Raw genomic sequence first — 57,671 nt, 5'->3', positions numbered from 1 at the left:
CTACCAATTACCTTTATGGTGATTTTTTTGCCTTTCATCTGAGAGATCAACACAATGTCGCGGAAATAGTGGAAGAAAACACATTACACAAGGGCATAATATGGCAACAACATGCAACAAAAATGACATTGGAGCTTCAAAAGCAACACGCAACGATTTCATTAGCAATTGACTCCCCATCTATCATTATCAATGAACCAGACCTATTAACGCTGGCACAGCATGTACTCGGCTTAAAACAGAATATTGATGAGTTCGAAAAACACTACCTTGAAACTCCAGTACTTGGTCAGCTCATTGGAAAGCAAAGAGGATTAAGGATTTATCAATCTGCCAGCGCATTTGAAGCGTTAGTTTGGGCTATTATAGGCCAACAAATTAGTGTTCATGCGGCTATCGCCATTCGTCGGCGCTTTATTCAAGCTGTGGGAATTCAGCACACTTCAGGTATTTGGTGTTTCCCCGACACTCCACAAATCAAGTTAGTTGATGACGAAACCCTGCGACAAACGGGCTTTTCAAACGGTAAAATTATCGCCCTCAGAGCCCTTTGTGAAGCCATCGAAAATCAACAAATTGATTTATCACAGCAGGTTACTCACTCCAATGCGAATCAAATAACTGAGCAATTATTACAAATCAAAGGTATTGGCCCTTGGACTGTAAGCTATGCTTTACTACGAGGATTCAATTACTTAGATGGCTCATTACATGGGGATGTAGCGGTAAGACGTAATCTACAAACATTGCTCGCGAAATCAGAACAGCCTACCGCCAAAGAAACGGAAAAATGGTTGGAGCAATTCTCCCCATGGCGCGCACTGGTTGCCGCCCATTTGTGGCGTAGTCAGTCAGCCGCAGGATATTGATAAATAAAAAAGCCCAATCCATCTGAATTGGGCTTTCCCGCTATTCACAATAATGACTTAACGTAGCCAGTTTGTTTTCACTAATTGAACGACTTCATCACCGCGACCACTCATAATCGCTTTTAACATATATAGGCTAAAGCCTTTTGCTTCTTGTGCTGCGATTTCTGGCGGCATAGACAGCTCTTGTTTGGCAGTCAAGACATCAACCACCACTGGCCCATCATGGGCAAAAGCTTCTTTTAATGCACCGTCTAGATCTTCACTTTTTTCAACACGAATGCCTTTGATACCCGCGGCATTCGCAATCGCTGCAAAGTTAGGGTTCTGTAAATCCGTTCCCGCTGTCAAGAAACCTGCCACTTTCATTTCCATGGCCACAAAACCAAGTACACCATTGTTATGAATGATGATTTTTACTGGTAATTGCATTTGGGAAAGAGAGATAAAATCTCCCATTAACATACTGAAACCACCATCGCCACACATTGCAACCACTTGGCGTTTTTTATCAACGGCTTGTGCACCAATAGCCTGTGGCATCGCATTCGCCATTGACCCATGGTTAAAGGAGCCGATTAAGCGGCGCTTACCGTTCATTTTCAAGTAACGGGCTGCCCATACTGTCGGGGTTCCCACGTCACAAGTGAAAATCGCGTCATCGGCGGCTAATTCACTAATTTTTGTTGCAAGATACTGTGGATGTATTAATCCCTCATGACCCGGTTTAGCGAGGTCATCTAACCCTTTTCTAGCCTCTGCATAATGTTTTAAAGCGCCATCAAGGTGTTTTGTATCCTGTTTAGCCTCTAAATGTGGCTGTAATGCATCTAATGTTGCTTTGATATCACCAATCAGGCCCATATCTATATGGCAATGAGAACCCAAACTACCTGCATTAATATCAACCTGAATAATTTTAGCTTCGCTTGGATAGAAAGGACGGTATGGAAATTGTGTTCCTAACAAAACAACTGTATCTGCGTTCATCATCGCGTGGTAACCCGATGAAAATCCTATCAAGCCTGTCATTCCAACACTGTATGGGTTATTCCATTCAATATGTTCTTTACCACGTAACGCATGTACTACCGGTGCTTTTAGTGTTTCTGCTAGCTTAACCACTTCATCGTGAGCGCCTGCGCAGCCATTTCCACAGAATAACGTGATATTCTTAGATTGATTCAGCAGTTCGGCGAGTTTTTCAATTTCACTCCGCTGAGGCATAATAAGTGGCGCTTGTGGCTGATACCATGTTTCTTTCGCTGATTCTGGTGCATCTTTTAGCGCAATATCCCCCGGTATTACGACCACTGATACCCCTTTATTCAAAATTGCTTTACGCATAGCGATGCCAAGGACCTGTGGAATTTGCTCTGGGTTAGAGACCATTTCACAGTAATGGCTGCATTCACGGAATAATTCAGTTGGGTGAGTTTCTTGGAAATAATTACTACCAATTTCGCTGGATGGGATATGAGCAGCAATCGCCAATACGGGTACGCGATTACGGTGGCAATCATACAACCCATTAATAAGATGCATATTTCCTGGCCCGCAAGAGCCTGCACATACGGCTAAATTACCGGTTAGCTGAGCTTCTGAACCCGCAGCAAAGGCAGCCACTTCCTCATGACGAGTTCCTAGCCACTCAATAGCGCCTTGACGACGTAAGCTGTCGGTTAAGCCATTTAACGAGTCTCCTGTAACGCCCCAAATACGTTTAACACCTGCATTATCAAGTACTTTTGCAATATAGGATGCAACACTCTGTTTTTTCATAATGGCACTCTTTTAAGTCGGATGTGATACCCTTGATATCTTGCAGTACAAAATATGAAGGGTATTTTTAGATGCATAACAACATTCAAAATAGAATTTTGTCATACTCGCTTATATCAAACCCAATATCGACAATAGATTGATTGTAACTAAGTAAATTCCTCATTCCTACTCATCAAATTAAATATAAAATAGAACAGCATAATCCACCGTTATTATCAAAAGAAGAGGATAGCAACAAGATAAATAAATAGACGAGTTATTAATAGCTTAAGCAAAACAAGAGCATCGTAAAAGGATGGGGTTATCTTCATATATTCTTCATCGCAACAATACCATTATTTCGACCATATTAAATTGCTAACCTTATATATTTATGACAGGCTAAAACTCACCTATCAAAATGTATTAAATTGATTTTAAACAATTTATTTTTACCCACTCCTTTACTGAGTATCTATTTTTTCAATTATTCAGTTCAATCGTTATATTACTAACACAAAATCCTATCAAAGCATATGTATTAGTATAAAACACCTATATTTTACATTTGTTCGATATTAATGTAGTATTAGTACTGTATTTTTTAACTCAAGGTGGCTTTTTTGCTGTATTTACAACACAAACACTCTCATTATTCTACCCACGACGTACCTATTTTAGCCTGGTATTTCAGCGCGACATAAAAACACTAAAAACTTATCTATTACGTAAACAACGTCTATTCTAAATAATAAGGTTTGATATTTTACCGATGTATGAAAACCCACATCTTAAATGCTGTTGTTTCGGTTATTGAAATTAAAATAAGAGGATGGTTTCATGAGATTCAAGAAGAAAAAAGAAAAACCGTTAAATATTAGTGATATTACTATTATTGATGACGGTAAACTCAAAAAAGCAATTACCGCGGCTTCGCTGGGTAATGCGATGGAATGGTTTGATTTTGGGGTATATGGTTTCTTAGCCTATGTTCTCGGTCAGGTTTTCTTTCCGGACGCATCACCGAGCGTACAGATGATTGCCGCATTAGCCACTTTCTCCGTGCCTTTCTTAGTTAGGCCATTAGGGGGGGTCGTTTTTGGTATCTTAGGTGACAAATACGGCCGTCAAAAAGTCCTTTCGATGACGATTATCATCATGGCAGTCAGTACCTTCTGTATTGGTTTGATTCCATCCTATGAGAGCATCGGTATCTGGGCCCCCATTCTGTTATTAATTGCTAAGTTAGCTCAAGGTTTCTCGGTAGGTGGTGAATATTCTGGTGCAGCAATCTTTGTTGCTGAATACTCACCAGACCGTAAACGTGGCTTTATGGGAAGTTGGTTAGACTTTGGCTCTATCGCCGGTTTTGTCTTAGGTGCGGGTGTCGTAGTACTAATTTCCAGTATCGTTGGGGAAGCTAACTTCCATGATTGGGGCTGGAGAATTCCGTTCTTCTTAGCGTTACCGTTAGGGATCATCGGGTTATATCTACGTCATTCACTGGAAGAAACTCCTGCGTTCCAACAACATGTTGAATCGTTAGAAAAACAAGATAAAGCCAATATTCAAAATCCACCAAAAATCTCAGTACGTGAAGTGGCGACTAAGTATTGGAAAAGCTTGATGATTTGTGTTGGCTTGGTTATCGCAACCAACGTGACTTACTATATGTTGCTGACCTACATGCCAAGTTACTTATCACACAACCTGAATTACTCTACTGACCATGGTGTGCTAATTATTATTGCAATTATGATTGGTATGTTATTTGTTCAACCGATTATCGGTTTAACCAGTGATAAAATTGGTCGTCGCCCATTTGTCATTACCGGTAGCGTAGGGCTGATTTTATTGGCATACCCTGCGTTTATGTTAATCAACAGTGGTTCTGTTGGCTTAATTTTCCTGGGTTTATTGATTTTAGCGGTGCTGTTGAACTGTTTTACAGGGGTTATGGCATCTATTTTACCCGCGATTTTCCCAACTCATATTCGTTACAGTGCGTTAGCTATTGCCTTTAATATTTCAGTATTAATTGCCGGTGCGACACCGACTGTTGCGGCATGGTTGGTCGAATCAACTACTGACTTATACATGCCAGCGTATTACTTAATCGTGATTGCTTTAATTGGTTTATATACGGGTATCAGAATGCCAGAAACGGCGAATAAACCATTACGCGGGGCAACACCTGCTGCATCAGATAAAGCCGAGGCAAAAGAAATTCTTAGCGAGCACTTTGACAATATTGAGCAGAAAGTTGAAGATATTGACCAACAAATTGCTGAGCTTGAGAAAAAACGCCAATCCTTAATCAATCAGCATCCTAAATTAGATTAAATATGAAAGGGCCGTTTACCTGCCCTTTCAGGTTGTTGACAAAGCGGGATAAAAGCGTGGTTTTTCCCGCTTTGTGTTATCAGCCGAAATTCAATAAATTGATTTTCCTAGTTTATTTTCAAAACCTATTGTTTTGATTCCAACAAAACATCAACCAAGGAGGGAGGTAATGGCAGCCAAACACGTTTGTCATCTTATCTGGTTTCGCAATGATCTGCGGGTCACCGATAACAAAGCGCTTTCCTCCGCCTGTGCAGACCCAGATGCGAAAGTCATTGCCCTTTTTACTGCAACCCCTAAGCAGTGGCAACAACATGATATGGCTGAGCGACAAATCTCATTCATTCACCAAAACCTTGCTGAACTGCAAAATTCACTCGCTGAGCTTGGTATTCCACTGGTTTGTCAAACTGTGGCTAATTTTGCCGACGCAGCACAATGGGTACTCGATTACGCAAAGACACAGCAAGCGGATGCCTTGTTTTTTAATCGGCAATATGAGTGGAACGAAAAACAACGAGACGAGTGGTTAATCAATCAACCTCATGGGTTGCATATCCATGCTTTCGATGACTATTTATTACTACCACCCGGCTCCGTGACGACTCAAAAAGGGGAGATGTATCAAGTTTATACTCCCTTTCGCCGAGCCTTCCTCACCCAACTTACCGTGACAGATTGCCGTTCACTACGAGCCCCAGAAAAACGAGCTGCCCCTATCAACATTGATAGGGCTTCACCGTTATTTCCGCATCAGCCAATTGAAGACTTCCAGCAATTTCCTGCCGGTGAAAAATCGGCTTTAACGCGACTCAGGCAGTTTTGTTCCCAGAAAGTCGGCGATTATCAAAATGATAGAGATATTCCCTCTATTGATGGTACCAGCCAATTATCACCTTACCTCGCGGTGGGGGTCCTATCCCCTCGCCAATGCTTCAACCGATTACAAGCAGAGAACCCCCAAGTGTTAGATCACCCTGATAGTGGGGCGTTCACGTGGTTAAATGAGTTAGTCTGGCGTGAATTTTATTCACATCTTTTAGTCGCATTTCCACGCCTAAGCCGCCACCAACCATTTATTGAATGGACACAACATATTCACTGGAATGATTCTTCGACCGATTTTGCAGCATGGAAAACAGGACAAACGGGTTATCCTATTGTGGACGCGGCTATGCGCCAACTGAATACAACGGGCTGGATGCATAACCGTCTACGAATGATTGTGGCCAGTTTTTTAGTCAAAGACTTACTGATTGATTGGCGCAAAGGTGAAAAATACTTTATGAGCCAACTGCTTGATGGCAGCTTAGCCGCGAACAACGGCGGTTGGCAGTGGTCAGCCTCAACAGGCGTTGATGCCTCTCCTTGGTTTCGTATCTTTAACCCAACCACTCAAGGGAAGAAGTTTGACGCACAAGGGGCTTTTATTCGCCACTGGCTGCCCGAATTGCAGCAAGTGCCCGACAAATATATTCATACACCACATGAATGGGCTGTAACCAGCAACACAGCGCTTAATTACCCAGAACCCATTGTTGACCATAAACAAGCTCGGTTAGCGACTCTAGCTGCATTTGAGGCAGGTAAACGTAATAGTTTGAAGCAATAAGTCGTTTGAAATACGATGAATAGCAAAGTTATTATTTACTTTAAGGGTTACTATAGCGCCTCAATCATAAGGAGCAGATATGAGCGTTATTTTACAAGTTGATTTTCCGTATCAGGGGCCATGGGGTGATGAAATGATATCCGCAATGAATGATTTGGCGGAATCAATTAACCAAGAGCCGGGCTTTATTTGGAAGATTTGGACTGAAAACCCACAAACGCAAATGGCAGGTGGTGTGTATCTGTTTGCTTCAGAAACTGATGCACAAACTTATCTCACCAAGCACAGTGCACGATTAAAATCCTTTGGTATTCCTGATGTTCGCGGTGCGATTTTTGCAGTAAATAACGCGCTTAGCCAATTGAACCAAGCGCAGTTTTTAGCACAATAATTTTTATCACAACAATTTTTAGCACAATAAATAATTATTGGCACTGAAATTCAAACAACATCACATCTGAGGTAAATGAGCCATCGGCTTGTACTGCAAAGTGGCTTTTTACCTCATCACTTAATGTTCCTTGGTAGTGGCGGATAGCCTCGACGAATGGCTGTGGTGTCCGCATCCGTTCAACCCAACTGGTAAATTCCAATGCTAAACAGAAACTTTGCACCCGACGAACAAATAGCCCCGCACTATTAAACATACCAGACCATTCTCCAGCAGAATAATCACGAATGTGTGAGGTATCCCGGAGCACTTCGACCGTTTGTAAGTAAATATCCAATAATGGATGTCCCGGTGATACCACATCAATAAAGATGCCTTTTCCACCCGGTTTGAGCACTCGGCGCACCTCACGTAGCGCTTGTTCCACATCGTGCCAATGGTGTGCTGAGTAACGGCTAATCACTCGGTCAAAACAATGATCACCAAACGGTAGAAACTCCGCGGTACCTTTGCAGGTAGTGATATTATTTAATTCACGTTCTTGTGCATTGTTAGCCACAACATTGAGCATTGAGTCGGACAAATCATAAGCCGTCACTGACTTCACTAACGGTGCTGCATGAAAGCTGACATGCCCTGCACCACAGCCAAGGTCAAGCACGTCTTCATCCTGACAACCTTGTAGCAATTGTTGCAAAACAAGTAGGTCTTCACCTTGTGCATGAACTTGGCTGGTTAAATACGAATTGGCTTGCTGGTCAAATTGTTGATAAACCGCTTGGTGGTGCGTTTTCATCTTTGTTTCCCTACATTCTGTTGCTGGTCACTCATCACAACAGAAAATGATTGAAAAAGCACCTATTAGCTCAATAATTAATTCACTCCGTATAATGATTAATGAAAATCACCAACACGACGCTCCACCAGCGTTAAAATACTGTACAACGCCACAACGGTGTCATCCTGATTAAACACTTGCACGTCCCATTCAACAACGCCATTTGGCTTATCTTCAGCGAGTTTTTGCGTTTTTTTGATCTTTTTCTTGCACGTTAGGCGAACTTGTATGGTGTCACCGATTTTCACAGGTTCAATAAAACGCAAACTTTCCATACCATAATTGGCGATCACGGGCCCAACCCCTGCATCAACAAATAGCCCCGCTGCGGCTGAAACGACAAAATAGCCGTGCGCAATTCGTTCACCAAATAACGACTGTGCCGCACCAATTTTATCAACGTGAACATAAAAATTATCACCGCTGAGACAGGCAAAATTAGCAATATCTGCTTCTGTAACGGTACGCCTTGCGGTCAGTAACGTGTCGCCAATTGCTAAGTCTTCAAAATGTTTGCGGAATGGATGAACCACATCAGCGATGGTATCTGCACCGCGGATCCATTGCTTAGTAATTGCCGTTAGCATAGAAGGGCTACCTTGAATAGCCGTACGCTGCATATAGTGTTTGACTGCTCTCAACCCGCCGAGCTCTTCGCCACCACCTGCTCGGCCTGGACCGCCGTGTACCAGTAACGGAAGCGGTGAACCATGGCCTGTGGACTCCGCGGCTGATGCTTCATTTAAAATCAACATTCGCCCATGTGCCCGCGCACTGGCACGAATGACCGCTTGTGCGACTTGTGCGTCAGCAGTGACTAACGTCCCCGCAAGGCTTCCTCCACCTAAAATCGCTAACTGCACCGCTTGTTCGATATCGTCATAGCTCATTAATGTGGCGACGGGACCAAAAGCTTCAATTTCGTGTACCGCTGTAGATTTAAAAGGCTCTGCACAATACAACAGCGTTGGCGGATAGAACGCCCCGTGTTGGCTATCTCCCCCAATAACATCCAGCTTTTCAAATTGCCCACCACATAGGACATCACAGCCATGATCACATAAATAATTCACTTTCTCTTGTACATCTTGGCGCTGCTCTAAGTTAATCAATGCCCCCATTCTGACCCCTTCAATTGCAGGGTCACCCACTGTTGTAGCGGATAAGCGTTTCAATAATGCCTGCTTTACATTTTCGAGCTGTTTCTTCGGCACGATAATACGACGGATCGCTGTACATTTTTGGCCCGCTTTCGCGGTCATTTCTCGAGTGACTTCTTTAATAAATAAAGCAAATTCAGGCTGATCTGGCTGGACGTCATCACCTAAAATGGCACAGTTTAATGAGTCCGCTTCCATCGTGAAAGGGACTGATTTAGCCGTGATACGTGGATGCGATTTCAGCTTTTGCCCTGTACTCGCCGACCCCGTAAAAGTCACAACATCTTCAAAATCAAGGTGTTCAAACATATCGCCAACACCACCGCAAACCAGTTGTATTGCGCCATCAGGCACTAAACCGCTATCAACCATTAGCTTCACCATCGCCTGTGTTAACTGTGCTGAGGCGGTTGCGGGTTTGATAATAGCAGGCATGCCAGCAAGCCATGTGGGTGCCAATTTTTCTAACATTCCCCAACAAGGGAAGTTAAATGCATTAATGTGCAGGGCAACGCCACGGCGAGATGTTAAAATATGATGGCCAATAAATTGCCCTTGCTTTGATAACGGGATCATTTCATCTTCTGGCCAAATAGTGTCATCCGGTAGCTCACGGTTAGCGAGCCCCGAATAAGAAAATAGTGTGGCAATTCCCCCTTCGATATCCACCCAGCTATCCGCTTTAGTTGCACCAGTTTGTGCCGAAATCGCATATAACTGGGCTTTATGTTCCAGTAGGTATTTTGCGAGTGCCTTGAGCATCTGCCCACGTTGCTGGAATGTCATCGCCGACAATATTTCGCCTCCTACTTGGCGACCATACTGCAAGCTTTCTGCTAGCGGCAACCCTTCTGTCGTCACTGTATATAAAGTTTCATTCGTTAGCGCATGGTGAATTTTTCGCCCTTCGCCCTCACCTTGTACCCATTTGCCCATAATGTAACTTGTTAAATGCTGCATATTCCTCTCCAGAAATAAAAACACCAATTCAAATTAGATAACAAATATGTATCATAAAAATAAGCATAGAAGCTAATTTAAATTTAACAAATTAAGAACAATTTTATATGAAATGCCTATTTCCATTAAAACCACACAAAAAACAATAATTTTAATTAATTGTTTTTATTGTAATTTACTTTATTGATTGTGAAGCCACTCGCAAAACAAGGTTAATAAACATTGATCTTTTTGTTAACACTTCCTAGCATTAATGTTAAATATATATGATTCATTATTTTCATATAAATAAACATTAGCGAATCATTTAATGGAAAAATCAATGAGCGAGCAAAATCAGGCTAACTTCGAAGCCAAAATCGAAGCCGATATTTCCATCGAGCCCAAGGATTGGATGCCCGATGCGTATCGGCAAAACCTTATCCGCCAAATTGGTCAACATGCCCATTCAGAAGTCGTCGGCATGCTACCAGAAGCGAATTGGCTTACACGAGCACCGACATTGCGTCGTAAAGCAATTTTACTGGCCAAAATTCAAGATGAAGCAGGCCATGGTTTATACCTGTATAGCGCAGCCGAAACTCTCGGTTGCTCTCGTCAAGATATCTACCAAAAGTTACTTGATGAAAAAATGAAATATTCCTCCATTTTTAACTACCCGACATTAAGTTGGGCTGATGTAGGCGTGGTTGGATGGCTTGTCGATGGTGCGGCAATTGTGAACCAAGTAGCACTGTGCCGTGCCTCATATGGTCCCTATGCCAGAGCGATGGTGAAAATCTGTAAAGAAGAAAGTTTTCACCAACGCCAGGGTTATGAAGCTGTGATGGCGCTTGCACAAGGCTCCGATGAGCAAAAAGCCATGCTGCAAGATGCGATAAACCGCTTTTGGTGGCCCGTTCTCACGATGTTCGGTCCAAATGATTCGGACTCCCCGCACAGCGCTCAAAGCATGGCTTGGAAAATTAAGCGCTTCAGTAATGATGAGCTGCGGCAAAAATTTGTTGATAACACCGTTCCGCAAGTGGAAGCGTTAGGTATGACGATCCCTGACCCTGATCTGGTTTGGGATGAAGACCTTGGCCATTACCGTTTTGGCGAAATCGACTGGGAAGAGTTTTATCAGGTGATTAAAGGCAATGGCATTTGTAATCACGAACGCCTTAGTGCAAAGCGCAAAGGGTGGGAAGACGGCGCATGGGTACGTGAAGGTGCAATGGCACATAGTCGCAAGCAAAAATCCGTTAAAACAGCGGCTTAATCACTGACCATTTTACAAAAAGGAAAACACCATGAGCAATCAAGATTGGCCTTTATATGAAGTTTTTGTCCGTAGTAAGCAAGGGCTTGCGCATCGCCATGTTGGCAGTTTACATGCTGCTGATGACCAAATGGCGCTGGAAAATGCCCGCGATGCGTATACAAGGCGCAGTGAAGGCTGCTCAATTTGGGTGGTGAAGGCCGCACATTTAATTGCCTCACAGCCTGAAGATAAAAGTACGTTCTTCGACCCTGCGGATACCAAGGTCTATCGTCACCCAACCTTCTATACCATCCCTGATGGTATCAAGAATATGTAAGGGGCTTGCCATGAACCAACAACAACAGCTCCACGATTACACATTACGACTTGGCGATACCCCCTTAATTTTAGCGCAGCGCCTGTGCGAATGGTGCGGCCATGCCCCTGAGCTCGAAATTGACCTTGCGTTATCCAATATCGGCTTAGATTTGCTAGGGCAAGCACGTAACTTTTTAAACTATGCCGCGCAATTAAAAGGGCCTGAATGCGATGAAGACACCCTTGCCTTCTTGCGCGATGAACGAGAGTTCAGCAATTTATTATTGGTTGAACAACCCAACAATGGCTTTGATGACACTTTAGTGCGCCAATTTTTTATGGATGCATATCATGTTCCATTATATGAAGCGCTAATTCATAGCCGTGATGAACAACTGTCTGCCATTGCTGAGAAGTCCCTCAAAGAAGCCGTTTATCAATTGCGTTTTAGCCGTGGCTGGATGGTCCGTTTAGGGGATGGCAGTGAAGAAAGCCATCAACGAATCCAACGTTCAGTCAATGAGTTATGGCGTTTTACTGGCGAACTTTTCCATGCTGATGACGTTGAAATCGCACTTAGCGAATTAGGCATCGCTGTTGACCCACGTTCTTTACAAGCCGCATGGTTAAACACCATTAACGAAACATTCACAGAAGCGACCCTCACTGTGCCAGAGAAAAAAGCGTATCGCTTAGGCGGCAAGCAAGGCAGCCATACTGAGCACTTGGGCTTGTTATTAACGCAATTGCAGTTTGTGCAACGTGCTTATCCGAACTGCCAGTGGTGATGTTATGGAACAGAGACTGCAACATCGCGAGCTTCAATCGCCCCAGGTTCACCAGATCTGGCAGCAGCTCCACCAAATACCCGATCCTGAACTACCCGCACTCTCTATTACTGATCTTGGCATGATCCGCAACGTGCTGCCGGCAGCTCAGGGCTGGAAAGTTATTTTTACACCTACCTATTCAGGTTGCCCAGCAACTGAATTTTTAATCAATGAAATCAAAACTGTTCTCGGTAATGCCGGTTTTCCAAATATCGACATCGAAATTCTGTTAACACCCGCTTGGACAACGGATTGGATGAACCAAGATGCGAAAAGACGCTTGCGTGAATTTGGTATCGCACCTCCGCAAGGTACGTCCTGCGAGCACCCAGAACACAAAGGCGCGGTTCGTTGCCCACGTTGTGACAGCGAACAGACCGAAAAAATTAGTGAATTTGGTTCCACTGCATGTAAGGCATTGTATCGATGCACTGAATGCTTAGAACCGTTTGATTACTTTAAATGTATTTAGGGGCACCCATATGACTGTATTTCATCGTTTAAGTATCGCTGCCATTGAACGTGACACCCCTGATGCTGTCGCCATTACTTTTAATGTACCCGATACATTACGAGAGCAATATCATTACCGCCCAGGGCAACACCTGACATTAAAAGCCTCTATCAATGGCGAAAACCTACGCCGCTGTTATTCCATTTGCAGCTCACCGGATGAAAACACGCTAAAAATTGGAGTAAAAGCGATTTACGAAGGGCGTTTCTCTAATTTCGTTAACCAAGAGTTACGAGTTGGCGATAGCCTTGATGTGATGGTTCCACAGGGGCAATTTGGTTACCAACCCGTAGCAGATACCCATGCACATTACCTTGCCGTCGCTGCTGGCTCTGGGATCACGCCATTGCTCTCCATCATTAAAGCCACATTACAAACTGAGCCAAAAAGCAGTTTTGTACTGATTTATGGTAATCGAAATAGCCGCTCAGTGATGTTTAAAGAGAGCATTTCAGACCTAAAAAATCGTTTTGCAACACGCTTCCAAGTTCTCTACCTGTTCAGCCAAGAACAGCAAGATAGCGAGCTACTCAGCGGTAGAATTAACCAACAACAACTCAGAGCCTTAAATAACACCTTATTGAATTTTAAGCAATTTGACCGAGCATTTATTTGTGGGCCCGACAGCATGATGAATGAGGTTCACGACACTTTAGTCGGTTATGGCATGCCTAAAGAATATGTTCACACCGAGCGCTTCAATACTTCAGGCACTAAATTCAAGCCCGTAACCGCCATGACTAGCGAAACACGCAAAGTCAGTATTCACCTCGATGGTAGAACCATGGACATCGCCATGGATAGCCAAGACGACAGTATTTTGGATGCCGCACTGCGCCAAGGCGCGGATTTACCCTATGCCTGTAAAGGCGGCGTTTGCGCAACCTGCAAATGTAAATTGCGCTCTGGTGAAGTGGAAATGGGGGTTAATTACAGCCTTGAGCCCGACCAAATCGCGGCTGGGTACATTCTTAGTTGCCAAGCGTGGCCAAAAGGCGATGGTGTTGTTTTAGACTTTGACGTGTAGGAACTGTAATGGAAAACCATTGGATTTTATCACAACAACATAACCGGGTTTTGACTCTGACGTTAAACCGCCCAGAAGTACGTAATGCCCTGAGCACCGCCTGTTTAGAATTGCTGGTTCAGCACCTCGAGCAAGCACAAATCAATGATGAGATTGGTGCGATCGTGATCACCGGAAATCCGCGTTTTTTCGCTGCAGGAGCCGATCTTAAAGAACTACAGCAACAAACTGTTGCTAATACGATCACCGATAAACGCCCCCAAGTTTGGCGCAGGTTATCCGCGATATCAAAACCCATTATTAGTGCTGCGAATGGTTATGCACTGGGTGCAGGTTTTGAATTATTACTCGCCAGCGACATCATTATTGCTGGTGAATCAGCTCGTTTCGGTTTACCCGAAATTACTCTGGGTTTAATGCCCGGAGCCGGGGGGACACAGCGTTTAATTCGTGCCGTGGGCAAATCCCTCGCCATGCAAATGGTACTAACAGGTGAACCAATCAGTGCTAAACATGCGTTGCAAGCAGGGTTAATCAGTGAAATTTGTGTGGATGAATTGGTGCTAGAACGCGCCCAAAAGCTGGCAGAGCACATCGTAATGCATGCGCCTTTAGCCGTACAAGCCGCAAAAGCATCACTGGTGCATTCTCAAGAAAACCATCTTACCGAGGGGTTACAGCTTGAGCGCCAATATTTTGTGACTTTAGCGGGTACCAACGATCGACGTGAAGGGATCGAGGCATTCTTCGAAAAACGAAAACCTCAATTTACAGGACAATAATCATGAATAATGAAGCAATGATCCTCACTACGTTAGAAAATGGGGTTCTCACCATCACTCTCAACCGCCCTGATAGGCTGAATAGCTTTAATGATGAGATGCATCGCCAACTCAGTGAGGCTATCAAAATAGCGGAACGCGATGAAACCGTACGCTGTTTAGTGATCACCGGTGCAGGCCGTGGATTTTGTGCCGGACAAGATCTAAATGATCGCAATGTGAGCGTGGGCAGTGACGCTCCTGATCTCGGATTCTCCGTTGAAACTTACTATAACCCCTTGATCCGCCGCCTAACCGCATTACCGAAACCGATTATTTGCGCGGTCAATGGTGTGGCCGCAGGTGCAGGCGCCGCCATTGCACTCGCAGGCGATATTGTCATTGCCGCAAAAAATGCCAGTTTTATTCAATCTTTTTGCCGCCTTGGCTTGGTTCCTGACTCAGGAGGAAGCTGGTTTTTACCTCAATTAGCAGGCCATGCACGGGCAATGGGGATGGCATTATTAGGCGATAAAATAAGTGCGGAGCAAGCATTACAGTGGGGAATGATTTGGCAGGTCACTGAAAATGAAGAACTCATTAATACCACTCAACAGCTCGCACAACACCTTGCAACCCAACCGACTTATGGTTTAGGGCTTATCAAAAAAGCCATTTATGCCGCGGCAACCAATACTCTCGATGAGCAACTCAACCTTGAGCGTGACTTGCAGCGCCTTGGCGGTCGAAGTGAAGATTATCGCGAAGGGGTCAATGCCTTTTTAAATAAACGTGAACCCCAGTTCAAAGGATGCTAACCATGACATTACCTTTGAATCATACTATCAACACCGTTGCGGTAATTGGCGCAGGAACCATGGGGATTGGCATTGCACAAGTGGCAGCAACCGCGGGGTTATCTGTCTTGCTGTTTGATGTGAACCAAGATGTGTTAAGCCGTAGTTTATCAACGATGACCCAACGTTTACGCAAACGTGTTGAGCAAGGGAAAGCAAAACTAGAGGTCACTGAGGCAATTATCGCAAAAATCGCAGTGGTAAAAAGCCTCTCGGCACTGTCAGATGCGCAATTAGTCATTGAGGCCGTTGCTGAAAAGCTGGAAATAAAACAGGCAATTTTTAGTGAGTTAGAAGCGATTTGCAGCAAAAATACGCTATTTGCCAGTAATACATCTTCATTATCGATTACCGCTATTGGGCGGCAGCTAACACACCCCGAGCGTCTTGCGGGTCTGCACTTCTTTAACCCTGCTCCCGTGATGAAATTAGTTGAAATCGTTCGAGGGCTAGAAACATCTAACACCGTCATTGAACAGTTAAAAGCCCTAACTTTATCATTTGGAAAAATCCCCGTAATTTGCCGTTCCACCCCCGGTTTTATTGTCAACCGAGTGGCTCGGCCTTTCTACGCCGAAACAATGCGTGCCCTTGAAGAACAAATTGCGTCTCCTGCCACATTAGACAGCGCAATACGTGACGCTGGGGGTTTTGCCATGGGCCCACTACAACTAACTGATTTAATTGGCCATGATGTAAACTATGCGGTAACTGAATCAGTATTTCAGGCCTTCGGTTATGACCCACGCTTTCAAACCTCATTAATGCAATTGGAATTAGTCCAAGCAGGCCATTTAGGCCGTAAATCGAAGCAAGGGTTTTATCATTATGATGATAATAAACCTCAACCTTTACCTTCAATTGCAGAAAAAATTCACCTTGAGCAGCCCCAAAATATAAAAGCGCATGGCAACTGGCAGATATTTCCTGAGTTCGCGCGGCTTTTAACTGAAAATGGGATCTCTCTCGAAGGATTAACACAACATTCTGATCAATCCCCGACACTTATTGTTAATGGCGTTATTATTATGTTAACAAATGGTGAATTGGCATCGTCACATGCGCAAACACAAAAACAAGCCGTCGTGCATTTTGACTTATCGGTAAATTACCTTACCGCAACAACCATCACGTTAAGCTGTGCATCGCAAAATAATGCGCAACAAAATCAGCAAGCTATCGCGTTTTTTCAATCATTAGGTAAACACGTAATTGTATTACCAGACTACCCAGCGCTGTTAACCATGAGGACAGTCGCGATGCTATGCAATGAAGCGTTAGATATCGTCAATAAAGGAATTGCAACGGCATTAGATACCGATAATGCCATGTGTTTTGGCGTGAATTACCCTAAAGGCCCACTCGCTTGGGGTAGGCAGCTAGGCTGGCAACGTGTGCTGTCAGTACTTGAAAATTTGACTCAGTTTTATGGAGACAGTCGTTATCGGCCAAACCCACTTTTAAGGCAATTAGCCGCAGGTTATCAATCTTTAACTTTCAAGGAGCTACCATGATTTCATTGCCAAACATTACGCTGGCTCAGCAATCAGCTCACATTATGTACCGTGATGATGCATGCGCAAAAGCGATGGGTATGTCCATTGAAAAAGTCGAGGAAGGTTTTGCGCAATTGAAAATGCCGATCACAGCACAGATGCTTAATGGCCATAAAACCTGCCACGGAGGGCAATTATTTAGCCTTGCCGACACCGCGTTTGCCTACGCCTGTAATAGCCAAGGGCATGCTGCCGTTGCTTCCATGTGCTCCATTGATTTTATTCGTCCCGGTTTTGAAGGTGACCTGCTTACCGCGACCGCCACGATGAAACACCAAGGTAAACGTAACGGTTTATATGAAGTCGAGATAACTAACCAAGATGGTAAAACGCTTGCGCTGTTCCACGGTCGTTCTCATCGGTTAGGCCATCGTTTAACAGGAGAACAATCATGATAGATGCGTTTATTTGTGATGGTGTCCGCACTCCCATTGGCCGCTACGGTGGTGCTTTATCATCATTACGCCCTGATGACCTTGCCACTGTTCCATTAAAAGCCTTAATGGAAAGGCACCCGCAACTTGATTGGTCATTAACTGACGACATCATTTTAGGTTGCGCAAATCAAGCAGGGGAAGACAACCGTAATGTAGCACGTATGGCGGGGCTGTTATCTGGGCTACCTGTTTCTGTTTCTGGTACCACCATTAACCGCCTATGTGGTTCTGGGCTAGACGCTATAGCATTAGCGGCAAGAAGTATCAAAGCTGGTGAGTCTGGGCTCATGATTGCCGGAGGCGTCGAATCCATGAGCCGAGCGCCGTTTGTGATGGGTAAACCAGAATCTGCATTCTCTCGTCAAGCGCAAGTATTTGATACCACTATTGGCTGGCGCTTTATCAACCCGTTGATGGAACAACAGTTTTCCACAGATTCGATGCCAGAAACTGCGGAAAATGTGGCAGAAACTTACCAAATTAGCCGTGAAGACCAAGATGCTTTTGCATTACGTAGCCAACAACGCACTGAAACTGCCAAAGTTAACGGTATTTTTGCGAAAGAAATCATCCCTGTAACGGTTAAACAACGTAAAAATGAATACGTCGTCAGTGAAGACGAGCATCCAAGAGCAGAAACGACATTTGAACAATTACAAAAACTAAAAACCCCATTTCGCGATAACGGGACTGTAACGGCTGGTAATGCTTCCGGTGTTAATGACGGAGCCGCCGCACTGATTATCGCATCCGACACTATCGCCAAACAACAAGGGTTAACACCGCGGGCTCGTATCATCGCTACAGCCACTTGCGGCGTTGAGCCAAGATTGATGGGGATCGGTCCACTCCCTGCCTCGCAAAAAGTATTAAAAATGGCAGGGCTCACCATCGAACAAATGGATGTTATTGAACTAAACGAAGCCTTTGCCGCGCAAGCACTCGCCGTTTTAAGGGGGCTTGGTTTACCTGATGATGCCTCACACGTTAACCCAAACGGAGGGGCAATTTCACTAGGCCATCCACTTGGAATGAGTGGAGCAAGGCTTGTTATTGCCGCTATCAATGAACTACACCGCAGACAAGGTCGCTATGCATTATGCACCATGTGTATCGGTGTTGGCCAAGGGATAGCAATGATTATTGAACGAGTCTGAACAACATCTTAATACAAATAAAAACAGCCTGAAAACCCGACACCTGCTCAGGCAAATACCAGAAACGTCATTCATTAGCGTGAACTGGTAACCATAATAATTATGAGGACAGGCAATTATGAGCAATATACAAGATAGCATCGACCCAATTGAATTTGCATCGCGAGATGAGATCGAGTCTTTACAGTACTCTCGAATGAAGTGGACACTCACTCACGCCTATGAAAATGTCCCCATGTATCGCAAGAAATTCGATGATGCAGGGGTTCACCCTGACGATTTCAAACAACTCAGCGATATCGAAAAATTTCCTTACACGACCAAACAGGATTTACGTGAAAACTACCCATTTAGCACCTTTGCTGTGCCAATGGACCAAATCATCCGTATTCATGCCTCTTCAGGAACGACTGGGCGCCCAACTGTGGTCGGTTACACCCAGCGAGATATCGATAACTGGGCTGACCTGATTGCGCGTAGTTTACGTTCTGCTGGCACTGTCCGAGGTGATAAAGTCCACGTTGCTTACGGCTATGGTTTATTCACCGGAGGGCTAGGGGCTCACTATGGCGCAGAACGCCTAGGAGCCGCAGTTATTCCTATGTCAGGTGGGCAAACTGAAAAACAAGCGCAACTGATCGCTGATTTCAAACCCGATGTGATAATGGTAACGCCCTCTTACTGCTTGAGTATTATTGATGAGCTTGAAAAAATCATGGGTGGAGATGCTAGTAAGTGCTCACTTAGATTAGGTGTCTTTGGTGCTGAACCTTGGACTGAATCCCTCAGAACAGAAATTGAAACCCGTCTTGGTATCAAAGCATTAGACATTTACGGTTTATCTGAAGTGATGGGGCCTGGCGTTGCTATGGAGTGCGCAGACTCAGGAGAGAGTGGCCCCACTATCTGGGAAGACCATTTTTATCCAGAAATTATTTCCCCCAATACCTTAAAACCATTAGGGGCGGGTGAGCATGGTGAGTTAGTGTTTACTACCCTGACAAAAGAAGCCATGCCTGTTATTCGTTACCGAACACGTGACCTTACCCACCTGATGCAGGGGGTCAATCGTAACATGCGTCGAATTGGTAAAATTACCGGACGTTCCGATGACATGATGATCATTCGTGGCGTGAATGTGTTTCCTTCTCAAATTGAAGAACAAATCATGCAATTTAAGGAGCTTTCCCCTCATTACCAATTAGAAATTGGTCGCCAAGGCAATATGGACAACTTATCTGTTCGTGTTGAGCTCAAACACCCTGAACAGCTCACTTATGATGAACGCTGTAATATCTGCCACCATTTAAAGCATCGAATCAAATCGATGGTAGGTATTAGCACCCGTATTAGTATTGTAAATTGCGGTGATATTCCACGCTCTCAAGGCAAAGCTGAACGGGTAATTGATACTAGAATTGCGATTTAATTCAAATTATTAAGGCATATTGGAATGAACTACTCTGATATGCCTTAATCTCTGAGAAAGTGTTAAAACAGGTAATGGAAGACAACCTTTAAATTTATGTCTACTATTTAGTAAGCCTTCTGATACATAAATTTTATAGATAAAATATAAATGGAAAATAAACTTAACCAATTCATACAACATGCAATAGCAAGCCAACCCATTAGTGGGACGTCTCTAATTAGCTCACTCTATGGTGATGCTTTGCATCATCGTGGTGGTGAAGTGTGGTTAGGAAGCTTGACTAAGCTGTTAGAACCCATGGGCTTTACTGACCGCTTTGTCCGAACTTCCGTTTTTCGCTTACAAAAAGAAGGTTGGCTTGATGTCGAAAAAATTGGCCGTCGCAGCTATTACCGTATTTCTGAGCGCGGGCAAAGTCGCTTTCGCCGTGCAGAAAATAAAATTTATCTAGCCGGGCAGCCTGATTGGGATGGAAAATGGGATTTACTCCTCCTTGAAACGGCGGATAAAGACGAAAAGATCAGATTAAAAAAGGAACTGAGTTGGCTCGGTTTCGGGCAATTTAATACGTCACTCATGGCAGCACCCAGTTGTGCCCAAAGTGATGTACCGACACTACTCAATGAACTCAATGCCACTGAAAATGCCATCTATTTTCACGCGGATTACCCCTATAGCCGCTCAGAAAAAAATCTCAAAGAACTGGTTTCTCATGCTTGGTCTTTGCAAGATATTTCAGAACATTATCATCAGTTTATTTCCTTATTTAGGCCACTTGCATTACTCCTTAAAGAAAATACTGACACACAGATTTCCCCTGAACACTGCTTTCAGCTACGTTTACTGCTGATCCATTTCTACCGCCGTGTCACGCTTAAAGACCCGTTATTACCAGATGAACTCCTTCCTGCACAATGGGAAGGCCATATTGCACGCCATCTTTGTACCAACATTTATCAACGCATTGATCAAGCGGCAACCCAATATGTTTCTGAACAGTGCGAAACCACTGTCGGGGAGCTTCCTCAACCATCCAGCGCTTATTATCGCCGCTTTGGTGGAGTACTCAGAGATATAGCCGCCTAAATACACATTACAGGAGCCTGTATGCCCTTTTATCAAATCGATGGTATTACGCCCGTCGTCAGTCCTGAAAGTTTTGTGCACCCTACTGCTGTGGTGATTGGTGATGTTATTATTGGCAAAAATGTTTACATTGGCCCAAACGCCAGCTTACGTGGGGACTTTGGTCGCTTAATCATTAAAGATGGCGCCAATGTGCAAGATAACTGTGTGATGCATGGTTTTCCTCAGTATGAAACCATCGTGGAAGAAGATGGGCACATCGGCCATGGGGCGATTTTGCATGGTTGCCATATCAAGCGTAATGCCTTAGTCGGAATGAACAGTGTGATTATGGACGGGGCCGTTATTGGCGAGAACTCTATCGTCGGTGCTTGTGCCTTCATCAAAGCCGAGGCAATTTTCGCCGATAATAGTCTTATCGTGGGTACACCTGCAAAAGTCCTTCGCACCTTATCAGAAAAGGAAATTGCATGGAAAACCAGCGGAACCAAAGATTATCAAGACTTAGTCACGCGCTGCTTAAACACCTTTAAAGAAGTCGAGCCCCTCAAAGAAGTCGAAACGAACCGGCCTGTCTTGAGTTTTGAGAATGTTATTCCTAAATCCCAGCTATAAGCTAGATGGGGCTAAAATACTTAGCCCCATCCATTATTTCGCTTTGCTACCAAATGGCGGTTTAGCAAACCAAACAGTAATAATCAGCGCAATAAATACCCAACCGCATAACCAGAAAATTTCATTTGCAGCAATAATTAATCCTTGGCTCGTAATTTGCTGAGCAATAAAACCAGAAGTCTGTTCGGTACTCAATCCATGGGCTGCCATTTCTTTATACATCCCTAAGGATTCAGGGTTATAATCGGTAATAAATTCCGTTAATTGACTATGGTGAACGGCTTCTCTATCACTCCACAGCGTTGTGGTAATAGAAGTCCCTATTGAACCCGCTAAGGTACGGAAAAAGTTAGCCAAACTCGATGCCGAAGCGAGTTTTTCAGGCGGTAAACCTGAAAGGGTTAATGTGGTCAGTGGCATAAAGAAGCAAGCTACTGCCATTCCTTGCACCAATTGCGGCCAAACAACAGCAGAAAAGCCCATGCTCGGTTCAAAAGTATATGCACGCCAGAAGAAACAAATCGCATAAAATACAAAGCTAAAGGTCACTATCCAGCGGATATCAAGAAAATCGGATAATTTTGCTACTGGAGCCGAAAACAACACAGGCAATAAGCCTATAGGCGCCAATGCGAGCCCAGCCCATGTTGCCGTATAGCCATAAACTTCCTGTAAAAGTTGCGGCAACAAGACAATAGCGCCGAAATAGGCCATATACGCTAAACTGACAGAAATCGTTCCGATGGTAAAATTGCGCGATTTAAATAACGATAATTCGACAATTGGGTTTTTATCTGTGAGTTCCCAAATAACGAGGAATACCAACGCAATAGCTGAAACAACGGCTAAGATGACAATTTCATTAGATGCCAACCATCCCAGTTCCTTACCTTTGTCGAGCAAAACTTGTAAGCAACCCACTCCCACAGAAAGCAGCGCCAAGCCAATCACATTGAATGGCACTTTCACGACCTTCGACTCCATCCCTTTGAAGATAATAGAGCCAACTATAATGACAAAAATTCCCAAAGGCACATTCATAAAGAATATCCAGCCCCAATGGAAATTATCACTAATATAACCACCAAAAATAGGACCGAATACAGGGGCTAAAATAATGGTCATAGACCAAAATGCTAACGCCATATTTTGCATTTTTGGCGGATAGCAGCGCATGATAAGGCTTTGAGAAAGTGGGATCACCGGCCCTGCAACGGCACCTTGCAATACGCGGTATAAAATTAGCATACCAAGGCTATCGGAAAAGCCACAAAGTAATGAAAATAAGGTGAAAAGCGCCGTTGCCCATAAGAAAACACGAATTTCACCAAAGCGCTTCGCCAAGTAACCTGAAATAGCGATAGAAATTGCATTCGATACGCCAAACGAGGTAATTACCCATGTCCCTTGAGACATAGAAACCCCAAGGTCACCTGCAATCGTCGGGATAGCCACGTTAGCAATCGTGGAATCAAGCACCTGCATGAAGGTCGCAAGGGACAACGCAATGGTTGCCCATACCAGTTTTGCACCCTTAAGTGGTTGAATATCTGCCACAACGGCTCCTTTCAAGCTAGTCTGCGTTATCGCTGATAATAGTGTCGATGATGTGGTCGACATCACTTAAGTTTAAGACCAACACATCACTTTCAAATGCAGGTACTGTACGCTGTACTTCCGCTAAAACAGGGCCATTTTGATCTTTAATATCGATGGTGACATTCATAGATAACCCAATGCGTAACGGGTGTTTTGCCACCTGCTCTGGGTCTAATTCAACACGTACAGGCAAACGCTGTACGACTTTAATCCAGTTCCCTGTCGCGTTTTGGGCAGGCAATAATGAGAAAGCACTACCAGTTCCCATATCAAGCCCAACCACGGTACCGTTATAAACAATATCTGCCCCGTAAAAATCACTGTTGATGGTCACGGGTTGCCCAATACGGACTTTTTCTAATTGGGTTTCTTTGAAGTTCGCATCAACCCAAACAGGCTGAACAGGCACAATCGCCATTAAAGAACTTTGCGGACTGACTTGAGAGCCAACTTGAACATTACGCCGTGAAACATATCCCGTCATTGGGCTTTTAATTTCAGTACGTTGTAAGTTTATCCACGCACTGCGTACACTATCAGCGGCTTGCTGAATCGCAGGTTGTTTTTTGAGCTCCGTATTACGCAACAATGCGCGGTTGGCATTATATTGTTGAATAGAAATATCCAGAGCCGCCTGCGCAAGTTGCACAGCTTCTTGGGCGTGCTGCAGGTCTTCCTTCGAAATGGTACCACTGCGGCCTAAAGCTACACGACGTTGATAATCTTTTTGCGCTTGCGCAAGTGTCACACGATTTTTTTGAATTTGCGCTTGATACTCATCACCATTGATATACAGTTCTTTGGTTTTGCGTACGGTGGTCGCTAAATCATGTTTGGCTTGTTCAAATGCCAATTGCGCATTCGTTTTATCCAATACAACCAGTACATCCCCCGCCTTTACCAAGTCAGTATTTTCAAAGTTAACTTGAGTGACATTACCTGTTGTTTGCGCAATTATCGGGATCTGTATGCCAGATACATAAGCATCATCGGTATATTCTTGAAAGCGTAAAACTAAAAACCAATAAACACCGTAGGCGACAAATAATAGAATGATAATTATTGTGGCTATCACTATCCATATTGTTCTACGTTTTTCATTAGTCGTTTTTTGATTATGTGTTTCTGAATGGGTTTCTTGACTCATAATAACTCTCAAGGTCTGAAATCAATATTAATTCTCCCTCTATATTTACGAAGTATATGTAATAAAGCAATAGTTAATAATTTACAATTAAATTAATTCCAACAAAAAAATTAATTCATTGATATAAAACAAATAATTAAAGGGAATCAGAGTTCAACATTAGATTAATGTTTATTATCAAAACAATGAAATTCATTCTTAATTAGATTAACGATAAAAATTAATGAAATAGTTCAAATGATATTTATTATGATAAAAATTCCGTCACTCAATTATTGATATTCTTTTTTTGATTGAATATTTCTATTTATTAGACCATATTTATGATTTCTTAACTTGGAGTTTTCATTTTTTATCGCGGGCTGCCGCTTGCTTTTTAATACCACTGATTGTCTCGATTTTCATTTTTGTCCTCATCAATACAACATTAATAAACTCAATACGGTGCTTAATAGAGTAACGAAGTACGTTGGTAATTGCTGGCCTTTCGGGCAGCTTTTATCTCTTTACCAGTACTTAATATTATTCATTAGGTTAACGAGGTTATCCCCAAGGATACAGGCTAATTTTGAATGTATGTTTCATATAACTCAAATTTCCCTAGTAGATGCTAGCGCTAGAGTAAATTCACGCACAACCAAGCACCATAAACCAGAGTTAAACCTTAATTTTTCGTTAAGCTTGACAAAAATCGTAAAAGGGGAAAACACCGTAGGTGAAAATTCTTAGCTGAGATCAAATATTGCTCATAAATTAGCTAGCTCATTATTTATTTTTGATATGTTTTAGTGATAATATTCGCAAACAATATAATTATCATTCTCATTTATATTTACTAGGGATAACTATGACTTCGCAATATCACTACACCCTGATTGCCGCCGGTGTTTGTGCGGCTTTATCTTCATTTAGCGCTACAGCAGCAGACAATAAAACAGATACCATGGTCGTCAGTGCATCAGGCTTCTCGCAACAACTGCGTGATGCTCCTGCTAGCGTGACCGTGATCAGTGCAGACCAATTACAAAATAAACCTGTCCGTGACCTCGCCGACGCCGTTAAAGACGTGGAAGGGGTAAGTGTCGTTGGTGCTGCAAACAAACAAGATATTAATATCCGTGGCTTACCCGGCGAATACACGCTGATATTGGTCGATGGGCGCCGTCAAAACAGCCGTGAATCACGTCCTAATGGGAGCGGTGGCTTTGAAGCAGGCTTTATGCCACCTGTCGAAGCGATTGAACGCATCGAAGTGATCCGTGGACCTATGTCCTCCCTGTATGGTTCCGATGCAATGGGTGGTGTTATCAATATCATCACTAAAAAAGTGACTAATGAATGGCATGGCAGCGTCACCACTGGGGCTATTATCCAAGAAAACAGTGATAGCGGTAACTCGACTGACGGTAACTTCTATCTGTCTGGCCCATTAATTCAAGATAAACTTGGTCTGCAATTATATGGTGGTGGTAACTACCGTCAGGAAGATAAAATCTTAGAAGGTCATCATCAGCGTGATAACCGCAGCTTAACAGCTAAATTAACCTTTACACCACAAGAGAACCAAACCTTCTTACTAGAAGCAGGTCGTAGTACTCAAGAGAAAACATCGACACCAGGTAAATCTGGTGCTGAATATGAAATTCGTGGTGGAGACAAGCAATATAACTCTAAAGAAGAGTGGCATAACGACCGTAACCATGCAGCTCTGACTTATAAAGGTGAGTGGGATTCTTTTAATACTGAGCTAAGTGTTTACCAAGAAAAAACCAAACGTAAAATAAAATCCCAAGACCGTAATCAAACTACAGGCCATTGGGAAGGCGGCTATGAGGCGCGCGTACCTGAAATCACCAACACCGTTGTTGATGGAAAAGTGGTGGCTTTCCTGCCGGACAATATCCTAACCGTTGGTGGGCAATACCAGTACTCTAAATTGAAAGACAGCTCTTTGGTTTCAAAAGGCGTAATGGAAAAAACCAGTATGTCAGTCGATCAATCAGCACTGTTTGTGGAAAATGAGTTTACCGCAACAGATGATCTGATCTTAACGGGTGGCCTACGTTTAGATCACCACGAAACCTATGGTAACCATTGGAACCCAAGGGGTTATGCTGTTTACTACCTAACCGATGAAATCACCATTAAAGGGGGCGTTTCTTCAGCTTTCCGCGCACCTACATTACGTGAAATCAGTAAAGGCTATGGCACCTCTACCCAAGGTGGTAACGGGATTATCTACGGTAATCCAGACCTCAAACCGGAAAAAAGTGTTAGTGAAGAAATCAGTATTGCCTATAACCATGAATCTGGCTTTAATGCGAGCTTAACCTTCTTTAATACCGACTTCAAAAACAAGCTAACTAGCTACTCACTTAATCAAGCCGATCCTAACCACCCTAATCTCACGTTATATACCTACGACAATGTGGGTAAAGCGAACATCAAAGGTGTTGAAGTTGCAACGGGCATTCCTATCGCACAGGATTGGAACCTCAACCTAAATTACACATACACCGATTCAGAACGTAAAAGTGATGATGAGAAATTAGGCAATGGTCTTTCCTTAAAAGGCTATCCATTGGATAAAACACCAAAACATATCGCTAATGCGAAATTGGATTGGAACTTCAATGAAGACCTAACCTTATACACACGTGCGCATTATGAAGGAAAACAGGTGTGGGCAGCACAACGTAATGGCTCAAAAGTACCTCGCTATCGTAGTGGCTATACCACCATGGATGTGGGTGCAACCTACCAATTATTTAAAAACACCAAACTGAACTTTGCAGTGCTAAATATTGGTAATGAAAAAGGACCTAAAATTGATAAAGTTGATGGAAACTGGGATGTTGAAGACGGACGCCGTTATTGGGCGAACGTTAACGTTAGCTTCTAATTAACTCTGAGGGTGTGCCTGTTTCAGGTATACCCTCAAAACCCTTAAATAGACTCAATAAATGAATAAAATCATATTAAGTGGCATATTGCTGTGTATGACCAGTTCCGCATTTTCCCGCCCAAGCCAGACTATCCCGAGTATGGACGAGCAAGTCAGCCAATTTTATGATATCCAACAAACGGATATGACTTACGGTGACCGTGCGCTGCGCATTTACAGTGCAGTGCCCTATAATGTCACCGCACAACGCCCTATCCTGTATATGCTTGATGGTAATGGTTTATACCCCAAAGCGGTTAATCGCGCAGTTGAAAAGCTGCCAGCGGATAAACTACCGATTATTATTGGGATTGGTTACCCCATTGACGAAGCCTTTCCAAAAGCATGGCGAACCTACGACTATACTCCCCCTGTTGCGGGTGACGAATTTAAACAAGGGGGCGGTTCCCCTGCGCTATACCAATTTTTAACTGACACTATTCGCCCATGGGCAGAAAAACAGTTTCCTATTGATAAAAGCAAACAAACCCTATTTGGCCATTCATTTGGTGGATTATTTACCTTGATGGCGTACCAACAACAACCGGATGATTTTCAGTTTTATGTTTCTGCCAGCCCGTCATTATGGTGGGGTAAAGGAAGTATGGTAGATTTAGCGAAACTGACAGCGAAACAAGCGGCTTCCCCTCTATTTGTGACTTTAGGCGGTTTAGAAGAGAGCCCTGATTTATCCAAACTGAGCGCTGAACAAGTGCAAAATTACCAAGCGCGCAAAAGTTGGATTAGCACACGCCAAGTTTGCACTGAGATTGCAAACCACCAAAGGCACTGTGAATTTAGGTTATTCGACGGCAAAAACCACGGTTCAGTGATCCCCGATGCTATCGATAAAGCCCTTGATGTCGCTAGCCAATAAGACTAATTGATGGGTTTTAGGAGATCGCTGTAGAGCTCTGCTAGAACCCCCTTTTCACCAAATTCTTTGCGGATCCACTGCGTCACAAGCCCAGTAGCTGAATGTTGTGTGGCTAATAGCATATGGGAATCTTGTCGTGGGTTCTGAATTTGTTTTGTTACCAACAAACCATGTTTAACATGGTCTTTGATCATATAATCGGGTAAAAACCCAATCCCTTCACCTAATATCTGACACTGGCATTTAGTATTAAAATCAGGCACTTGAATTGCTTCTTGCCCATGTAACAACCAACCCACCCGCTTATTAATGGTATGCGCGGTATCTTCCACCATAATATTGGGATAAAGGCGTAGCTGGCTCTCAGCGATGGGCTCTGGCATCAGTGCCAATGGGTGAGTTGCTGCGATAGCAAATTGCCAGTGAATCGCACCGATTTCAGTGTAGTCAATTCCACCGCCATCCATCAACGTACCCGGAGCACCAATCGCAATATCTGCATGGTTATTAATAATGGCATCCCAAACCCCATTATACACCTCGGTTGTCACAGTGATGTGGCAGGTAGCAAACTGTTTTTTTAATATTTGTAATAACTTAGCGGTATGATACGGCGTATATAATAACTGATTAATACAAATACGTACCCGCGCTTCAATCCCCTGCTCAATAGAATAAATACTTTTTTGAATGGAATGGAAATTATTGAGCAAGTCGGTTGCTTTACGATAAAAATAATACCCTGCTTCTGTGAGTTCAATATTACGGGTATTACGAATAAATAACGCGACATCTAAATAGGTTTCAATACGTTTGATGGTATAACTCACCGCAGAGGTGGTCACGCCTAACTCTTCCGCTGCTTTACTAAAACTCGCAAACTTCGCTGCTGTTGTGTAAGTCAGTAAGTTTTCTTCCGTAAAAATTGAGTTCATACCCACCGCCAAAAATGTTTAAAATTTAGACAAATCATGTTTTTATGTGAATAAAATTCAATAACGTAAAAATCAGATTATTTTTCGAGCATATTTTTATAGCTTAACAGAATTATTAACAACTGGAATAGATTAAATTTGATATGCATTTTCCCCAAGTAAAAACCCTACCTTTAAAGTCACTATTAATATTCGAAATACCTAATATTATTGAATTAAATAGGCAAACCAAGTATTAACATTCTATACAGACACGATCAATAAAATTACAAATTTAACAAATTAAAAACTTCCAATTTGATGTCTATCACAGAACTGAGTAAATCATGATTTTCGATTTTAATTAACAAAAAAAATCACACAATTTGGACCACAAAATAGCCATAAATCATCAAAAAACGCTAAAAAAGAATGCTCGCACGCACAAAAAAGCCAGATTATTGAATTAAATTCAATAATCAAATGCCCCATTGATGAATTAAATTTAAATGGATTCTTTTTATTAATGACAATTGCTATGCTCTAACCATCATAAATAATCTTTAAATTGTCTTTATCTATGTTGGTGATAGCAATAAACCAACCTAAGGGGAAATGATGACAGCCAGTACTCTCGCTCACGATTTTTTAACCGCAGCTGAACAAGGACAATTAGAGTTATTAAAAAGTTGTCTCGAAAAAGGTGTGGATATTAATATCACTAACCGCCAAGGCCGCACTGCGATTGTTAATGCAAGCCTAAACAAACATTATGAATGTGTCTCTTTCCTCATTAATGCAGGGGCCGATATTAATAAACAAGACCAAACCTGTTTTAACCCTTTTTTATTAAGCTGTCTTAATAATGACCTCACTTTATTACGCATTGTCTTACCTGCAAAACCAAATTTAGACTTATTAACCCGTTTTGGTGGTGTGGGAATTACACCAGCCAGTGAAAAAGGCCACGTGGAAATTGTTCGCGAACTACTTGAAAAAACCGATATTAATGTCAATCACACCAACTTTGTTGGTTGGACCCCTCTATTAGAAGCTATCGTGCTCAACGATGGGGGCGAAAAACAGCAGCAAATCGTTAAATTACTATTAGACCACGGTGCGAACCCTCATATGACTGATAAATATGGTAAAAAACCATTAGAGTTAGCACATGAAAAAGGCTACAGCGAGATTGCTGAGTTACTGATTGCAGCAGGGGCATAGCGAAATCATAGACTCTAAATAAGATAAGGAGGCATGTGAACGCATCCATATCTCATCGGCAAAGGTTATACGGGCTAACGGCTGATACACAATTTCTCAATCTGTTGCATCAGCCCTCACCCCAAGGAACGATAGAACAAGTATTTAATAAAGCCATTAACTTTTCTATTGATAATGCACTTTATACATTGCTTTGTTCTCAATTAGATAATGCTCCAAATAGTTGCCGATTAATAAATAAAAATTTTTCTCTTTTCAATATTAAAAAAGGAGAGTCCATTAATTTATTAAATAAAGAAATATTGATTGGTGATAATTATTTATTATCATTTTCTTTATGTAAAGAATGGCGGCAACCTGTTATCAACTTTAGCGATAACAAACTGAAAAATTCAAATTATTTATTATATATCGAAAAGCAAATAAATCGTTTGGATTTAATCTTAACTGAAAATAAAAGCTCTCTATTTAAATATCAGGGGGATAACTTTTTTTATCTCTCTATGATGAAGCAATTGGTTCAATTACGCTCTGAATTGATTGAATCAATAATTAAGAAAAATAAAGAAAATATTGTTTATGTGATCCGCCAGTTTGTTGGATTGGGTATCGGGCTAACTCCTTCAGGAGATGATTACTTAGTTGGGTTAATGGCATTTTTATTATTAATCGGTCATCCGGTTGCCACTTTTTACCCTGAATTTTTTAAGGGAATAACCCAAAGCTTAGGCCAGACGACACCAATCAGTGCCATCACATTAGAAAAAGCGTTAAACCGAGAATATCGTGAAAATATGCAGCAATTAATTCAATCATTAGTTGATGCGAAAGAAACCAATATTTATCCACAATTTTTAGAGATTTTAAATATCGGGTCGAGTTCTGGCAGCGACATGCTATTTGGCTTGCGAGATGCCCTGTATATCACCCATTATTTCGGAGAAAACTATGTCGACTAAAGTTGTCATAAAAAAGAATACCTATTTTGATTCCGTATCACTGATGTCTATTTCGACAAAAGCCAATCAACTCGACAATGTCGAACAAGCGTTTGTCGCGATGGCAACAGAGATGAACAAAGGCGTTTTACGTAATTTAGGGTTACTAACACCTGAATTAGAAGAAGCCAAAAATGGCGATTTAATGATTGTCATTAAAGGCCCAAGTGATGACGCTAACGAAGCCACATTAATTGCTATCGAAGAGTTATTTAATAAGAAAAATCAAGGTGGCGGGCAGCATGAAGCTAAATACGCCACTATTAATTCAGCGAAAACACATATCCCAGATGCCAACCTTGCCGTCATTTCAGTGAACGGTCAATTTGCTGCCCGTGAAGCGCGCATTGCCTTAGAAAATGACCTCAACGTTATGTTGTTTTCCGATAACGTCTCCATTGAAGATGAACTCGCGCTCAAACAGCTGGCTAGCAAGAAAGGCTTGCTGATGATGGGCCCAGACTGCGGAACTGCCATTATCAACGGAACTGCGCTGTGCTTTGGTAACGATGTACGCCGTGGCAGCATTGGTATCATCGGTGCATCCGGTACGGGTAGCCAAGAGCTCAGCGTCCGTATTCACGAATTTGGCGCAGGCGTTTCTCAATTAATTGGTACTGGTGGTCGCGATTTAAGCGAAAAAATTGGCGGTATCATGATGATTGATGCCCTAAAAATGCTCGATGCCGATGATGAAACCCAAGTTATCGCTCTGATTTCTAAGCCACCAGCCCCTAGCGTAGCCAAAAAAGTGCTAGAGCAAGCGGAAAAATGCCATAAACCTGTTGTTGTGTGTTTCTTAGGTAGCCAACCACTACCAGAAGACAAACCGGGTTTAACCTTCGCCCAAAGCACCAAAGAAGCAGCACTGAAAGCTGTTCTATTAACCGGTATTCGCAAAGAAGATTTAGATTTACACCCGCTCAATTTACCGCTAATTGATGAAGTCAGAGCAAAACTGAAGCCTGAGCAGAAATACATTCGAGGCTTATTCTGTGGTGGAACGCTATGTGACGAAGCCATGTTTGCCGCGCTGGAAAAATACGATGATGTTTACAGCAATATTCAGCCAAACTCTGACTATCGCTTAAAAGACCTCAATAAAAGTATTGCACACACCTTCCTCGATTTTGGTGATGACGACTTTACCAACGGTAAACCACACCCAATGATCGACCCAACTAACCGTATTGAACGTTTACTGCAAGAAGCTCGCGACCCTGAAGTGGGCGTCATTATGATGGACTTCGTTTTAGGCTTTGGTTCTCATGAAGACCCTGTGGGCGTGATGATTGACGCGATTAAAGAAGCGAAGAACATCGCCAAACAAGATGGTCGTGAATTAGAAATTTTAGGCTATGTGCTGGGCACTGACCAAGACACCCCATCGATGGATGCGCAAGTCAAAATGCTAACAGATGCCGGAGTCATCTGGGCAAGTAGCAGCACCAATACCGGTTTATTAGGGCGTGAGTTTGTATGGAAAGGGGAGAAAGCATAATGACTTCATTATTTAAGCAGCCATTAAATGTCATCAACGTTGGCATCGAAATGTTCAGTGATGACCTGAAAAAACAACATGTTCCGGTCACGCATTTAAACTGGACACCTCCAGGACAAGGCAACGTTGCGGTTATTCGCGCCCTTGACCAAATTGAAGGTAATGCCGCATTACAAGAAAAAATTGCGGCGGCTAACGCCCAAGCCCTTGAGCGTATTATTCAATCTCAACCTGTGTTAATCGGTTACGACCAAGCGATTAATGTGGTTCCAGGTATGACCAAAAACACCATCTTACATGCGGGCCCACCTGTAGCATGGAAAGACATGTGTGGTGCCATGAAAGGTGCGGTCACCGGTGCGCTGGTTTTTGAAGGTTTAGCAAAAGATTTAGCGGATGCCGAACGTGTTGCGGCCTCCGGTGAAATCATCTTCTCACCTTGCCATGAACATGATTGCGTCGGTTCGATGGCAGGTGTGACTTCAGCTTCAATGTTTATGCACATTGTTGAGAACAAAACCTATGGTAACCGTGCGTTCACTAACCTCAGCGAACAAATGGCGAAAATCTTACGCATGGGTGCCAATGACCAAAGCGTCATCGACCGTTTAAATTGGATGCGTGATGTTTTAGGCCCAATGCTACGCGACGCAATGAAAATCGTTGGTGAAATCGACCTACGTTTGATGCTTGCGCAAGCACTGCATATGGGCGATGAGTGTCATAACCGTAACAATGCAGGAACAACCTTACTTATCCAAGCGCTTACAACAGGGATCATTCAAACTGATTTCTCTGTTGCACAACAAAAAGAAGTGTTTGATTTTGTTGCAAGCAGCGATTACTTCTCCGGCCCAACGTGGATGGCGATGTGTAAAGCCTCAATGGATGCGGCTCACGGCATCGAATACAGCACCGTTGTTACGACCATGGCGCGTAATGGCTATGAATTTGGTTTACGCATCAGTGGGTTACCAGGTCAATGGTTCACAGGTCCTTCTCAGCAAGTTATTGGCCCAATGTTTGCGGGCTACAAACCAGAAGACTCTGGTTTAGATATCGGTGACTCCGCTATCACAGAAACCTACGGTATTGGTGGATTTGCGATGGCAACCGCACCCGCCATCGTTGCGCTGGTTGGTGGTACGGTAGAAGAAGCGGTCGATTTCTCTCGCCAAATGCGTGAAATCACCTTAGGTGAAAACCCGAATGTCACTATTCCATTATTGGGCTTTATGGGTATCCCTACCGCCATTGATATCACAAAAGTTTCTGCCAGCGGCATTCTACCGGTTATCAACACCGCGATTGCCCATAAAGATGCAGGTATCGGTATGATTGGCGCAGGTATTGTTCACCCGCCGTTTGATTGCTTTGAAAAGGCCATGCTGTCTTACGCACAGAAATATGCTTAGTTTTCAGCCATAAAAAAAGACGCCCAACTCCGGTTGGGCAATAAAAATAAAACGAATACCCTGATTGATTTTATTTGAAAAACAGTGCTGTAACTCAAAATATAGGAACATACCCTAAATAATTTGAATTGCAGCTAGGCGGCAAGTAAACGAGACCCTAGGAGCATACATAAGTATGTGACTAGGGCGAGTGAATGCAGCCAACAACGCTGCGGTTCAAAGTATGACGGGTATACAGGGGAATACTTAAAATGAGTATATTCAAAATCAAGTGGAAACGTGGGGATTTGGCCGCCTACTTCGGCTTAATGACCAACAACCTAACCAACCTACTCACCATGATGGGCCTGTTAATTTTCGTTGTCGGCATCCCATCTGAAATTGTTTACGGTCGTATCGCTCCCGCCTTTGGTTTCGCTGTTTTACTTGCCAGTGTGAGCTATGCTTACTTTGGTCAGCAAATGATCAAGCAAACCGGGCGCAATGACGTCACCGCTTTACCATCAGGGCCGAGTGCGCCTTCTATCTTTACAGTGACGTTCTTAGTTATCATGCCGGTCTACCAAACCACACAGAATGCGGAATTTGCGATCCAAATCGCGCTGGTTTGGTGTTTTGTTGAGTCGATGATCCTCGTGGGTGGTTCTTTCTTAGGTGAAACCATCCGTAAGATGATCCCACGCACCGTACTGTTATCCTGTTTGTCCGGTTTAGGGTTACTGTTACTGGCGATGAACCCAATGCTGCAAGCGTTTGAAGCCCCAACGGTTTCATTCATTGTGCTGTTATTAATCTTCATTAACTGGTTTGGTAAAAAACCGATTTTTGCTCGCATCCCAACTGGCTTATTGCTGCTAATTGCCGGTACAGTATTGGCATGGGTTTCTGGCTTGCAAAGTGCGGAAGCAATCAAAGACTCAATGGCATCATTTGGTTTCAACCCACCGGGTATTCATATTGATAGTTTCTTCCAAGGCCTGCCACACGCTCTGCCTTACTTAGCATCAGCGGTACCACTTGGTTTAGCAAACTATATCTTCGACCTGGAAAATATCGAAAGTGCGCATGCTGCAGGTGATGAATACAATACGCGTAAAGTCATGTTAGCTAACGGTTTATCATCGACAGTTGGCTGTTTTATGGGTAACCCATTCCCTGTCACTGTTTACGTAGGTCACGCAGGTTGGAAAGCCATGGGAGCAAGCGTGGGTTATACATTAGCATCCGGTATCACCATGTTTATCGTACCACTATTCGGTATCGGTGCCTTCATGTTAGCTATCATTCCAATGACCGCTATCGTACCGATATTGGTATTCATCGGGGTCGTCACCGCCAACCAAGTTGTGCGAGAAACACCAAAAATTGAAGTTCCCGTTATCTTTATCTGTCTATTCCCATGGATTGCTAACTGGGCATTGACGATGGTTAATAGTGTTATGGGCGCAGCAGGCACCTCTGCGAGTGCGATTGGGGTTGAAACCTTGCTACACAAAGGGGTTTATTACCAAGGTCTGGTTCATTTAGGTAACGGAGCACCTTTAGCCAGTATGCTGTGGGGCTGTATTGCTATCTTTGCTATCCTCAATCAACCACTGCGTGGAGCCATTGCTGCAGCTGCGGGGGCAATATTAGTATTCTTCGGAATTATTCACTCCCCAGCGGTCGGAATTGCGACTGGTTCAACCTTGATGTTTGTTTACGCATACCTCATGATGGCAGCTTTATTTGTACTCAAACACTTTTTAGACAGCCGGAAATCGGTGGAAGAACAACAAGCTGAAAAATCTGAGAAACTCAGTAAGTCAGTGTAACCAAGCCAACCTTTATAGTAGGTGTGCGCTGTACACCTACTATCAGCTAAATCTCTGTCTCAGGAAACATTAACAATGAAAGAACTCGTGGTTGTTGCCATCGGGGGCAACAGTATTATCAAAGATAACAACAGCCAGTCTATCGAAGCTCAAGAAAAAGCGGTTCAAGAAGTGGCGCTGCATATTAGTGACATGCTTGAAGGCAATTACAACATTGTTTTGACTCATGGAAATGGACCTCAAGTTGGATTAGATTTGCGCCGCTCAGAGATTGCACACGAAACCGAAGGTTTACCTTTAACACCGCTGGCTAACTGTGTGGCAGATACTCAAGGTGGAATTGGCTATTTAGTTCAACAAGCTTTGACTAACGTCTTAGCAAAACGCCATAACCGCCAAGCCATTACCGTAGTGACTCAAGTTGAAGTGGATAAAAATGACCCAAACTTTAGCGCGCCAACCAAGCCGATTGGGGCATTTTTTACTGGGCAACAGGCTCAGCAATTACAGCAAGAAAACCCAAACTGGCATTTTGTTGAAGACTCAGGCCGCGGCTATCGCCGTGTGGTGGCTTCCCCCGAACCAAAACGTGTCGTTGAATCACAAGCGATCCGCACCTTAACAGAACACAATTATGTGGTGGTTGCCGCAGGTGGCGGCGGTATTCCAGTCATTGATAACGGCAATGGTGGCTACAAAAGTGTTGATGCGGTGATTGATAAAGACCTATCAACAACCTTGTTGGCGAAAGAGCTCAATGCCGATATTTTAATTATCACCACAGGTGTCGAAAAAGTATGCATTCACTTCGGCAAACCTGAACAAAAAGCACTTGGCGAAACTACCACCAGCGACATGCAACGCTACATGGAAGAAGGCCATTTCCCAGCAGGTAGCATGTTACCGAAGATTGAAGCCAGCCTATCGTTTATTGCCAACGGTGGTAAACGAGTGATCATCACCACCCCTGAAAAACTACCAGAAGCTTTACGCGGTGAAACCGGAACCCATATTGTTCAAGGGTAAGTTTCTATAATCTGGATCATGCGAATTTTTTGTTCGTCGCAAACTGCAGTATCCCTCAGATCGTTTGATGACGATCTGGGTGGGTGAGTATCGCTTAAAAACAGGAAATTCGGCAGTAAATGGATATCACTAGGAGTTTCTATGAAAGCAGAAAAATCATCCGGCAGAAGAGAGTTCCTTTCCACCAGTGCTAAAGTGGCAGCCGCTTGCACTTTATTTGGTGCGGTATCGGGCTTTGCCTCCGCCCAGAGCCAAGCTAGCCAAACAGCAGGCCAATCCAGTATCACGGATAAACATTATTACCTTGATGACGTGTTACTCGAAACGGGTTTTAATTACCATGATTCGACGGTCGTCGGCACCCAAACCGCCTTACATACCGTAGAAATCCGTGACGGTATAATTGCAGCCGTTTTACCCAATAAACAACATGCAGATGGCACATTGAATGCCTATAGTGCGCAAGGCAAACTCATGCTACCGGCCTTTCGCGACATGCATATCCACCTCGATAAAACCTTCTATGGTGGGCCATGGCAGGCGCCACAGTCACGTGAAGGTAAAACGATTATGGATATGATCGCGTTAGAGCAAAAATTGCTACCTGAATTACAGCCTTTCACGGAAGAAAGAGCAAATGCATTGATCGCGCTGATCCAGTCCCAAGGATCAACGATTGCTCGTAGCCATTGTAATATCGAACCCGTTTCCGGTTTGAAAAATTTAGAAGCCTTACAAAAAGTGCTTGGAGAACACCAACAAGACCTAACTTGCGAAATCGTCGCCTTTCCACAACATGGTTTACTACATTCCAAGTCAGAAGGTTTAATGCGTGAAGCCATGCAAGCAGGCGCTCATTACGTTGGTGGTTTAGACCCAACCAATGTGGATAGCGCGATGGAAAAGTCTCTCGATTCGATGTTCCAAATTGCGTTGGACTACAACAAAGGCGTGGATATTCATCTACATGAAACAAGTCCCGCAGGCGTTGCCGCTATCGATTATATGATTAAAACGGTAGATGAAAACCGCAGTTTGCGCGGTAAAGTGACCATCAGCCACGCCTTTGCATTGGCAACATTAAACCCTGAACAAGCAGAGAAAACAGCGAAACAATTGGCTGAGCAGCAAATCACCATTGCTTCAACTGTTCCGATTGGCACACTGCATATGCCACTGAAAACCCTAAATAAAAATGGGGTATTTGTGATGACCGGAACGGATAGCGTGATTGACCATTGGTCGCCCTTTGGCCTAGGTGACATGCTAGAAAAAGCTAATTTGTACGCGCAGCTCTACACTCGCCCTGATGAGTTATCGCTGTCCCGTTCACTGGCCATCGCAACAGGCAATATTTTGCCACTAGATGAAAAAGGCCAACAAGTGTGGCCAGCTAAAGGGGATGACGCCAGCTTTGTGCTACTTGATGCATCTTGTTCTGCTGAGGCAGTCGCACGGATTTCCCCAAGGTTCGCGACTTTTCATAAAGGCCATTTAGCCCACGGAATGATGCCGAAGTCTGCTTCATAGTGATAAAAGAATAGCGCCTATAGGCGCTATTCTTGCCACGTTATTTTTTCAGTTTGAGCGTATTAAAGATTAAATCTAATAAACCTGAGTTATCTACGGATTGCAGTACAGTAATTGGCTTTGTTTTTGGTTCAGGAACTCCGACCCGTAGACGCAGTGCGTCATAGCAGAAGCTTTTGCCGCGCAGCGCTCCCTGTAGCTCAATACCTACATGCTTTTTATCATAAGTCACCAAACTCTTATCCAATAGCCATGCAACGGTTAACACATCATGTATCCAACACCCTGCTAAATGACGTGTCGCACGTGAATAGTCCATCCACGGTCGCATTGTTGCCACAAGAAAATGGCTCAGTGGCGTATCAATTTGTGCAAGCTTATCGAGATCCTCATGCACCATTTGCGTTTGTACCGTAACATCCATCGGTACTAAAGTCAGGTTTGCCCCACTATTAAGCACCGCATAGGCTGCTTCAGGGTCGACACCAAAATTAGTGTCTTTCAAATACCCCGGTACGTTAAAAACCGCCCCCATAACCACTATCTCCGCCACGTTTTGAGCCATGTCAGGAAACAGCTGAATTGCTATTGCGATATTAGTTAATGGGCCAATGGCAATAATCGTGATTTGTTTCGGGTTTTGGCAAACTAATTCACCAATACGTAACGCGGCTTCTGGGATAGACTTCGGTAAACTAGGTATGCGGGGAAGACCGTCCCATAGGTGTGTAAGTTCCGCTCGTTCAGCGCCGTTATCGAGTAGTTCACGCCATGGCGCGCTAGTTTCAACCAAGGCTGACGATGCACCACGATAAACAGGAATATTTTCACCCAGTGAATGAACTAAATGGCTGGCAACGTCAAAGCCAATTTCGCTAGGTGTATTACCCGAAACAGTGGTGATCATTTCCAATTTGATTTCAGGTGCAGCGATAGCCAGCGCAAGTGCCAGACCATCATCAACATTCGCACCAACGACCCCATTACCGGGGTCGCAATCTATAATTACTCGCATAAATTTCCCTGAAACAATAAATAATCAGCACCCGCATGAGTGCCCGATTTGTAATTCAAATTCCACTTCACAGATGGCTTCTTTAGATGGCCAATTTTGTAAAATTTGTATCGCTCTTTGCGCTATTTTATCAACAGGCTGGCGAACAGTTGTGAGAGTTGGAACGGTATATTCTGATTGCACTGTACCGTTAAAACACACCAGTGCAATGTCTTCCGGTACGCGTAATTTTAATTCTGCTAAGGCTTTTAAACAGCCAAAAGCTTGCAATTCATTCGTGGCAAAAATAGCTTCAGGGAACCCCTCTTCCCGCATCTGATAGATAGCCTGGTAGCCCCAAACGCGGGTATATTCCCCTGATAAAATCCATTTTTGTTGTATCGTTAAGTCAGCTTCTGTGAGTGCAGCTTTCCAACCATTTAAGCGGTCTTGGGTATTGAGCATCTCATTTGGGCCGCAAATAATGCCAATATTTTGATAGCCATGCTTAATGAGATGACGAGTAATTTTATAGGCTGCGAGCTTCTCATTCACTTGAATGGTACTGATCCCTTCTGTGGCTTCAATCCTATCAAGCATCACACAAGGCGTGCCTGATGACTGAATTAAATCAACATAGGGATGCCGGTCAACACTGGTATAAATGAGGCCTTCAACTTGCCTTAACAACAGGTTATTAATCAGCTCTTTTTCACGAACTCGTGAATCTCCCGCATCACCCAGCAACAAAACATGCCCATATTTAAACGCTTCTCGCTGCAAGGCATGCGCAATAGAGGCTAAAAACGGGTTAGAGATATCGGGGATCACTAGCCCATAGGTTTGAGTGCTACCCGACGCTAGCGCTTTTGCAATACCATTTGGCCGATACCCCGTTTTTTTGATTGCTGCTAACACCTTTTGCCGTGTTGCCTCTGCAACAGGACGAGGGCCATTGTTAATTACATAACTGACTACCGCAACCGAGGTTCCGGCTTCGCGGGCAACATCTACCCGCGTCACTTTACGGTCATTCGTATCAGACACTCAGCAGTTCCTTTTTCCAACATGACGTTGCCAAAGAATAGCAGCCACTCTGATTTTTATATACAACCATGCTCACTTATATCGCATCTTCAGGCAGGTTTAAGTCACGACCTCGGGTTTCTGGTGCAAAGAATGTGGTCACCAAACCAATGCCAGCCATTCCAATAAAATAGACGGCAATTGGCCACCACTGACCTGTCCAAGACAACAGTGCAGATGCCACTAATGGAGCTGTACCTCCGGATAAAATAGAGCCGAGTTCTTTAGCAAAGGCCATTTTAGTATAGCGATTACGCACGCCAAATAATTCTACGCCCCAAGCCGCTTGTACCCCGAAAATGCCCAGTGATGCTAACCCCATTCCAACCACTATCGTCGGAATAACGATCATCGGTTCGCGAGAGTCTAATAACATAAACGCGGGTACGGCATACAGCATCAATAGGAAACAGAACCAACGATAAACAATACGGCGCCCAAATTTATCTGATAACCACCCTGCAAATGGAATGATGGCAAAACCAAGGATTGAAGCAATTAAAACCGCCGTTGTTGGCACAGATTTATCCACCAACAATATTTTGGTGACATAACCGATGATAAAGCCTTGGGCGAGATAAGATGGGCCGTTTTCGCCGATACGTAACCCGACCATGGTCCAAAACGCACGCGTTTTTTGCCAAAATGAACGGTTATCAACAGGATGAGCCACGGTATCAGATTCCAATGCAAGGCGACGTTCTTCAGCAAGCTGCTCTTTTTGCCTTTCAAAAACAGGTGTTTCTCGCATATGCTGACGAATAAATAACGCCGCCAAGGCGATTAAAATACTGCCAAGGAAGGGAATACGCCATCCCCACGACATCAGGCTTTCTTTGTCCAATTGTAAAACTATCAGCCAAATCATTGAGGCCAGTAATGTTCCACTGTTGGAGCCTAATGCAATGATTGATGAAACTAAACCGCGACGTTTTACGGGGGCGTATTCGCCTAGCATCACAGTTCCACCGGATAGCTCAGCTCCTGCACCTAAGCCTTGGGCAAACCGTAGGATCACCAAACAAACGGGCGCCCAAACACCAATCTGTGCGTGGCTGGGTATCGCACCAATAAGGGTGGTAGATAACCCCATCAATGCAATCGTGATCACCATGACCATTTTTCGGCCATGTTTATCACCTAACCAACCAAAAAATAATGCACCAATTGGACGGGCGATAAACCCAACGGAATAGGCGGCAAAACTCGATAACAGCGCCATAATAGGCGTTGCATCAGGGAAGAAAACATCACCGAAAATAATACCTGCCGCTAAACCATAGCCTGCCGCTAAACCATAGAGAGCAAAATCCGCATATTCCATGGTTGTACCTAACCAACAAGAGAAAATCGCCCGCCGGAAATCTTTTTTTCCTTCCGGCGTACTTAACCGCTCTTGCGCGGCTTGTTGATTCGCCTCGATATTTAATTGTGTAGCCATAGTTATAAACCCTTGGTGTTGGCGCAAAGCCTATTAATCAAAAAATCTAACTGGCGTTTTTTATTTACTTAAAGGATAGTCTACGCGCGTAGAATTAAGCAAACGAGGGTATGCTATTTTGTGAGCGTTATCACTTGACGGCAAAAATATGAATTTTATGTGATGGCAATAATTCGATAGGAAATAAATAAAAAAGCTTAAAAATAAAAGCCACGTTCGAATAAATACCGTGGCTTTATCTGTTTATTTGACACTCAATAGATACTCGACAATATCACTCAACTTATACCATTTCATCCAAACTTCATCGTTAATTGGTTGCCCTGTATACTGTTCGATAGCCGCTATCAATTCCAACATTTCTAAAGAATCAATATGTACATCTGCGATTAATGTCGAATCAAGCGTAAAATCATTTGTAATACCAGAATAGGTTCGAATCTGCTGAATTTGCTCAAATAACCACTGCCAGTGAATTTCTGTCGATGAGTTCATTTTATTCACCTTAAGACTGCTTAGCATAATCTAATTTTTCATTTAAATTACGTGTCATTAACCCTTCTGCAGACAATACAACTTTAGCATTGCCATCAATATAAGATGTTCTATAGTGAGAGGCATTTTTAATGGACAAAAACGATTCTGTCTCTGCCGGTTTGGTTGATTTCTCCTGCACAAGTTCTCTGTTATTAGTCAGTTTCACACCCTCAGGGACTTTTTTATCTATTAAGTAACTGCCGTAATGGCTACCAAACTTAGGTTTAATATCCATTGGTTGGTTACTTTTACTGGCTAATTTAACCGAGGATTTAAACCGCTCTTCAATCGATTTCATGGCGTCTTCTTCCTCAACAGATAAAGGCTCCCCGTTAAGGCTTTCTAGATGAACATTCGATTTAATTATTTCAACCTTTTGGTCATTTTGAGCGTCGCTATTAAGGGAATCGTAATCTGGCGCAGGCTCTGTTTCTCTTGTATTCAATCCCCTTTGTGGTGATGTTACGTTTCTTTGTAATAAAGGTTCATTAATATCAAATGGCTTATCATTTTCATGTGTATTTGATGAAGGGAGCTCTTGTTCTGTACTAACATCAGCTCCTTGATAAGAAACCTGCTCAGCATTCTCACTCAATGGTGAGCTAGCGTAATTATTTATTATAGTTGTTGTATTATAACTATTTGCAACCGTTCTAGACGGGTTCGCTACTAATTGACGAGTTAAACCATCAACCTCATCACTTGGTAATTTATTGTCAGAGCTTTCCTGTTTCACAGATGCCGTTAAATTCATTTTGACTTTTAACGGCATAATGATGCCTATTTTTTTCTCTATGCTACGAAATATATTATTTAATTGCTGATACTTATCGCCATACTGATTAGCAGGAACTTTATTATATTCCATTATTAATTTAGAAATATCACTGTCTAGCTGTTCATTTGCTTCTGTGACTAAAAACTTATCTACTGAGTGGCTTTGAATTTCATTATCAGGGAAATATGCAGTTAATTGCTGTTTAATTGCCGGGGAAACATACTTCTCTTGGTAACGTGTTACCAAGTCATTATTCCCTTTAGTTAATAAAAAATTAGCGAGTTGCGTATCTACCTTTTCCTGTTGACTATTTAAAATATCTTTAACATTTTTATCTTTACTTAAATTTGTTGTACTTATACTCTTAACTAACTCTGTCGCTGCAGAAAGTAATGCTCGTGGTATTTCTTGAGGCTCAAATAACGTCAATACTACCAATGCACTTTCAGGTCTATGGTTTATCTCCTGCTGTAAAGTACAGCCATGCCCCCCAGCATTTAATGCCTTCTCGACCATCTCATAAGTAATATAACGATCAGAAGAACTAAGTAGTTGTGTAATTTCTTCTATTTGTTGTTGATGGTTACTCGCATGTAATTCATTAACATCGCCAGAGATATTAATTTCATTTTTAATATTATTCTTAGGTAATAAACTTTCTGTTCCCGATGGGATAATTTTATTTAGTTGATTAGAAAACCCACTGCTAATTTTTTGATTATGGTTAATGTTATTAATGCTAGTCTTACACGGGCTGTGAATGGATGATATTGACATCATAAGTTATCCTTATAATAAACGATTATTAATTTCTTTTATACATGTTAAATATTAACTAAACCGCTATTATATTGGTTTAGTTCTTGAATTAATTTTATCAATAACTGAGTTAATGTATCAAAGTGACTATTATCTTGGCGAAAAGTCTCTAATAATCGAGAAACAGAACTATTAACTGCATTTTTTTGAGCATCAATTGCCGTTTGCAGGCTTTGCACAGTCTGAGCCATTAATTCCACGCCTGCAGTTTTCCAGCCGTTTGTCGTATCCTCAACATCATAAATCGACTTCATAATTTCCCGAAGTGGGTTAAGGTCTGGGTAAATACGAATAACTTTTTTACCTTTTGGTGTTCTTGTGTCTACAACAAACCCTTGGCCGCCAAGCTTTTTTTTCCAAAATGCAAAAGCGGAATCACTATATTCCATTTCATGCAAGTCCCAGGCACTATCTTCAGGTTTAGACCAGTCCTTATAGTAATCTCTATTATCATCATCAGCATCTGTCGTCAGAGGTTTATTTCTTCCTAGCTCTTTTTCTCTTACGTTTTTATGGTCTGTGTAATCGCTAAAAAGTTCATCGAGTCGATCTAATAACTTGACGCGCTGAAATTTTATTTTTCCATCATCCCCTGCTTTAATATATTCGGATATTTTACCGAGAGCGGTATTAACATCCTGCATATATTTTGTGGATGATTTTATTATGTTTCCAAAATCTTTTTGATACCCACTGTTAATATTTTTGATTATTTTCTCAACCTGACCAATATGGCTTCGTCCATCTTCAATCGGCCGCGACCGTGATGAATACGCTGCCGCACCATCGGGTAATGTCGCGAACTCGTCAGATAACTTTATTAATACTCTAGAGGTGTTGTCCCCTGATATTTTCAATTCTCGGATTAAAGCATTTGCCTGTTCAGAAATATCGTTTAGCTGCTCAAAAACAATATTAGTTCGTTCTATAGGCTTGGCTATTTCATCACATAATTGCTCATAATAACTGACGACTTGTTGATAGATATCCAAATTAGGATCAATCGCAACACCTTCCCCTATAGGGGAAGGATTATTATCAATTAAACCGACATTATTTACGCGCGAAAGCTGAATATTTGCCAACAGGTTCAATGATGTTGTACTCATTATTACCCTCGTATTGCAGATTGGAATGTACGCGTTTTAGAATCACGAATATCCCTTAAAGCTTCATCCATTTTCTTCAACAATTCCGTACTTTCACTCATTGTTTTCTCTGCATTTTCAGAGACTTTACGTGCTGCTGATGACGTTTCCTGTTCTATCATCGCGCTAGCACTTTCCGCTTTAGCTCCAGCTTGTGATGCCGATCCTGCCATATTTCCTGCACTATCGGATAAACGAGCCCCTTGCTCTGCTACACCACGTTTCACACTCTCTTTAGTGACAATATTGTTATGGTCATTAAGCTGATTTTGGCCATGAGCTTTCGTGCTATCTGCTGCATTTTGCATATTTTTCGCAACTAACGTTTTCTGCCCTGCTGTTGCTTGGTCAACCATCTCAATAGTACTACCGTCCTTACCTTTAAGTACGGTACTTCCGTTATTTTTTCCAGTTAGTTCAGTAACTTGACCATTGAGCTTATTACCCGAATTAGTATTATTCACACCCGCTTTTAAGTTAGCGTTTATCGATTTATTTTGCGTATGTAACGATTTCGCTTGGAATGCAGCACCTAAGCCACTGATACCTAAGGAGACGCCAAAATTAATCATGGCGCTCTCCATCATCTTTTTTCCTTCTTTAATGGTGGATGCGGCGGCTGCCTCCACCATTTTGCCACTTAAGATGTTAAATGCGGCATTCAATTGGCGGTCTGAGATTTTAATTTCGGATGCAACTTTGCGGATAAGTTTTGATATTTCAACAATAATATCACTGCTGATAATACCAATATATTCACTCATCTTCGTGGAGCTAATGCTTCCAATCGCTTTTTGTTCTGCATTTTCAAAAATATGATGTGACTCATTAGCGAGTTTAGGAGGACATGCACTTAACAGTATTGCCGCCTTTTCTATTTCGTCTGAATCAAGTTCTGATAGGGCGCCCATTAATTGTTCTGGCATTATTTCCCCATTCGATGGTGACTTTAATACCGGCTTATCTGAAAATTCTGCGAATGTTAATTGTGGCAAACTTGCTAAATTAATTTCTTGTCGAGCCGCTGGATGAGTTGAAACAAATATCTCTTTTTTATTTCCTAGTGCTTCAGCACTAAAAATAGCTTTATTAGCTATTACGGATTGTGTCGTAATGGCTGTCATTTAAAATTACTCCTTAGTTTACGCAAAGCGTGCGGTATTCATCATATCGACTTTACTTTGGCTCGATTTTTGAAGACCATTAAGCATTGATACGAACATTTCATCAAACTGCTCATAGTTTTTCGACATAGCTTGAATTAATTGGTTAAGTAACTCGGTAATCGCTTCGATAGCAGCGTTATTTAGCATCATACCGGCGAGCATCTCTTTCATTTTTTCTCCCATTGATGCTGCATACACATTTAATCCCCCTGTTGTTGCTGCACTTGCAACTGTAAGCCCTGCATTCATACCTCTTGCAGAAACTTCTAATTTGGCCATAGCGACACTTGGGTTTTTGGTATTTTTTGCCGTTTCACCAACTTGCTTAATGGCTTTAGTGCCATCAGCTACCGAATCACTTGCTTTTGTCGTTTTGGTTGCAACGTTACCCAATGCATTCATTAAGCTTTTTGGCATTGATTTGACGGTGTTTTTTAGTATGCTTCCAGCATTTTTCAGCAAGAGTTGGGCCGCACTTTTAACGGTATTAGCAATATTTTTAACCATTGACCCCATAGAAAGTAACGAGAAAGCTAAGAATGCTATCGCAGCAACAATCATTCCCACAATGCTACCAATCTGCTTCGCTTTATCTTCATCGACACCAAAGCTGATCAACACATCCGTTACTGCTGAAGAAATTTCATTGGCAAGCATCTGCATTAAGCTCCCGTGCCCTGTTTCTTCCAATACAATATCTGCAACCGCCATCGAAATACCAATAGCGGCTATTGCGAGTGTTAACGGTGCTGCCGTTCCAAAAGAAGCGACGGTGGCAATCACTGAAACAGCTAAAAGTACATAACTAAAAACTTTACTGGCACAAGATGCCGCTTTATTGGCTTCAGCCGCTTTACGCTCAGATTCCTCAGCCTCTTTTGCTTTTTTATCCGAATTTTTCCGAGAAGCTTCATTGATTTCCATCATCACTGCTTCTTGCTCTTTCATATTACGAATAGAGTCTTCATTCATGACTTTTTTAAGCTGAGCCGTCAGCATTGTTAAAAGCGATAATGTGTTCTCCCATTTATCACCATCAACCTCAACAGGCCTAGGGGCTGTTTTGATAAATGCATCCAGTTTTTTGCTAGCATCGCCAGAAATTTTTATAAGATCATATTCTTTATTTATTAGAGCGTTATAATTATTTTGAAGTTTATCGACATTTTCAGTTAGTGTTTTAACCTTAGCCTTCAATAAACCTGTTGTACCTTCTAAACCATCTCGTTTATTTTTTAACTCATCGAGCTTGTTGGAAAGTACTTCCACTTGCTTTTTAATATTAACTTCTTCGTTATAAATTTCTTCCGTAATAGGCTTATCAAACGTATTTATTTGCTCTAGTCGTTGTTCACACTCACTTAATTTTTCCTGTGTATTCGTAATTTCTTTTATGTTACGTTCTACAGGAGATTGATGTTCCTTTAGTGAATCTAGGGCATTTGCCAATTTAGTTTTACCTAAATCTAATTGGTCTTTAGCTTCGCCCCGTTGATTTTCAATATTGGCTGCTTCTTCTGTAGAATTCGCAAAAGAATCAAGTAACTCCTGCCCTTGCTTTCGTAAAGCGGTTGACTCAAGGTTTAAAAGCTGTAACCGATTATTTAATTCACCAATATTGCCTTCATGTAACAACCGACGTATTGTCGCAAATGTTTCAACTAATAAAGCCGTTGCATTAAATGTTTGGCCTTGTGGAGATGACTGAGTACTTAACCTAGCCTTTGCCATCACAGGTTTACCCAAGCGAGGTGAGCCTTCTATCTGAATTCGTTTTGTTTGTTCACCCAACACTAACTCTCTACTCACATCCTCTAAATCTAAAACTGATTTTGTAATATCTTCACTCAGCTTTAATGGGTTATTACCTTGTAAAAAGGTATGAATATTCTTTATTCGCTCACTATTGCCAAGATTTGTAATATCAACCATACGATAACCTCGTTATATATTAGAGTCTGTTAAATCAGGACTTATTTTAGAGTCCTTCTTTAATGCACTTAAATAGATTTGCGATTTGTTTTGCAAGTCCACATCAGAACTACTTTCTAAAACACTTTCAAAACAGTGAATCGCTGCACTACTTTTTTTCATCATTAAATTACATTGCCCTGCATGAAAAAGTGGGCGGTAATCATTTTTAGCCAATACAAATGCTAAGGCATATAATTCTGTTGCTTTCGCATATCGCTTCGTTAATTGATAGACGGCAGCAAGGCCCATGACATAATCTGTATTATAGAAATCATAAATACTTAAAAATCGAAAAAAAGTTTCTGCTTCTTTTAATTTACCTTGTTGATAGAATTCGTATGCATAAGAATAAATACCATCCATCGTACTCTGTGGAATACCGTGTATATCTTTATAAGTGGCACCATCCATTAATGCAGTAGTAATATTGTCAAGTAATTCTTCCATATCAGTTTGTTGAAAATTGTTTGTTTCCGCATTATTCATATATTTACCTTATTGTTGATATGCAATGCATAACACATACTTTATGTTTGCATCATAATTAACCGGCTTGGTTCTTTCTTTAAAAAAACGATTCAAGTAACAAATAAATCATTAATTAATGATTGTTATTTTTTTGTGAATGTGATTCATTCCCCCCTATTTTTTCCAATGCGCTATCAATATCAACTCCCATTTTTACTAATTCGATACGGAATAACCAAGATATTATTTGCATAACATCCTCTAATCCTCTTTCATCGATAAAACTGTCATTTTTATATGAACGCCATATTTGCCTTGCTAGGACTATGTCTCTAATAACAGGAATACCTTGTTGTTCCGCGTATTTAACAATTGCTTTTGCTTGCGAACCTTTACTTTTAGAGAATAAAAAGGGTAATGGTGCAATATCCGAATCATAATAAATAAGTAATGCAATATGCGTTGGGTTTGCCATTACGAATGTTGAATTACGAACGTTTGACTTAACCTCTTCCGACAGTAATTCCTGATGCATCCCTCGGCGTGCACTTTTGATATGAGGGTCACCCTCATTATCTTTATATTCCTTTTTGACCTCTTGCTTTTCCATTTTTAAGTTTTTAATATACAAAAAGAATTCAGCTATTGCGTCAACCAATATAATTATTAGAGCGACAGCAAGAAAAACAACAATAAATGTTATACACAGACTAACCCATTGACTAATCATTCCATTTATCATCGTTCTGTAGAGCATAAAAATATCTTTGCGCCAAACAATAAAAAAGACTAATGTTGATACAATAAAGACAATTAAATACAAGACAGCCTTAATTAATTCCTTCAATGAATTCAATGAAAATATTTTTTTAAACCCTGCAATTGGATTTAATTTTGCAAAGTCGAGTTTAATAGCTTCGCTAGCTAATCTAAAACGACTTTGTAATAAAGAAATTATCGCACCAGATAAAAAACAAGCAAATAACACCGGTAAAACAACGCTTAAAAAGATAGTGAAAAATTGCCAAAGTAATGCATCAATTTTTATCTCCGTTGGATGTAAAAATATTTTACGCATTAACCCACCGAGCTCATATAAACTAGAGAGCCCTTCTATCACAAATGCACTAACTACTAGCACAATTGCAGCAACACTATCTTTACTTTTAAAACTTTGTCCTTTCTTTGCTGAGTCTTTGATTTTTTTATCGGTAGGCTTCTCTGTTTTTTCAGCCATATTTATACTCGTAGCAATTAAGAGGAAATAAATACATCTCGTAGTGGTGAAATTGAAATCATATTCACTAATATGTCAGGAACTTCATTATGGAAATAAAGCAGAAATACACAAAATGCGATGATTGATTTTATTGCCAAAGATAACGAAAATGCATTTAGTTGAGGGCAAAAACGGGAATATAACCCTAGAGCGACCTCTGTAATAAATAATGTCACTAATATTGGAGCTGTCAAAACAACACCATTAACAACCATTTTATTTAACCACTCCCCTAAGGGGAGGCTATTAAATGAAGTAAATCCATGAGCAAAGGGTAATAATTGATAACTTTGTGCAAATATATTAGCGAGTTGATACATACCTCCCTGAGCTAAAAACACCATACAAGTAATATGACTCAATAAAACTGCCAGCTCTGATGCTTCTGAACCACTCGCCGGGTCGACAATACTGCTAATCGTTTCACCACGCTGTGCATCGATTAACTCACCAATAACATTAGCTATCATAAAAGGTAAAGCTAATATCAATGCTAATACGAGCCCAATCGAAATTTCATAAATAAAGACATCAACGAAGTTAATTTCATCCCATTGTATGGCATGAGAAGAAAAAAAAGGCCATAAACCTAACGCAATATACGCCACCACACAGTTTTTAATAATTCCACCATTGAGCAGTTTATTACTTAAAAAAGGAAGTAAAAACATCACTGGCGCAATTCTCAGCCAAGCTAACGCTATTTTTATCAACCCCTCTTGAAAGACAAAATAGAGTGAGGACATCAGCGATAGCATTTCCTGGTTCATCCGAATAGCCCAATAGCAGGGATCGCTGCACTTAAAGTTTCTAATGCAAAATTCATCACTTTATCGGCTAACCAACCTGAGATCATAAAGAGCGAACCAAAAACCGCTAATAGTTTTATGCCAAAAGGTAATGTTTGTTCTTGAAGCTGCGTGACGGTTTGCAGTAACCCTACCAATAACCCCACAGTAGTAGCTACTATCACGGGTATTGCTGATAATAAAACGATTAATAGCATCGTTTTATTACTTAAATAAACGATTTGATCCATAGTATTATTCGCTTTAATGCTGTGCTAATTCAATGTATTGCATTACCAATCCTTTAGAAATCAGCGACCACCCATCGATTGCAACAAATAGAATTAATTTAACTGGGATCGAAATTGTCACTGGGCTCATCATCATCATACCCAGCGCCAATAAAATGCTGGAAATAACCAAATCAACCACAACAAACGGCAAGTAAATATAAAAACCAATTTCAAAAGCCGATTTAATTTCGCTTAATGCATATGCGGGTAACAAAGAAAATAATGTAGCTTCACCCTCATCAGCCGCCACTTCCTCTTCGCTTCGGCCTTGTTGTATTGATTCAAAGAAAGTGACTAACTGCGGGTCTGAATATTTTTTCAAATAAGCTCTGTATCCCCCTAGTCCATTCTCAACAAAATTATCGATTGATTGAGCATTACTAAAATCAACCGGCTCTTGCCGCATATGATTATTCACATCCTGTAATACTGGCATCATCACGAAAATAGAAAGTAGCAACGCGATACCATTTAATACCATAGTAGAAGGAACTTGTTGAACCCCCATCGCATTACGTACCATAATTAATACAATCGAGATTTTTAAATAACAAGTGCCCGCAGCAATAATAAATGGCAATAATGTTGAAAAGGCGATAATTACTAATAATGGAATTCCTTCTGGTATTGTTGGCATATTAAACTCTTTTATCACCTAAACTCACAATATGTGTGATTTCTAACCCTAGCTCATCACTATTGCCAATATAAATAAGTTCCCCTTCGGCTATAAGTTGTTTGTTGGCATAAACTTTAACTTCACGTTCTTTATTTTCACCAATAGAATAAATATAACCAGGCTCCATCTTTGAAAGCTCATCAACAGTAATATCGGTATGGCCTAAAACAAAGGTTAATTTAATATTCATATCTTTTACATTAAAGGGACGTACAGCTTCTTGCACTTCATCTTCTTCAGGAAGTACACATTCACTTTCATCTTTTGGCGCCACTAATTCTTCAATCATAAATAGTCCTTCTTCTTGCTTTTGATATCGTGCTAATGTCTGTCCTGTAACAGACATATTTAACTGTAATTGTTGGATACTCAGCACATCTCGTAATTCTATGGTTTGCAAAAGTTTGGCGCTAATATAGCTATATCCCAATATCCAATCAGCTTGCAATTTTAAATGGCCAACTATCTGATTCGTTTGTTGTTTTTTTTCTAAACCTTCAATTGGCTCTGCTAATAATACTTCCCCAAGGTGAGTCTCCTTGACGATTAACCAAGGCTGGTAGTTAATACGCATATCATCAACTATCTCGACAGATTCACAACGGAAATCCTGGGAGAAAAATGTAATTCCGATATATTCAGAGGCAAATAATTCGCATAACTGATTGGTTGATAATAAATTCCATGCATAATGAACGAGTTTAGGCCAACGATAATGACACCAACTTTCAACTGCAACTAATGCGTTTATTTTCTGTGTTTCACTCACAAGCGATAATTTGAAATAAGGAATACTGCGGTTAGCTTGCTTTATTTGTGCATTAACTAGGTAACATTGCTGCCAAATTTTAAGTTGTTTTTCTTGAGAACTGATCCGTCGAATCTTCAACATAATTAATCTTCTTCTTGCTGTTGGTCATGCTGCTGTCTGTTTCGCTGCTGCTGGCGTTCATCTTCACGTCGGATCTGCACGCTGCTTTCATGGTTCAATAAATGTTTATTTTCATTCAATGCCAACTGGACGTCTCGGCTCGCTGTCGAAGCAATGAACTCCCCTTTAGATGCCAATTCAAATGTCACTGAGGGGCTACTTTGCCACTGATTAAAGGTATAAGTGAGACTACGCCCCATCGATTTTGGCTGTTTGTCTTCACCTAAAAGTGGATTATTTTCCATGAGTTCTGGCGCTTTATGCACCTCTTGCTTCTGTTGCACAACCTGTAGTGGTACAGACGGTCGCATTGCCTCATTTAATGTTGTTGCCATGATATTGGTAGAAGGATCTATTTCTTCTACAGATGAAATTTGTGAAGATGTCGCCGCCGCTTGCGCTTCATTAGAGAAATGGTGTGTAGGTTTTTCAGATAATGAAATCTGCTTATTATTATCTAAAGTGGTGATCCTCTGTGATGCTGCCGGTAGCATAAAGGGCTCCTTTTCTGCAATAACGAACTCAAGCTGTGCGTCAACATGATGAGCGCTATTATCTTTAATACCTTGCTTAATACCCTGTTGATCATCCACCTGATGGGATACTAACTGCTGCCCCAGAAGGGAAGAATTATTTTTTAATGCCCCATCTTTCAATCGGTTATTTGTTCGTGGGAACATATTTAATGAAGTGGTATCAGATGAACTAATTGGTCGATGATGAATTGGCTTTAATAGCTCTTGACCAATTTCCTGTGGATTTACGGGTTTAATTACGGTTTTTGCTGCATGTTCAATATGTGGTTGTTCAGTTTTTATCTGTGGTTTTAACTGTTTTAATGTCGGCCTTAAAGTATTCTTAGACGCTAACTCCGCCAACGAACTTTCTACATTGAGCTGAGTCTTTTCACTTAATTGAAATTTATTTTTTTCGTATTGAACTGAATTATCGCTAACTTTTCCCTTTGCTCGCTGCGGGATATTCTGTAATGGAAAACCAACCATCATAGTGTTATATAATGGAGTCTCATCTTCGTCAGTAATATTCTGTTCAGCTGAAATGTTCGGCGTCATCGGCAAGTTATTATCAACGGTAGGTGTGCTAGTAATGAGATTAGTATCAAAGTTATTATCAGCTACTAGGTTATAAGAAATTTCAACTTGGTCCTCAGTAAGTGAATTACTCTGTAATTTAATATTCGCATTATTATCTACGATTAATGCACCTACATTTTCGGCTTGGTCCATAGTCGTCAAATGAGGCAATGGGTTAATATCTAAATTATTGTTCTCCGTAAATAGATAGTGATTTATTAACGGCTCGGTCTCTTTAATATTTAATTCTTTGTTTTGTTCTGCCGTTTGGTTGCCTTCACCAATATATGCGCTTTCTTTCCAGGTAATCAGTTCTTTCGCTAAGTCGCTCAATTGCGATATTTGTTGCATAGAAGAAAGAGCTACCGGTAGAAAAATAGATATATCCTTTTGTTGATTTTGACTTTTATGATTGAACAACTTCATCATATTTTTGTCTCTCACTAGCTTCGCCATTTTTTTTGTTATATTTTGATGGCTAAATTCAGTGGTATTATATGTTGATGACATTGCTTTTCCCTCGATAACTACATGAGGTACTTTGTCATTTGAGCTCGCTTTTATTACTGACATGTACGAATAACTCCTCAATTTCATTTTGTTGCTGAAGTTCTGATTTTAACCTTCTTGCTATACGTTGCTGCTTGAGATAATTTCGGAATTTCTCGCACTTATTGCGTAAAATAAATGCTCGTTTAGCAATTTCAGACTGCAGTATTTTATTTTTTGATATTTCAACGGCTAAGGTTTCTATTTGAAATTCAAATTGAGCAATTTCGGATAGAACCACAGCCTTCAATCGCTGCCGTTCCCAAAAAGCGATTCGGCTTAATTCTTCTGATTTTTCATAAGATGTGGTCTGTGTCGCCAGAACTAAAATACGCTGGCGAATATCCATACATTGTTGTTGCTGTTGCTTTATTATTGAATTTAATTGCGATTGTTCTTGTAATGTCCGGTCAAAACGTCGCTCAGTTAAAGCCAATAAATTAGAAATCATTAAGACGCCAATTCATTGAGAATGTTTAACATATTGTCGAAATTCATTGGCTCATCCATGGCTTGTTTTAAGAAACCTTCAATTTGCTCTTTTTTATCTAAAGCGCGGTCATTTTCATGGCTTTCTCCACGTTGATATTCACCTAACTCAAGGTAAAGCTGAATTTGCTCAAGCCTTGAGATCATGTCACGCAAATCAATTGCACACCGACGATGTTCCGGTGTAGTCACTTTTTGGAATACGCGGCTAATACTGTGTAAGATATCAATCGCAGGATAATGTCCACGTCCGGCCAATTTGTGACTCAAGTAAATATGGCCGTCCAGAATTGAGCGAATTTCATCACCAATCGGGTCAGCTTCTTCTTCACTTTCTAATAACACCGTATAAAAAGCGGTAATCGAGCCATGTTTTAGTTGCCCTGGGCGTTCCAACAACATAGGAAGCTGTTCAAAAACAGAAGCAGGATAACCACGCCTAGCAGGTAGTTCTCCGGTAGCCAAAGCCACGTCTCGCAACGCACGCGCATATCGAGTCATGGAATCAACGTACAGCAATACATTACGACCACAGTCACGAAAATATTCAGCAATCGTAGTCGCAAGTAACGCGGCATTACATCGCTCAATTGGTGGGCTATCTGAAGTCGCATAAATTAAAATGGTCTGTGCTGCATGAGGTGACTCTTTTAATTCTTCAATAAATTCAATAACCTCTCGACCTCGCTCACCAATTAAAGCAACGACATGAATATCCGCATGAGCATGGTTGATGATCATGTTCATTAATGAGGTTTTACCGCTACCTGCAGCGGCGAAAATACCAATTCGCTGACCTAAGCCACATGTCAGTAAGCTATCAATGGCACGCACCCCTGTTACCATCGGTTCAGCAACAGGCCGCCTTTGTGTAACACTCACTGGAGGGCTATCAATGCGCAGTAATTTCGTATTGAGTAACATTGGCTCAGAAAGGTTTTCACTCAACGTACCAACTTGTTCACCTGCCGCATTAAAAATTTTACCTGCTAAATGTTCACCCACTTCAAATACAAACGGATAACCGCTCGGGCGAATAACCACTTCTCGTGTTAAACCTTGAGCACGACCGATTAGACTCAGTACCGTGAGCCCTTCTTTAAAACCAACAACCTGTGCTTTGGCAATAACATTTGGCTGCGCAAGAGAATGCTCAATAAAACAAATCTCACCAATAAATACGCCTTGTAGTGGGGCTTCAATTAGGCACCCATGAATGCGCGCAGGATGCGCGCAGAGATCAAATAACTTCATAATAGATTAAGAAATTAGGCTGTTAAGTTCATTTGCACGCTCAAAGAATTCTTCAAAACTATCTGCAAATAATTGAATATTATTTAAAGCTGATTCTTTTAAAACGGCAGAAAGGACATAAGCATCATCCACAATATTCAATGCCGGTTGGCCTGGATAAAAATTATTTGGCGGGTATTCTAATAATGATTTTAATAAGGAAGCACTAACCGCATCTAAATGGCTATAGTTACAATTATCTAAACTACACCAAATGATAATATCGTCTGTAGATAGGTCAATATTAATTTCAGCAAAACCATGCATTTCAAACTGAATATTAGAATGACAATCTAATTGAGAGTTAACTAGATCACTACGTCCCATAGAATTTAAATATTCATTTAGCATTTCTATAAATCTATATTTCATTGGTATTCCTTATATTTTAGGATATTTTAATTATTCAATACTGATAGTTATATTGAATTCGGTTGCTTTATTTGTTAATAAAGCCGATTTTTTGATTATATGGTTTTGACCACATTGACTTTGACCATTTCAGAAACTTCATTAAAAGAAAGTACTTCTAACTCAGGAAAACGGCCTTCTAAGATTTTTTTGACAAAACGACGAATATCAACAGGCACTAAAATGTTCACATCCCTAACTGATAAATAACTATTTTCTAAAGCAAACTCTGCTGCCTGTATCAACTCATTAGTTTTTTCTGGCTCAAGATGTAAGTATACTCCACCGGAAGCCTGCCTAATCCCTTGACGTATAGTGTCTTCTAGCTCTGAGTTAATCATGAGAACATTCAAACGCCCATCTACAGAAAAACGAGATGAAATGTAGCGTGCCATTGCACTTCTTACGTGCTCGACTAACATTAAGCTATCTTTTTCTTTTGGCACCCACTGCACTAAGGTTTCTATAATCAATTTCATATTACGAACTGATATTTTTTCCATTAATAAGCGTTGAAAAACTTCGGTTACTTTTTGTACTGTGGCATGGCGATAGCACTCTTTCAGTAATTCTGGGTATTTTCTTTCAAGATCATCAAGTAAGTTTTTCGTTTCTTGAATACCGAAAAATTCATTAATAAATCTCAACAACAAACTACTTACACAATCAATGGCTTCTGTCACATCGTCTCGAGC

Annotated in this window: 50 protein-coding genes and 1 pseudogene (2 of these 51 running past the window's edge); 26 read left to right on the top strand and 25 right to left on the bottom strand. The window is 41.7% G+C overall.

Annotation, left to right across the window (positions count from 1 at the left end):
* A protein-coding gene (locus P3L37_RS01025) for a DNA-3-methyladenine glycosylase family protein (RefSeq protein WP_109912384.1) crosses the window boundary here: on the top strand, positions 1-869 show its 3' portion. Its footprint begins 31 nt before the window's first position; the window shows 869 of its 900 coding nt (coding positions 32-900); its start codon lies beyond the left edge, outside the window; the stop codon is at positions 867-869.
* 57 nt (positions 870-926) lie between these two features.
* On the opposite strand, the gene poxB is transcribed toward P3L37_RS01025, so the two are convergent.
* Positions 927-2,651 carry a ubiquinone-dependent pyruvate dehydrogenase gene (poxB, locus tag P3L37_RS01020; protein WP_109912383.1) on the bottom strand — a complete coding sequence of 575 codons (1,725 nt, stop codon included), beginning with the start codon at positions 2,649-2,651 and terminating at the stop codon, positions 927-929.
* Positions 2,652-3,473: 822 nt separating this feature from the next.
* Between poxB and proP the strand changes: the two genes are divergently transcribed.
* From proP to P3L37_RS01005, 3 genes are all read left to right on the top strand, one after another.
* The gene (proP, locus tag P3L37_RS01015) at positions 3,474-4,976 is read left to right on the top strand and encodes a glycine betaine/L-proline transporter ProP (RefSeq protein ID WP_004262894.1); all 1,503 of its coding nucleotides are present in this window, start codon (positions 3,474-3,476) and stop codon (positions 4,974-4,976) included.
* Between the two features lie 169 nt (positions 4,977-5,145).
* Entirely contained in the window at positions 5,146-6,588 is a 1,443-nt protein-coding gene (phrB, locus tag P3L37_RS01010) for a deoxyribodipyrimidine photo-lyase (RefSeq protein ID WP_109912382.1), read from the top strand.
* A gap of 79 nt (positions 6,589-6,667) precedes the next feature.
* Complete coding sequence (locus P3L37_RS01005; RefSeq protein ID WP_004266141.1) at positions 6,668-6,979, top strand: monooxygenase; 312 nt, start codon at positions 6,668-6,670, stop codon at positions 6,977-6,979.
* 34 nt (positions 6,980-7,013) lie between these two features.
* On the opposite strand, the pseudogene P3L37_RS01000 reads toward P3L37_RS01005, so the two are convergent.
* Positions 7,014-7,784, bottom strand: a pseudogene (locus P3L37_RS01000) (class I SAM-dependent methyltransferase); the annotation flags it as partial.
* Positions 7,785-7,873: 89 nt separating this feature from the next.
* Complete coding sequence (gene paaZ / locus P3L37_RS00995; protein WP_110731477.1) at positions 7,874-9,937, bottom strand: phenylacetic acid degradation bifunctional protein PaaZ; 2,064 nt, start codon at positions 9,935-9,937, stop codon at positions 7,874-7,876.
* Between the two features lie 322 nt (positions 9,938-10,259).
* Here paaZ and paaA point away from each other — a divergent pair, with 322 nt between their 5' ends.
* From paaA to paaY, 13 genes are all read left to right on the top strand, one after another.
* On the top strand, positions 10,260-11,198 hold the full coding sequence (gene paaA / locus P3L37_RS00990) for a 1,2-phenylacetyl-CoA epoxidase subunit PaaA (RefSeq protein ID WP_004266144.1): 939 nt from the start codon (positions 10,260-10,262) through the stop codon (positions 11,196-11,198).
* A 31-nt stretch (positions 11,199-11,229) separates the two neighbouring features.
* Complete coding sequence (paaB, locus tag P3L37_RS00985) at positions 11,230-11,517, top strand: 1,2-phenylacetyl-CoA epoxidase subunit PaaB (RefSeq protein WP_004262911.1); 288 nt, start codon at positions 11,230-11,232, stop codon at positions 11,515-11,517.
* Between the two features lie 10 nt (positions 11,518-11,527).
* Positions 11,528-12,286, top strand: coding sequence for a 1,2-phenylacetyl-CoA epoxidase subunit PaaC (gene paaC, locus P3L37_RS00980; protein WP_109912377.1), 759 nt, complete (start codon positions 11,528-11,530; stop codon positions 12,284-12,286).
* 4 nt (positions 12,287-12,290) lie between these two features.
* Entirely contained in the window at positions 12,291-12,800 is a 510-nt protein-coding gene (gene paaD / locus P3L37_RS00975) for a 1,2-phenylacetyl-CoA epoxidase subunit PaaD (protein ID WP_109912376.1), read from the top strand.
* Positions 12,801-12,810: 10 nt separating this feature from the next.
* Positions 12,811-13,869, top strand: coding sequence for a 1,2-phenylacetyl-CoA epoxidase subunit PaaE (paaE, locus tag P3L37_RS00970; protein WP_109912375.1), 1,059 nt, complete (start codon positions 12,811-12,813; stop codon positions 13,867-13,869).
* A gap of 8 nt (positions 13,870-13,877) precedes the next feature.
* Positions 13,878-14,651, top strand: a complete 774-nt coding sequence (gene paaF / locus P3L37_RS00965) for a 2,3-dehydroadipyl-CoA hydratase PaaF (RefSeq protein WP_109912373.1) — start codon at positions 13,878-13,880, stop codon at positions 14,649-14,651.
* Between the two features lie 2 nt (positions 14,652-14,653).
* Entirely contained in the window at positions 14,654-15,448 is a 795-nt protein-coding gene (paaG, locus tag P3L37_RS00960; RefSeq protein ID WP_110731478.1) for a 2-(1,2-epoxy-1,2-dihydrophenyl)acetyl-CoA isomerase PaaG, read from the top strand.
* 2 nt (positions 15,449-15,450) lie between these two features.
* Positions 15,451-17,001, top strand: coding sequence for a 3-hydroxyacyl-CoA dehydrogenase (locus tag P3L37_RS00955; RefSeq protein ID WP_272667471.1), 1,551 nt, complete (start codon positions 15,451-15,453; stop codon positions 16,999-17,001).
* Entirely contained in the window at positions 16,998-17,438 is a 441-nt protein-coding gene (gene paaI / locus P3L37_RS00950; protein ID WP_004266152.1) for a hydroxyphenylacetyl-CoA thioesterase PaaI, read from the top strand. The genes P3L37_RS00955 and paaI overlap by 4 nt, the downstream gene beginning before the upstream one ends.
* On the top strand, positions 17,435-18,637 hold the full coding sequence (gene pcaF, locus P3L37_RS00945) for a 3-oxoadipyl-CoA thiolase (RefSeq protein ID WP_109912368.1): 1,203 nt from the start codon (positions 17,435-17,437) through the stop codon (positions 18,635-18,637). The genes paaI and pcaF overlap by 4 nt, the downstream gene beginning before the upstream one ends.
* Positions 18,638-18,755: 118 nt before the next feature.
* Positions 18,756-20,066: a phenylacetate--CoA ligase PaaK gene (gene paaK / locus P3L37_RS00940; RefSeq protein ID WP_109912365.1), complete on the top strand. Its 1,311-nt coding sequence runs from the start codon at positions 18,756-18,758 to the stop codon at positions 20,064-20,066.
* A 150-nt stretch (positions 20,067-20,216) separates the two neighbouring features.
* Positions 20,217-21,155, top strand: a complete 939-nt coding sequence (paaX, locus tag P3L37_RS00935; protein ID WP_109912363.1) for a phenylacetic acid degradation operon negative regulatory protein PaaX — start codon at positions 20,217-20,219, stop codon at positions 21,153-21,155.
* 21 nt (positions 21,156-21,176) lie between these two features.
* Positions 21,177-21,770, top strand: a complete 594-nt coding sequence (gene paaY, locus P3L37_RS00930) for a phenylacetic acid degradation protein PaaY (RefSeq protein ID WP_004266156.1) — start codon at positions 21,177-21,179, stop codon at positions 21,768-21,770.
* A gap of 33 nt (positions 21,771-21,803) precedes the next feature.
* Here paaY and P3L37_RS00925 read toward each other — a convergent pair whose 3' ends face one another.
* Together P3L37_RS00925 and emrA are read right to left on the bottom strand one after the other, a co-directional pair.
* Positions 21,804-23,327, bottom strand: a complete 1,524-nt coding sequence (locus tag P3L37_RS00925) for a DHA2 family efflux MFS transporter permease subunit (RefSeq protein WP_109912362.1) — start codon at positions 23,325-23,327, stop codon at positions 21,804-21,806.
* 16 nt (positions 23,328-23,343) lie between these two features.
* Positions 23,344-24,516: a multidrug efflux MFS transporter periplasmic adaptor subunit EmrA gene (emrA, locus tag P3L37_RS00920; RefSeq protein WP_272667470.1), complete on the bottom strand. Its 1,173-nt coding sequence runs from the start codon at positions 24,514-24,516 to the stop codon at positions 23,344-23,346.
* Between the two features lie 847 nt (positions 24,517-25,363).
* On the opposite strand from emrA, the gene P3L37_RS00915 reads away from it, so the two are divergent.
* Positions 25,364-27,418, top strand: coding sequence for a TonB-dependent receptor domain-containing protein (locus P3L37_RS00915; protein WP_004266158.1), 2,055 nt, complete (start codon positions 25,364-25,366; stop codon positions 27,416-27,418).
* Between the two features lie 61 nt (positions 27,419-27,479).
* Positions 27,480-28,337 carry an alpha/beta hydrolase gene (locus P3L37_RS00910; protein ID WP_042851465.1) on the top strand — a complete coding sequence of 286 codons (858 nt, stop codon included), beginning with the start codon at positions 27,480-27,482 and terminating at the stop codon, positions 28,335-28,337.
* A gap of 2 nt (positions 28,338-28,339) precedes the next feature.
* Here P3L37_RS00910 and P3L37_RS00905 read toward each other — a convergent pair whose 3' ends face one another.
* Entirely contained in the window at positions 28,340-29,272 is a 933-nt protein-coding gene (locus P3L37_RS00905; protein WP_109912354.1) for a LysR substrate-binding domain-containing protein, read from the bottom strand.
* A gap of 597 nt (positions 29,273-29,869) precedes the next feature.
* Between P3L37_RS00905 and P3L37_RS00900 the strand changes: the two genes are divergently transcribed.
* The 7 genes from P3L37_RS00900 (at position 29,870) to P3L37_RS00870 (ending at position 38,759) form a co-directional block, all read left to right on the top strand.
* The gene (locus P3L37_RS00900) at positions 29,870-30,475 is read left to right on the top strand and encodes an ankyrin repeat domain-containing protein (RefSeq protein WP_109912352.1); all 606 of its coding nucleotides are present in this window, start codon (positions 29,870-29,872) and stop codon (positions 30,473-30,475) included.
* A 35-nt stretch (positions 30,476-30,510) separates the two neighbouring features.
* On the top strand, positions 30,511-31,434 hold the full coding sequence (locus P3L37_RS00895; RefSeq protein WP_109912349.1) for a DUF2877 domain-containing protein: 924 nt from the start codon (positions 30,511-30,513) through the stop codon (positions 31,432-31,434).
* Positions 31,424-32,974 carry an acyl-CoA synthetase FdrA gene (gene fdrA, locus P3L37_RS00890; protein ID WP_109912346.1) on the top strand — a complete coding sequence of 517 codons (1,551 nt, stop codon included), beginning with the start codon at positions 31,424-31,426 and terminating at the stop codon, positions 32,972-32,974. The genes P3L37_RS00895 and fdrA overlap by 11 nt, the downstream gene beginning before the upstream one ends.
* Complete coding sequence (locus tag P3L37_RS00885) at positions 32,974-34,389, top strand: DUF1116 domain-containing protein (RefSeq protein ID WP_109912345.1); 1,416 nt, start codon at positions 32,974-32,976, stop codon at positions 34,387-34,389. Before fdrA ends, P3L37_RS00885 begins: the two co-directional genes overlap by 1 nt.
* A gap of 251 nt (positions 34,390-34,640) precedes the next feature.
* Positions 34,641-36,203 carry a hypothetical protein gene (locus P3L37_RS00880; protein ID WP_004266166.1) on the top strand — a complete coding sequence of 521 codons (1,563 nt, stop codon included), beginning with the start codon at positions 34,641-34,643 and terminating at the stop codon, positions 36,201-36,203.
* 75 nt (positions 36,204-36,278) lie between these two features.
* A complete protein-coding gene (locus tag P3L37_RS00875) occupies positions 36,279-37,229 on the top strand; it encodes a carbamate kinase family protein (protein ID WP_109912344.1) in 951 nt (316 codons plus the stop codon).
* A 141-nt stretch (positions 37,230-37,370) separates the two neighbouring features.
* Positions 37,371-38,759, top strand: a complete 1,389-nt coding sequence (locus tag P3L37_RS00870; protein WP_109912342.1) for an amidohydrolase family protein — start codon at positions 37,371-37,373, stop codon at positions 38,757-38,759.
* Between the two features lie 40 nt (positions 38,760-38,799).
* On the opposite strand, the gene P3L37_RS00865 is transcribed toward P3L37_RS00870, so the two are convergent.
* From P3L37_RS00865 to P3L37_RS00775, 19 genes are all read right to left on the bottom strand, one after another.
* The gene (locus P3L37_RS00865) at positions 38,800-39,774 is read right to left on the bottom strand and encodes a nucleoside hydrolase (RefSeq protein WP_109912341.1); all 975 of its coding nucleotides are present in this window, start codon (positions 39,772-39,774) and stop codon (positions 38,800-38,802) included.
* 24 nt (positions 39,775-39,798) lie between these two features.
* Complete coding sequence (locus P3L37_RS00860) at positions 39,799-40,800, bottom strand: LacI family DNA-binding transcriptional regulator (RefSeq protein ID WP_109912339.1); 1,002 nt, start codon at positions 40,798-40,800, stop codon at positions 39,799-39,801.
* Positions 40,801-40,876: 76 nt separating this feature from the next.
* Positions 40,877-42,280: an MFS transporter gene (locus P3L37_RS00855; RefSeq protein ID WP_272667469.1), complete on the bottom strand. Its 1,404-nt coding sequence runs from the start codon at positions 42,278-42,280 to the stop codon at positions 40,877-40,879.
* A 243-nt stretch (positions 42,281-42,523) separates the two neighbouring features.
* Positions 42,524-42,775, bottom strand: coding sequence for an acyl carrier protein (locus tag P3L37_RS00850; protein WP_004266172.1), 252 nt, complete (start codon positions 42,773-42,775; stop codon positions 42,524-42,526).
* A 10-nt stretch (positions 42,776-42,785) separates the two neighbouring features.
* Positions 42,786-44,375 (bottom strand): hypothetical protein, encoded by a 1,590-nt coding sequence (locus P3L37_RS00845; RefSeq protein ID WP_162598840.1) that lies wholly within the window; start codon positions 44,373-44,375, stop codon positions 42,786-42,788.
* Positions 44,376-44,419: 44 nt separating this feature from the next.
* On the bottom strand, positions 44,420-45,508 hold the full coding sequence (locus P3L37_RS00840; protein ID WP_316927668.1) for an IpaD/SipD/SspD family type III secretion system needle tip protein: 1,089 nt from the start codon (positions 45,506-45,508) through the stop codon (positions 44,420-44,422).
* Between the two features lie 17 nt (positions 45,509-45,525).
* Entirely contained in the window at positions 45,526-46,686 is a 1,161-nt protein-coding gene (locus P3L37_RS00835) for a hypothetical protein (RefSeq protein ID WP_272667467.1), read from the bottom strand.
* 18 nt (positions 46,687-46,704) lie between these two features.
* The gene (gene sctE / locus P3L37_RS00830; RefSeq protein ID WP_110731492.1) at positions 46,705-48,660 is read right to left on the bottom strand and encodes a type III secretion system translocon subunit SctE; all 1,956 of its coding nucleotides are present in this window, start codon (positions 48,658-48,660) and stop codon (positions 46,705-46,707) included.
* 12 nt (positions 48,661-48,672) lie between these two features.
* Entirely contained in the window at positions 48,673-49,188 is a 516-nt protein-coding gene (sicA, locus tag P3L37_RS00825; RefSeq protein WP_110731493.1) for a type III secretion system translocator chaperone SicA, read from the bottom strand.
* 115 nt (positions 49,189-49,303) lie between these two features.
* A complete protein-coding gene (locus P3L37_RS00820) occupies positions 49,304-50,407 on the bottom strand; it encodes an EscU/YscU/HrcU family type III secretion system export apparatus switch protein (RefSeq protein WP_110731494.1) in 1,104 nt (367 codons plus the stop codon).
* 17 nt (positions 50,408-50,424) lie between these two features.
* Positions 50,425-51,219, bottom strand: a complete 795-nt coding sequence (sctT, locus tag P3L37_RS00815) for a type III secretion system export apparatus subunit SctT (RefSeq protein ID WP_042851467.1) — start codon at positions 51,217-51,219, stop codon at positions 50,425-50,427.
* A complete protein-coding gene (gene sctS / locus P3L37_RS00810) occupies positions 51,216-51,488 on the bottom strand; it encodes a type III secretion system export apparatus subunit SctS (RefSeq protein WP_004266181.1) in 273 nt (90 codons plus the stop codon). The genes sctT and sctS overlap by 4 nt, the downstream gene beginning before the upstream one ends.
* Before the next feature lie 13 nt (positions 51,489-51,501).
* A complete protein-coding gene (locus tag P3L37_RS00805) occupies positions 51,502-52,158 on the bottom strand; it encodes an EscR/YscR/HrcR family type III secretion system export apparatus protein (RefSeq protein WP_272513474.1) in 657 nt (218 codons plus the stop codon).
* A gap of 10 nt (positions 52,159-52,168) precedes the next feature.
* Entirely contained in the window at positions 52,169-53,101 is a 933-nt protein-coding gene (locus tag P3L37_RS00800) for a FliM/FliN family flagellar motor switch protein (RefSeq protein WP_110731495.1), read from the bottom strand.
* Between the two features lie 2 nt (positions 53,102-53,103).
* Positions 53,104-54,807 (bottom strand): hypothetical protein, encoded by a 1,704-nt coding sequence (locus P3L37_RS00795; protein ID WP_110731496.1) that lies wholly within the window; start codon positions 54,805-54,807, stop codon positions 53,104-53,106.
* The gene (locus tag P3L37_RS00790; protein WP_004266186.1) at positions 54,779-55,234 is read right to left on the bottom strand and encodes a hypothetical protein; all 456 of its coding nucleotides are present in this window, start codon (positions 55,232-55,234) and stop codon (positions 54,779-54,781) included. The genes P3L37_RS00795 and P3L37_RS00790 overlap by 29 nt, the downstream gene beginning before the upstream one ends.
* On the bottom strand, positions 55,234-56,526 hold the full coding sequence (sctN, locus tag P3L37_RS00785; RefSeq protein ID WP_004266187.1) for a type III secretion system ATPase SctN: 1,293 nt from the start codon (positions 56,524-56,526) through the stop codon (positions 55,234-55,236). Before sctN ends, P3L37_RS00790 begins: the two co-directional genes overlap by 1 nt.
* A gap of 6 nt (positions 56,527-56,532) precedes the next feature.
* On the bottom strand, positions 56,533-56,937 hold the full coding sequence (locus P3L37_RS00780; RefSeq protein WP_004266188.1) for a type III secretion system protein: 405 nt from the start codon (positions 56,935-56,937) through the stop codon (positions 56,533-56,535).
* Positions 56,938-57,032: 95 nt separating this feature from the next.
* Positions 57,033-57,671, bottom strand: partial view of an EscV/YscV/HrcV family type III secretion system export apparatus protein gene (locus P3L37_RS00775; protein ID WP_004266189.1) — the end only. It continues 1,428 nt past the right edge of the window; 639 of the gene's 2,067 nt are visible here — the last part of the coding sequence; the start codon falls outside the window, past its right edge — the gene reads right to left on this strand; its stop codon occupies positions 57,033-57,035.

Source organism: Providencia sp. PROV114, assembly GCF_032704305.1.
Taxonomy (GTDB): domain Bacteria; phylum Pseudomonadota; class Gammaproteobacteria; order Enterobacterales; family Enterobacteriaceae; genus Providencia; species Providencia rettgeri.
The sequence above is the reverse complement of the archived record's forward strand: the minus strand, read 5'-3'. Positions and strand labels throughout refer to the sequence as shown.

Bases quoted from the DNA above. Each gene is read 5' to 3' on its own strand.
- poxB (WP_109912383.1), bottom strand. From the start codon at position 2,651: ATGAAAAAACAGAGTGTTGCATCCTATATTGCAAAAGTACTTGATAAT.
- proP (WP_004262894.1), top strand. From the start codon at position 3,474: ATGAGATTCAAGAAGAAAAAAGAAAAACCGTTAAATATTAGTGATATT.
- phrB (WP_109912382.1), top strand. From the start codon at position 5,146: ATGGCAGCCAAACACGTTTGTCATCTTATCTGGTTTCGCAATGATCTG.
- P3L37_RS01005 (WP_004266141.1), top strand. From the start codon at position 6,668: ATGAGCGTTATTTTACAAGTTGATTTTCCGTATCAGGGGCCATGGGGT.
- paaZ (WP_110731477.1), bottom strand. From the start codon at position 9,937: ATGCAGCATTTAACAAGTTACATTATGGGCAAATGGGTACAAGGTGAG.
- paaA (WP_004266144.1), top strand. From the start codon at position 10,260: ATGAGCGAGCAAAATCAGGCTAACTTCGAAGCCAAAATCGAAGCCGAT.
- paaB (WP_004262911.1), top strand. From the start codon at position 11,230: ATGAGCAATCAAGATTGGCCTTTATATGAAGTTTTTGTCCGTAGTAAG.
- paaC (WP_109912377.1), top strand. From the start codon at position 11,528: ATGAACCAACAACAACAGCTCCACGATTACACATTACGACTTGGCGAT.
- paaD (WP_109912376.1), top strand. From the start codon at position 12,291: ATGGAACAGAGACTGCAACATCGCGAGCTTCAATCGCCCCAGGTTCAC.
- paaE (WP_109912375.1), top strand. From the start codon at position 12,811: ATGACTGTATTTCATCGTTTAAGTATCGCTGCCATTGAACGTGACACC.
- paaF (WP_109912373.1), top strand. From the start codon at position 13,878: ATGGAAAACCATTGGATTTTATCACAACAACATAACCGGGTTTTGACT.
- paaG (WP_110731478.1), top strand. From the start codon at position 14,654: ATGAATAATGAAGCAATGATCCTCACTACGTTAGAAAATGGGGTTCTC.
- P3L37_RS00955 (WP_272667471.1), top strand. From the start codon at position 15,451: ATGACATTACCTTTGAATCATACTATCAACACCGTTGCGGTAATTGGC.
- paaI (WP_004266152.1), top strand. From the start codon at position 16,998: ATGATTTCATTGCCAAACATTACGCTGGCTCAGCAATCAGCTCACATT.
- pcaF (WP_109912368.1), top strand. From the start codon at position 17,435: ATGATAGATGCGTTTATTTGTGATGGTGTCCGCACTCCCATTGGCCGC.
- paaK (WP_109912365.1), top strand. From the start codon at position 18,756: ATGAGCAATATACAAGATAGCATCGACCCAATTGAATTTGCATCGCGA.
- paaX (WP_109912363.1), top strand. From the start codon at position 20,217: ATGGAAAATAAACTTAACCAATTCATACAACATGCAATAGCAAGCCAA.
- paaY (WP_004266156.1), top strand. From the start codon at position 21,177: ATGCCCTTTTATCAAATCGATGGTATTACGCCCGTCGTCAGTCCTGAA.
- emrA (WP_272667470.1), bottom strand. From the start codon at position 24,516: ATGAGTCAAGAAACCCATTCAGAAACACATAATCAAAAAACGACTAAT.
- P3L37_RS00915 (WP_004266158.1), top strand. From the start codon at position 25,364: ATGACTTCGCAATATCACTACACCCTGATTGCCGCCGGTGTTTGTGCG.
- P3L37_RS00910 (WP_042851465.1), top strand. From the start codon at position 27,480: ATGAATAAAATCATATTAAGTGGCATATTGCTGTGTATGACCAGTTCC.
- P3L37_RS00905 (WP_109912354.1), bottom strand. From the start codon at position 29,272: ATGAACTCAATTTTTACGGAAGAAAACTTACTGACTTACACAACAGCA.
- P3L37_RS00900 (WP_109912352.1), top strand. From the start codon at position 29,870: ATGACAGCCAGTACTCTCGCTCACGATTTTTTAACCGCAGCTGAACAA.
- fdrA (WP_109912346.1), top strand. From the start codon at position 31,424: ATGTCGACTAAAGTTGTCATAAAAAAGAATACCTATTTTGATTCCGTA.
- P3L37_RS00885 (WP_109912345.1), top strand. From the start codon at position 32,974: ATGACTTCATTATTTAAGCAGCCATTAAATGTCATCAACGTTGGCATC.
- P3L37_RS00880 (WP_004266166.1), top strand. From the start codon at position 34,641: ATGAGTATATTCAAAATCAAGTGGAAACGTGGGGATTTGGCCGCCTAC.
- P3L37_RS00875 (WP_109912344.1), top strand. From the start codon at position 36,279: ATGAAAGAACTCGTGGTTGTTGCCATCGGGGGCAACAGTATTATCAAA.
- P3L37_RS00870 (WP_109912342.1), top strand. From the start codon at position 37,371: ATGAAAGCAGAAAAATCATCCGGCAGAAGAGAGTTCCTTTCCACCAGT.
- P3L37_RS00865 (WP_109912341.1), bottom strand. From the start codon at position 39,774: ATGCGAGTAATTATAGATTGCGACCCCGGTAATGGGGTCGTTGGTGCG.
- P3L37_RS00855 (WP_272667469.1), bottom strand. From the start codon at position 42,280: ATGGCTACACAATTAAATATCGAGGCGAATCAACAAGCCGCGCAAGAG.
- P3L37_RS00850 (WP_004266172.1), bottom strand. From the start codon at position 42,775: ATGAACTCATCGACAGAAATTCACTGGCAGTGGTTATTTGAGCAAATT.
- P3L37_RS00845 (WP_162598840.1), bottom strand. From the start codon at position 44,375: ATGATGTCAATATCATCCATTCACAGCCCGTGTAAGACTAGCATTAAT.
- P3L37_RS00835 (WP_272667467.1), bottom strand. From the start codon at position 46,686: ATGACAGCCATTACGACACAATCCGTAATAGCTAATAAAGCTATTTTT.
- sctE (WP_110731492.1), bottom strand. From the start codon at position 48,660: ATGGTTGATATTACAAATCTTGGCAATAGTGAGCGAATAAAGAATATT.
- sicA (WP_110731493.1), bottom strand. From the start codon at position 49,188: ATGAATAATGCGGAAACAAACAATTTTCAACAAACTGATATGGAAGAA.
- P3L37_RS00820 (WP_110731494.1), bottom strand. From the start codon at position 50,407: ATGGCTGAAAAAACAGAGAAGCCTACCGATAAAAAAATCAAAGACTCA.
- sctT (WP_042851467.1), bottom strand. From the start codon at position 51,219: ATGAACCAGGAAATGCTATCGCTGATGTCCTCACTCTATTTTGTCTTT.
- sctS (WP_004266181.1), bottom strand. From the start codon at position 51,488: ATGGATCAAATCGTTTATTTAAGTAATAAAACGATGCTATTAATCGTT.
- P3L37_RS00800 (WP_110731495.1), bottom strand. From the start codon at position 53,101: ATGTTGAAGATTCGACGGATCAGTTCTCAAGAAAAACAACTTAAAATT.
- P3L37_RS00795 (WP_110731496.1), bottom strand. From the start codon at position 54,807: ATGTCAGTAATAAAAGCGAGCTCAAATGACAAAGTACCTCATGTAGTT.
- P3L37_RS00790 (WP_004266186.1), bottom strand. From the start codon at position 55,234: ATGATTTCTAATTTATTGGCTTTAACTGAGCGACGTTTTGACCGGACA.
- sctN (WP_004266187.1), bottom strand. From the start codon at position 56,526: ATGAAGTTATTTGATCTCTGCGCGCATCCTGCGCGCATTCATGGGTGC.
- P3L37_RS00780 (WP_004266188.1), bottom strand. From the start codon at position 56,937: ATGAAATATAGATTTATAGAAATGCTAAATGAATATTTAAATTCTATG.